This is a genomic window from Rhodophyticola sp. (assembly GCF_965284195.1).
Taxonomy (GTDB): Bacteria; Pseudomonadota; Alphaproteobacteria; order Rhodobacterales; family Rhodobacteraceae; genus Rhodophyticola.
The window spans coordinates 3,262,784-3,319,807 of sequence record NZ_CBDIRM010000001.1; the positions used below are offsets into that span (position 1 = coordinate 3,262,784).

General features: G+C 63.2%; 49 protein-coding genes, 1 tRNA gene and 1 pseudogene (2 of these 51 only partly in view). 22 read left to right on the forward strand and 29 right to left on the reverse strand.

Annotated features, from left to right (window positions below; translation table 11 throughout):
• Nucleotides 1–785 carry the 3' portion of a ParB/RepB/Spo0J family partition protein gene (locus tag ACQ651_RS16360; RefSeq protein WP_430449861.1) on the forward strand. Its footprint begins 112 nt before the window's first position, so only the last 785 of its 897 coding nucleotides appear in the window; its start codon lies off the left edge, out of view; it ends in the stop codon at nt 783–785.
• Here the strand turns inward: ACQ651_RS16360 and hemW are convergent.
• From hemW to rph, 3 genes are read right to left on the reverse strand one after another with little or no spacing between them, the layout of a single operon-like run.
• Nucleotides 782–1,939, reverse strand: coding sequence for a radical SAM family heme chaperone HemW (gene hemW, locus ACQ651_RS16365; protein ID WP_430449862.1), 1,158 nt, complete (start codon nt 1,937–1,939; stop codon nt 782–784). The two genes, ACQ651_RS16360 and hemW, sit on opposite strands and share 4 nt — an antisense overlap.
• Nucleotides 1,932–2,543 (reverse strand): RdgB/HAM1 family non-canonical purine NTP pyrophosphatase, encoded by a 612-nt coding sequence (rdgB, locus tag ACQ651_RS16370; RefSeq protein WP_227285583.1) that lies wholly within the window; start codon nt 2,541–2,543, stop codon nt 1,932–1,934. Before rdgB ends, hemW begins: the two co-directional genes overlap by 8 nt.
• A gap of 1 nt (nt 2,544) precedes the next feature.
• Nucleotides 2,545–3,258, reverse strand: a complete 714-nt coding sequence (gene rph / locus ACQ651_RS16375; RefSeq protein WP_227285582.1) for a ribonuclease PH — start codon at nt 3,256–3,258, stop codon at nt 2,545–2,547.
• A gap of 119 nt (nt 3,259–3,377) precedes the next feature.
• Between rph and hrcA the strand changes: the two genes are divergently transcribed.
• Nucleotides 3,378–4,442 carry a heat-inducible transcriptional repressor HrcA gene (gene hrcA, locus ACQ651_RS16380; RefSeq protein WP_227285581.1) on the forward strand — a complete coding sequence of 355 codons (1,065 nt, stop codon included), beginning with the start codon at nt 3,378–3,380 and terminating at the stop codon, nt 4,440–4,442.
• An 11-nt stretch (nt 4,443–4,453) separates the two neighbouring features.
• A complete protein-coding gene (locus ACQ651_RS16385; protein ID WP_430449863.1) occupies nt 4,454–5,023 on the forward strand; it encodes a nucleotide exchange factor GrpE in 570 nt (189 codons plus the stop codon).
• Here the strand turns inward: ACQ651_RS16385 and mutS are convergent.
• A complete protein-coding gene (mutS, locus tag ACQ651_RS16390; RefSeq protein ID WP_430449864.1) occupies nt 5,020–7,659 on the reverse strand; it encodes a DNA mismatch repair protein MutS in 2,640 nt (879 codons plus the stop codon). The genes ACQ651_RS16385 and mutS overlap by 4 nt on opposite strands.
• Before the next feature lie 135 nt (nt 7,660–7,794).
• On the opposite strand from mutS, the gene ACQ651_RS16395 reads away from it, so the two are divergent.
• Both ACQ651_RS16395 and ACQ651_RS16400 read left to right on the forward strand, forming a co-directional pair.
• Entirely contained in the window at nt 7,795–10,056 is a 2,262-nt protein-coding gene (locus tag ACQ651_RS16395) for an NADP-dependent malic enzyme (RefSeq protein ID WP_430449865.1), read from the forward strand.
• Nucleotides 10,057–10,059: 3 nt separating this feature from the next.
• Nucleotides 10,060–10,941: a ribokinase gene (locus tag ACQ651_RS16400; protein ID WP_430449866.1), complete on the forward strand. Its 882-nt coding sequence runs from the start codon at nt 10,060–10,062 to the stop codon at nt 10,939–10,941.
• Between the two features lie 4 nt (nt 10,942–10,945).
• Here ACQ651_RS16400 and dnaJ read toward each other — a convergent pair whose 3' ends face one another.
• Both dnaJ and dnaK read right to left on the reverse strand, forming a co-directional pair.
• Nucleotides 10,946–12,109, reverse strand: a complete 1,164-nt coding sequence (gene dnaJ, locus ACQ651_RS16405) for a molecular chaperone DnaJ (protein ID WP_430449867.1) — start codon at nt 12,107–12,109, stop codon at nt 10,946–10,948.
• 76 nt (nt 12,110–12,185) lie between these two features.
• Entirely contained in the window at nt 12,186–14,102 is a 1,917-nt protein-coding gene (gene dnaK, locus ACQ651_RS16410) for a molecular chaperone DnaK (RefSeq protein ID WP_227286521.1), read from the reverse strand.
• 265 nt (nt 14,103–14,367) lie between these two features.
• On the opposite strand from dnaK, the gene ACQ651_RS16415 reads away from it, so the two are divergent.
• Nucleotides 14,368–14,970 (forward strand): alpha-ketoglutarate-dependent dioxygenase AlkB family protein, encoded by a 603-nt coding sequence (locus ACQ651_RS16415; protein WP_430449868.1) that lies wholly within the window; start codon nt 14,368–14,370, stop codon nt 14,968–14,970.
• Here the strand turns inward: ACQ651_RS16415 and ACQ651_RS16420 are convergent.
• Nucleotides 14,967–15,575 carry a peptide-binding protein gene (locus ACQ651_RS16420; protein ID WP_430449869.1) on the reverse strand — a complete coding sequence of 203 codons (609 nt, stop codon included), beginning with the start codon at nt 15,573–15,575 and terminating at the stop codon, nt 14,967–14,969. The two genes, ACQ651_RS16415 and ACQ651_RS16420, sit on opposite strands and share 4 nt — an antisense overlap.
• Nucleotides 15,572–16,393 carry an ABC transporter permease gene (locus ACQ651_RS16425; RefSeq protein ID WP_430449870.1) on the reverse strand — a complete coding sequence of 274 codons (822 nt, stop codon included), beginning with the start codon at nt 16,391–16,393 and terminating at the stop codon, nt 15,572–15,574. Before ACQ651_RS16425 ends, ACQ651_RS16420 begins: the two co-directional genes overlap by 4 nt.
• Nucleotides 16,394–16,532: 139 nt before the next feature.
• On the opposite strand from ACQ651_RS16425, the gene cysQ reads away from it, so the two are divergent.
• The 8 genes from cysQ to ACQ651_RS16465 all read left to right on the forward strand — a co-directional run bounded on the left by cysQ (nt 16,533) and on the right by ACQ651_RS16465 (nt 25,825).
• The gene (gene cysQ, locus ACQ651_RS16430) at nt 16,533–17,330 is read left to right on the forward strand and encodes a 3'(2'),5'-bisphosphate nucleotidase CysQ (RefSeq protein WP_227286517.1); all 798 of its coding nucleotides are present in this window, start codon (nt 16,533–16,535) and stop codon (nt 17,328–17,330) included.
• Nucleotides 17,327–18,127, forward strand: coding sequence for a 3-deoxy-manno-octulosonate cytidylyltransferase (locus ACQ651_RS16435; RefSeq protein WP_375551130.1), 801 nt, complete (start codon nt 17,327–17,329; stop codon nt 18,125–18,127). The genes cysQ and ACQ651_RS16435 overlap by 4 nt, the downstream gene beginning before the upstream one ends.
• Nucleotides 18,127–19,353: a glycosyltransferase family 2 protein gene (locus ACQ651_RS16440; protein ID WP_430449871.1), complete on the forward strand. Its 1,227-nt coding sequence runs from the start codon at nt 18,127–18,129 to the stop codon at nt 19,351–19,353. Before ACQ651_RS16435 ends, ACQ651_RS16440 begins: the two co-directional genes overlap by 1 nt.
• A gap of 143 nt (nt 19,354–19,496) precedes the next feature.
• Complete coding sequence (gene galU / locus ACQ651_RS16445; RefSeq protein ID WP_227286514.1) at nt 19,497–20,390, forward strand: UTP--glucose-1-phosphate uridylyltransferase GalU; 894 nt, start codon at nt 19,497–19,499, stop codon at nt 20,388–20,390.
• A 31-nt stretch (nt 20,391–20,421) separates the two neighbouring features.
• Nucleotides 20,422–21,684 carry a glycosyltransferase family 4 protein gene (locus ACQ651_RS16450; RefSeq protein ID WP_430449872.1) on the forward strand — a complete coding sequence of 421 codons (1,263 nt, stop codon included), beginning with the start codon at nt 20,422–20,424 and terminating at the stop codon, nt 21,682–21,684.
• On the forward strand, nt 21,681–22,691 hold the full coding sequence (locus ACQ651_RS16455; protein ID WP_227286512.1) for a glycosyltransferase family 2 protein: 1,011 nt from the start codon (nt 21,681–21,683) through the stop codon (nt 22,689–22,691). The genes ACQ651_RS16450 and ACQ651_RS16455 overlap by 4 nt, the downstream gene beginning before the upstream one ends.
• The gene (locus ACQ651_RS16460) at nt 22,688–24,391 is read left to right on the forward strand and encodes a beta-1,6-N-acetylglucosaminyltransferase (protein WP_430449873.1); all 1,704 of its coding nucleotides are present in this window, start codon (nt 22,688–22,690) and stop codon (nt 24,389–24,391) included. Before ACQ651_RS16455 ends, ACQ651_RS16460 begins: the two co-directional genes overlap by 4 nt.
• Nucleotides 24,392–25,825 (forward strand): nodulation protein NodH, encoded by a 1,434-nt coding sequence (locus ACQ651_RS16465; protein ID WP_430449874.1) that lies wholly within the window; start codon nt 24,392–24,394, stop codon nt 25,823–25,825.
• On the opposite strand, the gene ACQ651_RS16470 is transcribed toward ACQ651_RS16465, so the two are convergent.
• The 9 genes from ACQ651_RS16470 to ACQ651_RS16510 all read right to left on the reverse strand — a co-directional run bounded on the left by ACQ651_RS16470 (nt 25,822) and on the right by ACQ651_RS16510 (nt 34,904).
• Nucleotides 25,822–26,286, reverse strand: a complete 465-nt coding sequence (locus ACQ651_RS16470; RefSeq protein ID WP_227286509.1) for a PTS sugar transporter subunit IIA — start codon at nt 26,284–26,286, stop codon at nt 25,822–25,824. The genes ACQ651_RS16465 and ACQ651_RS16470 overlap by 4 nt on opposite strands.
• Before the next feature lie 42 nt (nt 26,287–26,328).
• Nucleotides 26,329–26,904, reverse strand: a complete 576-nt coding sequence (hpf, locus tag ACQ651_RS16475) for a ribosome hibernation-promoting factor, HPF/YfiA family (protein ID WP_227286508.1) — start codon at nt 26,902–26,904, stop codon at nt 26,329–26,331.
• Nucleotides 26,905–27,191: 287 nt separating this feature from the next.
• Entirely contained in the window at nt 27,192–27,953 is a 762-nt protein-coding gene (gene lptB / locus ACQ651_RS16480; RefSeq protein ID WP_227286507.1) for an LPS export ABC transporter ATP-binding protein, read from the reverse strand.
• Nucleotides 27,953–28,444 carry an LptA/OstA family protein gene (locus ACQ651_RS16485; protein ID WP_430449875.1) on the reverse strand — a complete coding sequence of 164 codons (492 nt, stop codon included), beginning with the start codon at nt 28,442–28,444 and terminating at the stop codon, nt 27,953–27,955. Before ACQ651_RS16485 ends, lptB begins: the two co-directional genes overlap by 1 nt.
• A 9-nt stretch (nt 28,445–28,453) precedes the next feature.
• Nucleotides 28,454–29,050, reverse strand: a complete 597-nt coding sequence (locus tag ACQ651_RS16490) for a hypothetical protein (RefSeq protein WP_227286505.1) — start codon at nt 29,048–29,050, stop codon at nt 28,454–28,456.
• Nucleotides 29,051–29,058: 8 nt separating this feature from the next.
• Nucleotides 29,059–29,670, reverse strand: a complete 612-nt coding sequence (locus ACQ651_RS16495; protein WP_227286504.1) for a ribonuclease D — start codon at nt 29,668–29,670, stop codon at nt 29,059–29,061.
• Nucleotides 29,671–29,708: 38 nt separating this feature from the next.
• Nucleotides 29,709–29,795, reverse strand: a tRNA-Leu gene (locus tag ACQ651_RS16500).
• An 82-nt stretch (nt 29,796–29,877) separates the two neighbouring features.
• Nucleotides 29,878–33,123: a translocation/assembly module TamB domain-containing protein gene (locus tag ACQ651_RS16505; RefSeq protein ID WP_430449876.1), complete on the reverse strand. Its 3,246-nt coding sequence runs from the start codon at nt 33,121–33,123 to the stop codon at nt 29,878–29,880.
• Nucleotides 33,120–34,904: an autotransporter assembly complex protein TamA gene (locus ACQ651_RS16510; protein WP_430449877.1), complete on the reverse strand. Its 1,785-nt coding sequence runs from the start codon at nt 34,902–34,904 to the stop codon at nt 33,120–33,122. The genes ACQ651_RS16505 and ACQ651_RS16510 overlap by 4 nt, the downstream gene beginning before the upstream one ends.
• 174 nt (nt 34,905–35,078) lie before the next feature.
• Between ACQ651_RS16510 and ACQ651_RS16515 the strand changes: the two genes are divergently transcribed.
• Nucleotides 35,079–36,062, forward strand: coding sequence for a complex I NDUFA9 subunit family protein (locus ACQ651_RS16515; RefSeq protein WP_430449878.1), 984 nt, complete (start codon nt 35,079–35,081; stop codon nt 36,060–36,062).
• Here the strand turns inward: ACQ651_RS16515 and ACQ651_RS16520 are convergent.
• Entirely contained in the window at nt 36,059–36,862 is an 804-nt protein-coding gene (locus tag ACQ651_RS16520; protein WP_227286498.1) for an undecaprenyl-diphosphate phosphatase, read from the reverse strand. The two genes, ACQ651_RS16515 and ACQ651_RS16520, sit on opposite strands and share 4 nt — an antisense overlap.
• A gap of 214 nt (nt 36,863–37,076) precedes the next feature.
• Here ACQ651_RS16520 and ACQ651_RS16525 point away from each other — a divergent pair, with 214 nt between their 5' ends.
• The 4 genes from ACQ651_RS16525 (at nt 37,077) to gltB (ending at nt 44,369) form a co-directional block, all read left to right on the forward strand.
• The gene (locus ACQ651_RS16525; protein WP_227286496.1) at nt 37,077–38,510 is read left to right on the forward strand and encodes an NAD(P)-dependent oxidoreductase; all 1,434 of its coding nucleotides are present in this window, start codon (nt 37,077–37,079) and stop codon (nt 38,508–38,510) included.
• 165 nt (nt 38,511–38,675) lie between these two features.
• Nucleotides 38,676–39,383 (forward strand): hypothetical protein, encoded by a 708-nt coding sequence (locus tag ACQ651_RS16530; RefSeq protein ID WP_375551118.1) that lies wholly within the window; start codon nt 38,676–38,678, stop codon nt 39,381–39,383.
• Nucleotides 39,384–39,387: 4 nt separating this feature from the next.
• The gene (locus tag ACQ651_RS16535; protein ID WP_430449879.1) at nt 39,388–39,834 is read left to right on the forward strand and encodes a GFA family protein; all 447 of its coding nucleotides are present in this window, start codon (nt 39,388–39,390) and stop codon (nt 39,832–39,834) included.
• Nucleotides 39,831–44,369, forward strand: a complete 4,539-nt coding sequence (gltB, locus tag ACQ651_RS16540; RefSeq protein ID WP_430449880.1) for a glutamate synthase large subunit — start codon at nt 39,831–39,833, stop codon at nt 44,367–44,369. Before ACQ651_RS16535 ends, gltB begins: the two co-directional genes overlap by 4 nt.
• A 219-nt stretch (nt 44,370–44,588) precedes the next feature.
• Here gltB and ACQ651_RS16545 read toward each other — a convergent pair whose 3' ends face one another.
• Both ACQ651_RS16545 and serB read right to left on the reverse strand, forming a co-directional pair.
• Nucleotides 44,589–45,104 carry a hydrolase gene (locus ACQ651_RS16545; protein ID WP_430449881.1) on the reverse strand — a complete coding sequence of 172 codons (516 nt, stop codon included), beginning with the start codon at nt 45,102–45,104 and terminating at the stop codon, nt 44,589–44,591.
• Nucleotides 45,105–45,167: 63 nt separating this feature from the next.
• On the reverse strand, nt 45,168–46,046 hold the full coding sequence (gene serB / locus ACQ651_RS16550; protein WP_430449882.1) for a phosphoserine phosphatase SerB: 879 nt from the start codon (nt 46,044–46,046) through the stop codon (nt 45,168–45,170).
• 147 nt (nt 46,047–46,193) lie between these two features.
• Between serB and ACQ651_RS16555 the strand changes: the two genes are divergently transcribed.
• Entirely contained in the window at nt 46,194–47,672 is a 1,479-nt protein-coding gene (locus ACQ651_RS16555) for an alpha/beta hydrolase (RefSeq protein ID WP_430449883.1), read from the forward strand.
• 26 nt (nt 47,673–47,698) lie between these two features.
• Here the strand turns inward: ACQ651_RS16555 and ACQ651_RS16560 are convergent, their stop codons facing one another.
• The 3 genes from ACQ651_RS16560 to ACQ651_RS16570 are packed head-to-tail and all read right to left on the reverse strand — an operon-like array spanning nt 47,699 to nt 51,832.
• Nucleotides 47,699–48,760 (reverse strand): lipocalin-like domain-containing protein, encoded by a 1,062-nt coding sequence (locus tag ACQ651_RS16560; protein WP_430449884.1) that lies wholly within the window; start codon nt 48,758–48,760, stop codon nt 47,699–47,701.
• Nucleotides 48,750–51,155, reverse strand: a complete 2,406-nt coding sequence (locus ACQ651_RS16565; protein WP_430449885.1) for an FtsX-like permease family protein — start codon at nt 51,153–51,155, stop codon at nt 48,750–48,752. Before ACQ651_RS16565 ends, ACQ651_RS16560 begins: the two co-directional genes overlap by 11 nt.
• Complete coding sequence (locus tag ACQ651_RS16570; protein WP_430449886.1) at nt 51,152–51,832, reverse strand: ABC transporter ATP-binding protein; 681 nt, start codon at nt 51,830–51,832, stop codon at nt 51,152–51,154. The genes ACQ651_RS16565 and ACQ651_RS16570 overlap by 4 nt, the downstream gene beginning before the upstream one ends.
• 196 nt (nt 51,833–52,028) lie before the next feature.
• On the opposite strand from ACQ651_RS16570, the gene ACQ651_RS16575 reads away from it, so the two are divergent.
• Together ACQ651_RS16575 and ACQ651_RS16580 are read left to right on the forward strand one after the other, a co-directional pair.
• Nucleotides 52,029–52,916, forward strand: a complete 888-nt coding sequence (locus ACQ651_RS16575) for a helix-turn-helix domain-containing protein (RefSeq protein WP_430449887.1) — start codon at nt 52,029–52,031, stop codon at nt 52,914–52,916.
• Nucleotides 52,917–53,033: 117 nt separating this feature from the next.
• Nucleotides 53,034–53,360, forward strand: a complete 327-nt coding sequence (locus tag ACQ651_RS16580) for a hypothetical protein (protein WP_430449888.1) — start codon at nt 53,034–53,036, stop codon at nt 53,358–53,360.
• 64 nt (nt 53,361–53,424) lie between these two features.
• Here ACQ651_RS16580 and ACQ651_RS16585 read toward each other — a convergent pair whose 3' ends face one another.
• From ACQ651_RS16585 to ACQ651_RS16610, 6 genes and pseudogenes are all read right to left on the reverse strand, one after another.
• Nucleotides 53,425–54,381: a TonB family protein gene (locus tag ACQ651_RS16585; RefSeq protein ID WP_430449889.1), complete on the reverse strand. Its 957-nt coding sequence runs from the start codon at nt 54,379–54,381 to the stop codon at nt 53,425–53,427.
• Nucleotides 54,378–54,758: an ExbD/TolR family protein gene (locus tag ACQ651_RS16590; protein ID WP_227286474.1), complete on the reverse strand. Its 381-nt coding sequence runs from the start codon at nt 54,756–54,758 to the stop codon at nt 54,378–54,380. The genes ACQ651_RS16585 and ACQ651_RS16590 overlap by 4 nt, the downstream gene beginning before the upstream one ends.
• The gene (locus tag ACQ651_RS16595; protein WP_227286472.1) at nt 54,755–55,135 is read right to left on the reverse strand and encodes an ExbD/TolR family protein; all 381 of its coding nucleotides are present in this window, start codon (nt 55,133–55,135) and stop codon (nt 54,755–54,757) included. Before ACQ651_RS16595 ends, ACQ651_RS16590 begins: the two co-directional genes overlap by 4 nt.
• Nucleotides 55,132–55,737 (reverse strand): annotated as a pseudogene (locus ACQ651_RS16600) (MotA/TolQ/ExbB proton channel family protein); the annotation flags it as partial. The pseudogene ACQ651_RS16600 and the gene ACQ651_RS16595, both read right to left, overlap by 4 nt.
• A 14-nt stretch (nt 55,738–55,751) precedes the next feature.
• The gene (locus ACQ651_RS16605; protein ID WP_375551107.1) at nt 55,752–56,555 is read right to left on the reverse strand and encodes a cobalamin-binding protein; all 804 of its coding nucleotides are present in this window, start codon (nt 56,553–56,555) and stop codon (nt 55,752–55,754) included.
• On the reverse strand, nt 56,552–57,024 hold the 3' portion of the coding sequence (locus tag ACQ651_RS16610; RefSeq protein WP_430449890.1) for an adenosylcobinamide amidohydrolase. It continues 175 nt past the right edge of the window; 473 of the gene's 648 nt are visible here — the last part of the coding sequence; its start codon lies off the right edge, out of view; its stop codon occupies nt 56,552–56,554. Before ACQ651_RS16610 ends, ACQ651_RS16605 begins: the two co-directional genes overlap by 4 nt.

The window sequence follows — 57,024 nt, forward strand, 5'->3', positions numbered from 1 at the left end:
GCGCAGATCTCAGGATTCCGGTGGAAATGATCCATCCCAATCCCGATCAGCCGCGTCGGAGCTTCACGGAAGAGGCCCTGAACGAGCTTGCCGCGTCAATCCGGGAAAAGGGCGTGATTCAGCCGCTTATCCTTCGCCCCGATCCCGTCGAGCCGGGGATGTATCAGATCGTCGCCGGGGAACGGCGCTGGCGCGCGGCGCAGCTTGCCCAGCTTCATGAAGTTCCGGCCATTGTGCGGGACTTCAATGATACGGAAGTGCTTGAAGTCGCGATAATCGAGAATATTCAACGGTCTGATCTCAATCCGCTGGAAGAGGCAACCGGCTATCGGCAACTGATGGACCGGTTCGGCCACACGCAGGAAAAGCTGGCGGAGGCTATGGGAAAAAGCCGCAGCCATGTGGCAAACCTTCTGAGGCTCCTGAATCTGCCGGAGGAGGTGCAGGAGTTTGTTCGCGACGGGCGGTTGTCGGCTAGTCATGCGCGGGCCCTGATCACCGCGGACGATCCGATCGGGCTGGCGCAAAGGGTCATTTCCAGAGCCATGTCGGTTCGCGATGTGGAGAAACTTGCCAAGGACACTCCGGGCCGGAAAAAGCAGACAGCTCGGAAACCTTCGGAGAAAGACGCGGACACCAAGGCATTGGAAGGTGATTTGTCGGCTGCGATCGGCATGAAGGTTGGCATTGATCACGATATCGCGCAGGGTTCCGGCATTATTTCCATTAAATACAAAGACTTAGCGCAACTCGACGATATCGTTCGCATACTCAATCGTGGCTAGCTGACAAGCAATTCGCGCAAGATCGCGTTGAGGACGGGCCGGCCCCGCTTGGTGGCAGCAAGTTGTGTGCCCCTGATCTCTATGAAGCCATCTTCCGCCAGTCTATCCAGCCTATCAGGGTCGATCCCGGCGCCATTCAGGGCCTCATAGCGGACGAGGTTGCTGCCTTCGGCGAGGCGCAGGCTCATCATGAGATATTCATGTGCTTGATCCGCTTGCGAAAGCTCGGTCCGTGCCGTTTCTCCGCTTCCCGTCTGTTCGACCTGTTCGAGCCACGCCTGCGGCATGCGATGTGTTTCCGTTGCAAATCTCCTCGATCCGAGGGAAAGCCGCCCATGGGCGCCCGGACCGATGCCAAGGTAATCACCACCGCGCCAATAGATCAGATTGTGCCGGGATTGAGCCATGTCTGCCGCGTGGTTGGAGATCTCATAGGCGGGAAACCCCGCCCGTTCGCACAGCTCCTGCGTCAGCTCATACATATCCGCGCCAAGGTCATCGCCCGGCAACCCGGGCAGCCGGCCCAGGCGGTAGCGGTCCCCGAAGGCGGTGCCATCCTCAATGGTCAGCTGGTAGAGGGACAGGTGATCCAGCGCGAGCGAGAGGGCCTCGCTCAGCTCCGTCTTCCACGCCTCAAGGGTCTGATGCTGGCGTGCATAGATCAGATCGAAACTGACCCTGTCGAAGGCGTTTCTGGCAATGTCGAAGGCGTTCACCGCCTCCTCGACCGTGTGCAACCTCCCCAGGCGCTTCAGGTCGTCATCGTTCATTGCCTGAATACCCATGGAGATCCGGGTGACGCCCGCCTCCCGGAAACTCCGGAACTTCCCGGCCTCCACCGATGTCGGGTTCGCCTCCAGCGTGATTTCCAGATCGTTGGCGACCGGCCATGTCTTGCGGATCTGGTCTATGATCGAGCGGACGAGGTCCGGCGCCATGAGGGACGGCGTTCCGCCGCCGAAAAAGACGCTGTTCAGCGTCCGGCCCCCTGTTTCACGGCCCGCCCGTTCAAGTTCCGCCAGAAAGGCCCTCTGCCAGCGGCCGTGGTCGATCTCGGCGGATACGTGGGAGTTGAAATCGCAATAGGGGCATTTGGCCTGACAGAATGGCCAGTGCAGATACAGGCCGAACCCCGCGTTTTGCCAGTCAGCCATCGCCAAAGATCGCTACCAGTTTGCGGAAGGCATCGGCGCGGTGGCTGATCTTGTTCTTTTCCCACCGGTCCATTTCGCCAAAGGTGATATCATACCCGTCGGGTTGAAAAACCGGGTCATAGCCATGGCCCTGGCTTCCACGCATCGGCCAGACAAATTGACCTTCCATCACACCGGGAAACACCTCGTCATGGCCGTCGGGCCAAGCGAGTACGAGGGTGCAGCAGAACCGCGCCGTTCTGGGAAACGCGGCGTTTTTCGCCTCCAGCGCATCATGGGCCCGGGTCATCGCCATGACGAAATTCCGCCCATGATCGGTTTCGGCCCAATCGGCGGTGTAAACGCCGGGTGCGCCGTCCAGCGCATCGATCTCGATACCGCTGTCATCGGCCAGAGCCGGCAGACCGGTGGCCTGCGCCGCGGCATGTGCTTTCAGGCGGGCGTTTTCGACAAAGCTGGTTCCCGTTTCTTCCGGTTCGGGAAGACCGTGGTCCTTGGCGGAAGTGACCCTGATACCGTAGGGCTCCAGAAGATGCGCGATTTCCTCCAGCTTGCCCTGATTGTGGGTCGCCACAAGCAGGGTATCGCCAGAAAATCGGCGCATCTCAGGCAATTGCCTTCGCTTGTGCGGCGACCAGTTCGGACACACCCTTTTCCGCCAGTGACAGGAGTTCCGCAAACTGGTCGCGCGAGAAGGTCGCGCCCTCCGCACTGGCCTGCACCTCTATCATCTGCGCGCTGCCGGTCATGACGAAATTGGCGTCGGTGCCTGCTTCGCTGTCTTCGGGATAGTCCAGATCCAGAACGGGTTGGCCTGCATAGACACCGCAGGAGATGGCCGCCACATGATCGGTGATCGGGTCCGAGAGAACGTCACCGGCAGCCATCAGCTTGTTCACGGCAAGCCGCAAGGCCACCCATCCGCCGGTGATGGAGGCGCAGCGGGTGCCGCCGTCGGCCTGGATCACATCGCAATCGACGGTGATCTGGCGTTCGCCCAGAGCAACGCGGTCGATCCCCGCGCGGAGGGACCGCCCGATCAGCCGCTGGATTTCCTGCGTGCGGCCCGATTGCTTGCCGGCGGTCGCTTCGCGGCGCATCCGGGTATGTGTCGCCCGGGGGAGCATACCGTACTCGGCGGTGACCCAGCCGAGCCCGGTGTTCTTCAGAAACGGCGGTACACGCTCTTCGAGGGAGGCGGTGCAGAGAACATGGGTGTTCCCGCATTTGATCAGGCAGGAGCCCTCGGCATGTGCCGTCACACCGGTTTCGATGGAAATCGGGCGCAGCTCGTCTAGGTTTCGGCCGGAAGGGCGCATATCTGACTCCGTGGAATGTGTTTGGTCTGGATAGTCCGCCATGGCGCGCGGGCGCAACCCCGATTGACCTCTTCCACGCCGCGCCGCTTAATGGCCCGGCTCCGAGGATGAAGCTGAAAATGGCAGACCAGTCGAATATCCTGAACGAGATGAACGATCGCTCCCGCGAGGTGTTTCGCCGCGTGGTGGAGGGATATCTGGAATCCGGCGCGCCGGTGGGGTCGCGCACGCTTACGCGCAGCCTGTCGGAACAGGTTTCCGCGGCGACCGTGCGGAACGTGATGCAGGATCTGGAATATCTCGGTCTGCTCGGCAGCCCCCATATCTCGGCTGGTCGCGTTCCGACGCAGTTGGGCCTGCGGATGTTCGTTGACGGGCTTCTGGAGGTCGGCGACCTGACAGACGAGGACCGCGGCAAGATCGACGCCACGCTTGGCGGCAATTCCGAGGACGTGACCTCGATGCTCGACCGCATCGGATCCGCCCTGTCCGGCGTGACCCATGGGGCCAGCCTTGTTCTGGCGCCAAAGCACGAAGCGCCGATCAAACATATCGAGTTCGTATCCCTTTCGCCGGATCAGGCACTTGTGGTTCTGGTGTTCGGCGATGGGCATGTGGAAAACCGGCTGTTCCAGCCACCGCCGGGCCAGACACCAAGCTCCATGCGGGAGGCGGCCAATTTTCTGAACGCGCTTGCCGCCGGCAAGACCCTCCGGACCCTTCGCAGCGTCATGGAGACCGAGATAAAGGCCCGCCGTCAGGAGATCGACAGTCTTGCACGGGGCCTGATCGAGAGCGGGCTTGCCATATGGGAGAACGAGGGCGACCGAACCGAGCGTCTGATCGTTCGTGGCCGCTCGCATCTTCTGGACAACGCGCCCGAAAACGACGATCTGGATCGCATCCGTACCCTGTTTGACGACCTGGAACGCAAGCGCGATATCGCCGAATTCCTGGAGCTGACCGAAGGTGGCGAGGGTGTGCGCATATTTATCGGGTCGGAGAACAAGTTATTTTCACTTTCGGGTTCCTCTCTGGTGGTCTCTCCTTATATGAACGCTGACCGAAAGATCGTCGGTGCGGTGGGTGTCATCGGGCCGACTCGTCTGAATTATGGTCGGATCGTTCCGATCGTTGATTATACGGCACAGCTGGTCGGAAAGCTGATCTCCGACCGGGGTTAAAAGGGTAAGATATGGCAGATCCCAAGGAAGATCCGTTCCTGGATGATGTGGAAGAGATAGAGGCAAGCCTCGACGAGATGATGGACGCCGAAGGCATCGCGGAGCCTCAGGTTTCCGAATTAGACGCGTTGAAAGCGGAACGCGATGAGCTGAAAGACCGGCTTTTGCGGGTGTTGGCCGATTCGGAAAACATGCGCAAACGCGGCGAACGGGACCGTCGCGAGGCCGAGCAGTACGGAGGCTCGCGTCTGGCGCGGGATCTTCTGCCGGTCTACGACAATCTCCGCCGTGCGCTGGATATCGTGAACGATGATCAGAAAGCCGTGGCCGGTGGTGTGATCGACGGCGTCGAGTTGACCCTTCGGGAGCTTCTCAACGTTTTCACCAAACATGGGATGACGCCCATCGCCCCGCAAGCCGGAGACAAGTTCGACCCGCAACAGCATCAGGCGATGTTCGAGGCACCGGTGCCGGGCACGAAGGCGGGCGAGATCATCGAGGTGATGGCCGAAGGTTTCATGTTGCATGACCGGTTGCTGAGACCGGCGCAGGTCGGCGTGTCCTCCATGCCCGCGTCCTAATCTCCCATCGCGGCTTTCAACTCGTAGATCAGTGAAAGCGCCTCGCGCGCGGTCAACTCGTCCGGGTGAATCTGCCTCAGGCGATCTTCGAGCGGAGATTGCCTGGGGGCCGCGACCTGCGGTTGCGGAGATACAGCGAAAAGAGGGAGGTCATCGATCAGCGTGTCCTTTCGCTGACTTCCCTCCCGCTCTCCGCGTTCAAGCGCCTCAAGGACCGTCTGCGCCCGCGAGATGACCGAAGCGGGCAGCCCGGCCAGCTTTGCAACCTGCACGCCATAGGAGCGATCCGCCGCACCTTCGCGCACCTCGTGAAGGAAGATCACCTCGCCATCCCACTCCTTCACCGCGACGGTGGCATTGGCCACGCCCTCCAGCCGGGCGGCCAGGCTTGTCATCTCGTGATAATGGGTCGCGAAAAGCGCGCGGCATCTGTTGACCGCATGCAGATGTTCCAGCGTGGCCCATGCAATCGAAAGCCCGTCATAAGTGGCCGTTCCGCGCCCGATTTCATCCAGGATAACCAAAGCGCGGTCATCCGCCTGATTGAGGATCGTCGCGGTTTCCACCATCTCCACCATGAAGGTCGACCGCCCCCTCGCGAGATCATCGGAGGCGCCCACGCGGCTGAAAACCTGGCTCACAATCCCGATATGCGCGGCACTGGCCGGCACGAAAGCCCCCATCTGTGCAAGAATGGCGATCAGCGCATTCTGCCGCAGGAAGGTCGATTTACCCGCCATATTCGGCCCGGTGAGCAAGGTGATGGCGGCCGCATCCTTCCCTGCGCTCAGCCGGCAGTCATTGGCAATGAAGGGCTCTCCGGCGGCCTGAAGTGCGGCTTCCACAACCGGATGCCTGCCATCCGTGATCACAAACTCCCGGCTGTCATCCACCTTCGGCCGGGTCCAGTCCTTATCGCGGGCCAGATCGGCCAGCGCCGTGGCCACATCAAGCTCGGCCAGCGCGCGCGCAGTGGTGCCGATCCGGTCGTGTTCATCGAGGATCGCGGCCTGGAGTGTCTCGAACAGGGTCTTTTCGATCGTGAGCGCGCGCTGACCGGCATTCAGGATCTTGGTTTCCAGCTCCGACAGCTCCACCGTGGTGAACCGCACCGCATTCGCCGTGGTCTGCCGATGAATGAAGCTACCCGAAAGGGGCGGGGAGAGCATTTTTTCCGCATGGGTCGCCGTGGTTTCGATGAAATAGCCAAGCACGTTGTTATGCTTGATCTTGAGCGATGGGACCCCGGCCTTTTCCACGTAATCCGCCTGCATTTTCGCGATGACGCCCCGACCCTCGTCCCGCAGGCTGCGCGCCTCGTCGAGGTCGTTGTCGAAACCGGGCGCGATGAAACCGCCTTCCCGCGCAAGAAGAGGCGGCTCGGCAACCAGCGCATCGCCCAGATGCGCCACAAGATCGTCATGGCCGCGCAAATCCCTTGCGGCGTCCGCCAGAATTTCCGGGAGCTCCGCACCGCTGACCAGTTGCGCCAATGCTTCGGCGGCGGTCAATCCGTTGCGGATCGCGGCCAGATCGCGCGGCCCACCCCGGTCCAGCGCAAGCCGCGACAGGGCCCGGTCCAGGTCCGGCACCTGCCGCAACGCCGCCCGGATATCGGCGGCCAGCCCGGTGTTGTCGAACATGGCGGCCACCGCGTCATGGCGGGCGGTGATCGTGGCAAGATGGGTGGAGGGGCTGGATAACCGCCGCTCAAACAGCCGCGCGCCGCCGGCGGTCAGAGTCCGGTCGATTGTCGCTGCCAAACTGCCCGCGCGCCCGCCGTTCAGGCTGGCCGTCAGTTCCAGATTGCGGCGCGTGGCGGCGTCAATCTGCATGACCCGGCCGGAGCTCTGTTTCAGAGGGGGCCTGAGCAACGGCAGATTGCCTTTCTGGGTGATCTGCAGATAGTCGATCAGCGCGCCCATCGCGCTGAGATCCGGACGGGTGAAGGACCCGAAGGGATCGAGCGTTTTGACCTGAAACAGAGACTGAATCCGTGTCTCTGCCGAGCCACTGTCGAAGCTTGCCGGAGACAGATGGGTCAGTGCCGCGCCGCTGTCCCGAATCAGATCCTGCCGCGCGCCGTCCAAGCCATCGGAAACCAGCACCTCACGGGGGCCGAGCCGGGCAAGTTCGGGGGATAATTGCACCGGTGGGCAGGCCATGACCTGAAACGCGCCGGTGGAGATATCGGCCCAGGCAAGCGCGCCCTCGCCCCGCACCTCGGCGTAGGCGGCAAGATAATTGTGGCGCCGCGCGTCAAGCAGGCTGTCCTCGGTCAGTGTACCCGGCGTGACGAGCCGGACCACCTCCCGGCGGACCACCGATTTCGACCCGCGTTTCTTTGCCTCCGCCGGGTCTTCCATCTGTTCGCAAACCGCCACGCGGAACCCCTTGCGGATCAGGGTGAGCAGATACCCCTCGGCGGAATGGGCCGGGACACCGCACATCGGGATATCGTCGCCGTTATGCTTGCCGCGTTTGGTCAGTGCGATGTCCAGCGCCTCCGCGGCTGCAACCGCATCATCGAAGAACATCTCGTAGAAATCGCCCATGCGGTAGAACAACAGCGCATCGCGGTGCTGCGCCTTTATCTCCATGTATTGCGCCATCATTGGTGTGACTTGCGCGGTCATGCCGGCGGCTCCCCTGTTCGCACCTGCGCAGCCTACAAACCGCCCCGTCCGGGCGAAACCCGGAAATGCCACATGTTGTGAGGTGCGCATATCAGGGCTAAGACGGGAAGCGTCGCAAAAAAGGGCCCCGAAATAATGCCGAACAATAGCAGGATCACCCGTGAAGAGGCGCTGGCCTATCATCTGGAGCCCCGGCCCGGCAAGATCGACATTCAGGCCTCCACCCCGATGGCAACGCAGCGGGATCTCAGTCTCGCCTATTCGCCCGGCGTGGCGGTGCCCTGCGAGGAGATCGCCGCAAATCCCGAGCTGGCCTATGATTACACCACGAAGGGCAACATGGTCGCCGTCATCTCCAACGGGACCGCGGTTCTTGGTCTGGGCAATCTGGGTGCGCTTGCGTCCAAACCCGTGATGGAGGGCAAGTCCGTGCTCTTCAAGCGGTTCGCCGACGTGAATTCGATCGATATCGAGCTGGATACGGAGGATGTGGACGAGTTCGTGAATGCCGTTCGGCTGATGGGTCCCACATTCGGCGGCATCAATCTGGAAGATATCAAGGCGCCTGAATGTTTCATGATCGAACAGCGCCTGAAGGAAGAGATGGACATCCCCGTCTTCCATGACGACCAGCATGGGACGGCGGTGATCTGTGCCGCGGGGCTGATCAACGCGCTGCATCTTTCGAACAAGAAGATCGAGGAGTGCAGGATCGTCTTGAACGGTGCGGGCGCTGCCGGGATCGCGTGTATCGAACTGCTGAAGGCCATGGGCGCGCGTCACGACAACTGCATTATCTGCGACACCAAGGGCGTGATCTATCAGGGCCGCACCGATGGCATGAACCAATGGAAATCGGCCCATGCAGTAAAGACCGATCTGCGGACGCTGGAAGAGGCGATGTCGGGCGCGGATGTCTTCCTCGGCGTGTCGGTCAAAGGGGCCGTGACGCCGGAGATGGTCAGGAGCATGGGCGACAACCCGGTGATCTTCGCGATGGCGAATCCCGACCCCGAAATCACGCCCGAGCAGGCCCGCGAGGTACGCTCGGACGCAATCGTGGCGACCGGGCGGTCAGACTACCCAAATCAGGTGAACAACGTTCTGGGCTTTCCCTATCTGTTCCGCGGCGCGCTGGATATTCATGCGCGCGCCATAAACGACGAGATGAAAATCGCCTGTGCCGAAGCCCTTGCGAAGCTGGCGCGCGAAGACGTACCGGACGAGGTTGCGATGGCCTATGGCCGCAAGCTCACCTTCGGGCGCGACTACATCATTCCCACGCCCTTCGATCCGCGCCTGATCTATGTGGTTCCTCCGGCGGTGGCGCGCGCGGGCATGGATACCGGCGTTGCGCGCCGTCCGATCATCGATCTGGATGCCTATGTCACCACGCTGCGCGCCCGGATGGATCCGACCTCTTCGATCCTGCAAGGGATCAACGTGCGCGCCCGCAACGCGCAGGCCCGGATGATTTTCGCCGAAGGGGACGATGTCCGGGTGCTGCGTGCGGCAGTGGCTTACCAGCGAAACGGTATGGGCAAGGCGCTGATCGTCGGGCGCGAGGCGGATGTGAAGGAAAAGCTTGACGCCGCAGGGCTTGCCGATGCGGTGGGGGAGCTGGAGGTGGTGAATGCCGCAAACACGTCTCATCTGGAGAGCTACAAGTCGTTCCTCTACCAGAGATTGCAGCGGAAGGGCTTTGATCACCACGATATCCACCGGCTGGCCGCCCGCGACAGGCATGTCTTTTCCGCGCTGATGCTGGCCCATGGCCATGGCGACGGGCTGGTGACGGGGGCGACCCGGAAATCGGCGCATGTTCTGGGTCTTCTGGGCCATGTCTTCGACACAACCGCGGCCGATGGGGCCGTGGGGGTGACGGCGATGATCCATAAAGGGCGGATCGTGCTGGTGGCCGATACCCTTGTCCATGAATGGCCCGAGGCAGAAGACCTCGCCCTGATCGCGGAACGCGGCGCACATGTCGCGCGCCATCTGGGGCTGGAGCCGAGGGTTGCGTTCGTCAGCTTTTCGACCTTCGGATACCCGGTGTCCGAACGCGCCGAGAAGATGCATCAGGCGCCAAGGGTTCTGGACAGAAAAGGGGTGGATTTCGAGTATGATGGCGAGATGGCCATCGATGTCGCGCTCAACCCCGATGTGATGGCGCAGTATCCGTTCTGCAAGCTGTCCGGTCCGGCAAATGTTCTGGTGGTGCCGGCGCGGCATTCCGCGTCGATCTCGGTCAAGCTGATGCAGGAAATGGCGGGCGCGACCGTGATCGGCCCGATTCTGACCGGGCTCGACCGGCCTGTGCAGATCTGCTCGACCGTATCCACCGCCAACGACATTCTGAACATGGCTGTGATGGCGGCCTGCGAGATCGGGCGCTGAGCCATGACGGTGATTTGCGTCGGCTCGGTCAATATCGACCATGTCTATCGCGTCCCGCATCTTGTGCGCCCAGGGGAGACATTGGCGGCCGATGCCTATGCCAAGGGTCTGGGCGGCAAGGGCGCCAATCAATCCATCGCCGCGGCGAAGGCGGGTGCGACCACCCGGCATCTGGGCCGCGTTGGTCCAGAAGCGTGCTTCGCGTTGGATCAGATGGCCGCCGCCGGCGTCGATGTGTCCGGTATCGAGATTGGCGAAGATCCGTCCGGTCATGCGATCATTACAGTCGATCCGTCCGGCGAGAACGCGATCGTTCTTTTTCCCGGCGCCAATCACCTGCTGAGCGACGCGCAGGTTGAGGCCGGGCTTGCGGGGTTCGGGCCGGGCGACACGCTGATCCTCCAGAACGAGATCAATGTCAGCGGCCATGCGGCGCGTGTGGCGCGGCGCAACGGGCTGCGCGTGGTCTATTCAGCCGCCCCGTTCGATGTGGACGCCGTTCGGGAAATGCTGCCCCTGATCGATCTGCTCTTGCTGAACGAGGGAGAGGCCGCTGCCCTCGAAAAGGCTCTGAACCGGGAGATTTCGGCCCTCGGCGATGTCGAAACGGTCGTGACAATGGGTGCCGATGGCGCGGTCTGGACCTTTGCACATGGCCGGATCGTTCAACCGGCTTTCCGGGTTTCGGAGGTCGTCGATACGACCGGCGCGGGAGACTGTTTTGCCGGATATCTCGTGGCCGGGCTGGATGCAGGTGCCTCTCGCGACCTGGCGATTGAACGGGCAAGCGCAGCCGCAGCGCTGCAGGTCACGCGGCCCGGTGCTGCGGATGCGATGCCGTCAATCGGCGAAGTCATGCAGTTTCTGAAAGCCCGCAAGCCCTGACGGATCAGCTTTTCATCCCGTCCCAGAAGTTCTTGACCTTGTCGAAAAACCCGCTGGCGTTGGGATTGTTCGACTTGGCGCAGGACTCTTCGAATTCGCGCAGCAACTCCTTTTGCCGCGCGGTCAGCTTCACCGGCGTTTCGACCGCCAGTTCGATATACATCTCGCCCGTCGCGGTTCCCCGCAAGGCCGGCATGCCCTTGCCGCGCAGCCGCATCTGACGACCCGACTGCGATCCTTCGGGCACTTTCACCCTGGATCGGCCACCATCGATTGTCGGCACTTCGATCTCGCCGCCCAGGGCGGCGGTGACCATCGAGACGGGAACACGACAGAAAAGATCCAGCCCGTCGCGCTGGAAAAGCGCGTGATCCGCAACCTCGATGAAGATGTACAGGTCGCCCGCCGGTCCGCCGCGCAGCCCGGCCTCCCCCTCGCCGGAGAGACGGATCCGCGTGCCGGTTTCCACACCTGCGGGGATGTTGACGGAAAGTGCCTTTTCCTTCTGCTCACGACCAGCGCCGCCGCAGACATTGCACGGATTCTTGACGATCTGGCCGATGCCGGAGCAGGTAGGGCAGGTCCGCTCCACCGTGAAGAAGCCTTGCTGCGCGCGCACCTTGCCCATGCCGGAACAGGTCGGGCAGGTGACGGGCTCCGCGCCGCCTTCCGCGCCGGTGCCGTTGCAGTTGGAACATGCAACCGATGTGGGAACGGTGATCGCCTTCTGAAGACCCGAATAGGCATCTTCGAGACTGATCCTGAGGTTGTAGCGAAGATCCGATCCGCGCGCAGCGCGCCGGCCGCCGCCGGTGCCGCGCTGGCCGCCCATGAAATCGCCGAACAGATCTTCGAAGACATCCGAGAAGGCGCTCGCAAAATCGCCCTGTCCGGCGCCCCCGCCGCCAAAGCCGCCCGCACGCGGCCCGCCGGCCATGCCGCCATCGAACGCCGCATGACCAAACCGGTCATATGCCGCCTTCTTGTCGGCATCCTTCAGGACGTCATAGGCCTCGTTCGCTTCCTTGAACTGGGCTTCGGCATCGGGATTGTCGGAGTTGCGATCGGGGTGCAGTTCTTTCGCCTTCTGGCGATAGGCCTTCTTGATCTCGGCCTCGGACGCACCGCGTTTGATACCCAGAACATCGTAGTAATCGCGCTTTGACATGGTTGATCCACCCTCATGAAACGCGCCGACCGGCCAAGGTTCCCTATGGCCGGTCGTGCGGGGTTAGGGGACGCGGTTACGAGCTCTTGCGGTCGTCCAGGTCTTCGAAATCGGCGTCGACGATATCCTCGTCCACGCCGCCCGGCTCGTCCACGCCGTCAGGCGCTTCTTCGCCGGCCTCTTCCTGCTGGGCCTTGTAGATCGCTTCGCCCAGTTTCATGGCCGCTTCGGTGACATTCTGGATGCCGCCCTTGATCTTGCCGGCGTCTTCGCTCTCCATCTGCTCTTCCAGCGCCTTGATGGCAAGCTCGATAGCTTCCACCGTGGTGGGATCGACTTTGTCGGCATGCTCTTCCAGCGATTTCTGGGTCGAGTGGATCAGGCTTTCGGCCTGGTTCTTGGCTTCGACCAATTCCTTGCGCTGCTTGTCGGCTTCGGCATTCTCTTCGGCGTCGCGGACCATCTTCTCGATGTCCTCGTCCGTGAGGCCGCCCGAGGCCTGGATCGTGATCGTCTGCTCCTTGCCGGTGCCCTTGTCCTTGGCCGAAACGGACACGATGCCGTTGGCGTCGATGTCGAAGGTCACCTCGATCTGGGGCAGACCGCGGGGTGCGGGCGGGATGTTCTCCAGATTGAACTGGCCGAGCATCTTGTTGTCCGTCGCCATTTCCCGCTCACCCTGGAACACGCGGATGGTGACCGCGTTCTGATTGTCCTCGGCGGTGGAGAAGATCTGGGACTTCTTCGTCGGGATCGTGGTGTTGCGGTCGATCAGGCGGGTGAAGACACCGCCAAGCGTTTCGATGCCGAGAGATAGCGGCGTGACATCCAGCAGGACCACATCCTTCACATCGCCCTGCAGAACGCCGGCCTGAATGGCGGCACCCATGGCGACCACTTCATCGGGGTTCACGCCCTTGTTCGGCTCCTTGCCGAAGAAGTTGGTAACCTCCTCGATGACTTTGGGCATCCGGGTCATACCGCCGACCAGAACCACCTCGTCGATGTCGCCTTTCGACAGACCGGCATCTTTCAGGGCGGCCTGACAGGGCTTCAGCGACTGTTTGATCAGGTCGTTCACGAGGCTTTCCAGCTTGGCGCGGGTCAGCTTCATGACCATGTGCAGCGGCTGCCCGCCCTTGGGGTCCATCGAGATGAACGGCTGGTTGATCTCCGTCTGAGAGGAGGAGGACAATTCGATCTTGGCCTTCTCCGCGGCTTCCTTGAGCCGCTGCAGGGCCATCTTGTCCTTGGTCAGATCGACGCCGTTTTCCTTTTTGAACTCGCCCGCCAGATAGTTGACGATGCGCATGTCGAAGTCTTCACCGCCCAGGAAGGTGTCGCCATTGGTCGACTTCACCTCGAAGAGACCGTCGTCGATTTCCAGAATGGTGATGTCGAAGGTACCGCCGCCAAGGTCGTAAACGGCGATCGTCTTGGTCTCTTTCTTGTCCAGACCATAGGCCAGTGCCGCTGCCGTGGGCTCGTTGATGATGCGCAGAACTTCGAGCCCGGCGATCTTGCCGGCATCCTTCGTCGCCTGGCGCTGGGCGTCGTTGAAATAGGCGGGGACCGTGATGACCGCCTGTGTCACCTCCTCGCCGAGGTAGCTCTCGGCGGTCTCTTTCATCTTCCCGAGGATCAGGGCCGAAATCTGAGAGGGGGAGTATTTCTCCCCATTCACCTCGACCCAGGCGTCGCCATTGCCGCCATCGACGATCGAGTAGGGCACCAGGGCCTTGTCTTTTTCGACCTCTGCATCGTCGACCCGACGGCCGATCAGGCGCTTGACGGCAAAGATCGTGTTGTCGGGGTTGGTGACGGCCTGCCGTTTGGCGGCCTGCCCCACCAGACGCTCGTCATCGGTGAAGCCGACAATCGAAGGTGTGGTGCGCGCGCCTTCGGAGTTTTCGATCACGCGGGGTTGCGAGCCGTCCATAATGGCGACGCAGGAGTTTGTCGTACCGAGGTCAATACCAATCACTTTGGCCATGTTTCGAGTCCCTTTCTCAGGCGATCCAGGCGGGGTCGGGTCCGGTATCGGCCCCCAATCCGCCATATGAAAAACCAGGGGTACACCCTAGCCGGTTTCGTTGGATATATAAGAAGGGGATTTTGGGGCTGCAAGCGGAGTCAAAGATCGATTTGGAGCTTGGTTTGCAAAGCGTTTGTATTTTGCGGGACTGTGGCGGTTCGGTCATCGGTAAAGGCGGACCGCGCCCGCCCGTGGCAAAAGCGATCTGCGGAGGGGTGGGTTGGTGCCTGATCTGAACTTGCGCGGGGTGCTCATACACACCGGATTCCTTGACCCTGCGGAACAGGCGGCGATGGTCGACGACATTCGCGGGGTCCTGCGTGCCGCGCCGCTTTTCCGCCCACAGACGCCTTACGGCAAACAGATGTCGGTGCGGATGACTGCCGCGGGGCAGTTCGGGTGGTTTTCCGACAAAAGCGGATACCGCTATGTCGATCGCCATCCATCTGGCGTGCCCTGGCCCGCGATACCGTCAAGTATCCTGCGTGTCTGGACGCAAGTGAGCGGCGTTGACCGCGATCCCGAATGCTGTCTCGTGAACTTCTATGCCGAGGGCGCGCGCATGGGCCTTCATCAGGACAGGGACGAGGCGGATTTCTCCATGCCCGTCGTCTCGATCTCGCTGGGAGACGACGCGCTGTTCCGGGTGGGCGGGCTCAGCCGGGGTGGCACAACGGAGTCGGTCTGGCTGAAATCGGGCGATGTGGCGGTCCTGGCGGGCGACGCACGACTTATCTATCACGGGGTTGACCGGACAAGGCCGGGCTCATCGGCCCTGTTGCCCAAGGACGGGCGGATCAACCTGACCTTGCGCGTGGTAAGCTAGGGCGCCAGCGCGCAGCAGCCCGACAGCATCTGAACGCCATCGGGAGTCTGGATGATCACAAGCGTCGAAAGGCCGAACATCCGCTCGGACATGCCATCGCTGCAGGCCTCGCGGCGCAAGGTCGCCGTGATGCGACGGCCCGCCCCCTCCCAGACCGCGCCGAACTGGTCCGTTCCCCGGGCGCTCGCCTGACCGCTCCACACCTCGGACAGCGTGATCCGCTCGAAGCCCATATCGCTGAACATGGCCTGCGCACCGGTCCGTTCCAGCGACCAGAACGGCTCGGTGCCGAAACATGCGAGAGGCGTCGGCAGGCCGAATGACCAGATCGGCCCGGTCCGCTGCAGGTAGAAGGCCGAGGCCCAGCCTGCCGTCTCGTCCGCGTTCAACATGAGCCAGCGGCCGTCGGCGCTGGCGCTGACCACCTCTATTCCGCTTGCTCCGGGCAGCAATGCGCCGATGACCGGATGGCCGACACCGGGCCCCGCGCGTACATTCAGAACGTCATCTGCCGCAACGCCGCGAACATCGTAAAGTGCCGGGTAATCCTCTGCATGCACCATACCGGCCCAGAGCAGGTATAATGCCGCCAGAAGGCCCCTCATCTGCCCGCGTTCCAGCTCGAAGACACGTTTTTCCGGCTGTAGAACTCGCCCATCAGGCCCAGCAACAACAGGATGAGCGCGAAGTAGATCGGATATTGCCAGTTGGTGTAGTGCGGATTGTAGTTGATGAAGACGAACCCGCGCATCTGATCGATGATGTGAAACAGCGGATTCCAGTCAAACAGCGCAACCATCGCGCTTGGCAGCATGTTGGCCACGAACATCTTCCCCGAGGCGATCATGTTGGCGCGCACATAGACAAGCTGGATGATCGAGACCAGATCGGGAAACCATGGTTTCAGCGCAAGAAGGATCACCCCGGCGACACAGCCGGTGAACCAGGCCAACAGGAACATGAAAAACGCCATGTTCCAGTCCTGTATTTCGACTGGGGCGATCGCGACATGTATGATGAAGAGAAGCACGAACAGCGAAATCGTCTGCTGGTAAAGCACCGACAGTGCCGACGAGACGATGGCGACGATCGTGTTCATCCGCGCGTGCATCATCATCGGGCTGGCCGGGCCTTCGGAGCCGACAACGGCGGTAAGGGATTTGATATGCACAAGGTACAGGAATATCCCGGTCATCAGATACAGCATGAAATTGCCGCGGATGGCGACCGTGCGGGTCCCGAGAAGGTTGAACATCAGATAGAAGGCGGCGATGAACATGATCGACTGGAGAATGTTCATCCCGATCGCCAGAAGCGCATTGCGGTGGCTTTGACGCACCTTTCGCGCGGCTGCGAAGAACGTGACTTCCGCCAGGCCGAACATCAGCCCCCAGGTGGATCTTTGTCTTCTCGCCTCGAACATATGGGATGGTCCTACCTGCCGAATGTGCCCCGTGGGGCCGGACCCTGTCTTGATGCAGGGAAGCTTTGCCCTTAGCCCTTTACATGACGATACCGCCAAAGAGATTAACGATCAATCTAGACCGCAAGGAGTATCCTGAGTGGATTTCGAGAAAATCGAACGCGTTTTTCGCAAGCTCGCGCTTGAGGCTGGCGCGCGGATCATGGAGATTTACGAGGCCGATGATTTTGACGTCAAGGTCAAATCCGATGACAGCCCGGTCACGGAGGCCGATGAAGCGGCCGATGCCCTGATCTCGGCGGGATTGCGCGCCGAATTCCCTGACATGACCCTCGTCACCGAAGAGCAGGCGACCAGCCACGAGCGAACCGCCCGCGATTTCATCATCGTCGATCCGTTGGACGGGACCAAGGAATTCATCCAGCGCCGCGGGGATTTCACCGTCAATATCGCCCTTGTGCGCGATGGCGCACCGGTACGCGGCGTGGTCTATGCACCTGCGAAGGGCCGGTTGTTCTACACGCAGGCGAACGGGCGCAGCGTCGAAGAAACCGGCGATTTCAACCCGGATATGTCCGGCGAAGTCACGGAAATCGGCGTTTCGGTGCCGGATGTGCGCGCGCTGAGGGTCGTTGCATCGAAATCGCATCGGGATAGCGCAACCGATGCCTATATCGCCAAATACAACGTTGCGGATATGAAAAGCGCGGGCTCCTCGCTCAAATTCTGTCTTCTGGCCACGGCGGAGGCGGATCTTTATCCGAGACTTGGCCGGACCATGGAGTGGGACACGGCGGCGGGCGATGCCGTCCTGCGCGGCGCGGGCGGCAAGATGGTCCGCTTTGACGATCACACGCCGTTTGTCTATGGCAAGCCCGGCTACGAGAACCCGTTTTTCATAGCCTATGCGCCCGGTGTCGCCCTGAAATCCTCATGAGTGTCGTTTGCATCATCCCGGCGCGCTACGCGTCGAGCCGCTATCCGGGCAAACCGCTGGCGGTGCTGCGCGGTGCGACCGGAGACGCGCAAAGCCTGATCGAACGAAGCTGGCGCGCGGCGATGGCGGTGGACGGGTTCGATGCGGTCTACGTCGCCACCGACGATGAACGGATCGCCGAAGCGGCAGAGCGGTTCGGTGGCCGCGTCCTGATGACCTCGGAGACCTGCGCCAATGGCACCGAACGCTGCGCGGAGGCGTTGGGCCTGATCGACGGGTGCGTGGAAATTGTGGTGAACCTGCAGGGCGATGCGCCGTTGACGCCCGCCTGGTTTCTGGAGGATCTGATCGCCGGATTGCGCGCCGCGCCCGATGCGGCGGTCGCCACGCCGGTCCTGCGTTGCGACGGCGAAACGCTGAATGCGCTCAAGGCGGACCGGCTCGCCGGTCGCGTCGGTGGCACGACGGCGGTATTCGATGCGGCGCATCGGGCCCTTTTCTTCTCAAAGGAGGTGATCCCCTTCACCGCTGGGACCTACCCGGAAGACGCGGAGACGCCCGTGTTTCACCATGTCGGTGTCTATGCGTATCGGCCGGAGGCACTGTCAGCCTATCCCGGCCTTGCCGCAGGGCGGCTTGAGCAGATGGAGGGGTTGGAGCAGTTGCGGTTTCTGGAACACGGCCACCCGGTTCTGTGTGTGGAGGTCGCCGCGCGCGGGCGCCAGTTCTGGGAACTCAACAATCCCGAGGATGTTCCCCGGATCGAGGCGATGCTGGCCCAGATGAACATGCCCTGATGGCGGCGCTTCCGGTCAGCGTGATCGTTGTCAGCCAAGGCCGCCCGGCCCTGCTGAGACGGTGCCTGCTGGGTATCCATCAGCTGGCGTATCGCCCGGTCGAACTGATCGTCGTTGCCGACCGGAACGGGCTGGACCGCATCGCGGATCTGAGCTTTGCCGGGCGGATCAAGACCAGGCTTGAGACGCGGCAGAATATCTCGGCGGCGCGCAATCTGGGTATCGCCATGGCTGGGGGAGAGATCCTCGCCTTTGTCGACGATGACGCGGTGCCGGAGCCGAGTTGGCTGACGCGCCTGATCGCGGCCTTCGAGGACCCAGACGTAATGGCGGCTGGCGGCCATGTGATCGGGCGCAACGGGATTTCCCTGCAATGGGGCAGCCGGGCCGTGAACGGCTTGGCGGAGGAGATGGCGCTTGATCTGCCGGGCGCCGGGCCGGTCTGCCCGGATTTGCCGGAAGGCTACGCACTGAAGCTGCAAGGCACGAATTTCGCGCTGCGCCGGGAGGCGATCGAGCAGATCGGCGGTTTCGACGAGGCCTTCGCCTTCTATCTCGACGACACCGATCTGGCCATGCGGCTGCACCGGGCCGGCCTCAGGAGTGCCGCCGTGCCCGGAGCACTGGTTCATCACGGCTTTGCGCCCTCAAGCCGGCGCCACCGCAACCGGGCCCCCAGATCGTTGGCGCAGATCGGGGCCAGCATGGCGGTTTATCTGCGCAAACACGGGCAGGCCGATCGGGTTGTGCCGAGACTGAACGCGTTTCGAAAGCAGCAAAGGGACCGTCTTGACCGGTTTCTGCTGCGCGGAGATCTGGAACCCGGGGATGTAGGGCGCTTGCGGAAAGACCTTGAGGACGGGATCGCCGCGGGCATGACGCGTCAGCCCGGGCAGACGCTGATCCCGACTGTTGGTGACGGCACATTTCTGACATTGCGGGAGGAGCCGGCGCCGCAGGCGGTCTACATGGCCGGTCGCTGGTTCCAGGCACGGCGCCTTCTGGCGGAGGCGGCGCAGAAAGCCGGTAAAGGCGGGACGGTCACGGTTTTTCTGTTTGCGCCGAGTTTGCGGGCCCATCGCGTCGCGTTTTCGGAAACCGGGGTCTGGGTTCAGGCCGGGGGCCTTTTCGGCCGTTCGGATCGTGGGCAAGCCTTTGCCCAGGCCTGGGGCTTTCGCGGACGGGTTCGCGCCGAGACGGAGCGATGCCGTCCCCATCGCGGCTGATTTTTGATAAGGAAGCCACAGATATCAACTTTTGCGGACTTCGCAGCGCCATGATTCCAGCAAAAGCTGGCCCTTCGCCAACGACCTGACTATGTCGGTTAAGGCGTGGCTGCGTGCGAGCCATGGGGCTGAATGGTGAGTTTATGAAAAAACGTGTGACCAAGGCGATCTTTCCGGTGGCGGGGCTGGGAACCCGGTTCTTGCCCGCCACGAAATCCATTCCCAAGGAAATCATGACGCTGGTCGACCGGCCGCTGATCCAATACGCGATCGACGAGGCGCGTGCCGCGGGGATCAAGGAGTTCATCTTCGTCACGTCGCGCGGCAAGAGCGCGCTGGAGGATTACTTCGACCATTCGCCAGAACTGGAAACCGCCCTTCGCAAGAAGGGCAAGGAGGATCTGCTTCAGGCCTTGAAGACCACCAATATGGACAGTGGCGCCATCGCCTATCTGCGTCAGCACCGGCCCCTTGGCCTTGGCCATGCCGTTTGGTGCGCACGGCGGCTTCTGGCGGATGAGCCCTTTGCCGTGATCCTGCCCGATGATGTCATCGCTGCCGAAACGCCCTGCCTGCAGCAGATGGTCGAGGCGCATGCCGAGACCGGGGGCAATATGGTCGCCGCGATGGAGGTGCCCTCGGACAAGGCTTCGGCCTACGGCATTCTCGACATCAAGGAGGACATGGGCTCGGTCGTGTCGGTCAAGGGGATGGTCGAGAAACCCCCCATGGGCAAGCAGCCGTCGAACCTTGCGGTCATCGGACGGTACATCCTGACGCCGAACATCATGAACAACCTGCACAGGATCAAAACCGGCGCAGGCGGCGAGGTTCAGTTGACCGATGCGATCGCGCAGGAGATCGAAGTGTCCGGCAATGTCTATGGCTTCCGGTTCCGGGGGCAGCGGTTCGATTGCGGTTCCAAGGCCGGTTTTCTTCAGGCGACCGTCGCGTTCGGCCTGGCGCGGGAGGAGTTGCGCGACGAATTCTCGCAATACCTGGACGAAATGATGGCCACGCAAAACGCGGCACAGTGAGCGCCTGCCCCAGATGAAAGGGGCCTTGCCCGTGGGCCGTGCCGAATACCCGATCTGTCTGGATGTGACGCGCCTGCTCAGCCGGGTCGGTCGTGGTGCGCTGACCGGTGTGGATCGTGTCGAATATGCCTATCTGAACCGATGTCTTCGTCATCATCCGGATACCCGGTACATTTGCCGGACAACCCGGGGCTACCTGCTTCTTGGCCGCGACGGCGGATCCTGTCTTTCCGATATCCTCGATGGCCGCCTGCCCCTTGGCCGGGCGGACCGGTTGTCGCGCGCTTACGGCAAGGCCCGCAATCCCCGGCACCGGGCCGAGGCCATGTTGCGCCCCCATGCAACGGCGCGCTGCCTTGCCGGGCGGATTTCGACGATGCTGAGGGCACAGTTTCGCGATCAGACGGTCTATCTGAATGTGGGGCACAGCAACCTGTCGCTTCGAATGCTTGCCGCCGTATCCGCCCAGCCGGACATGCGGATGGCGGTGCTGGTTCATGATGTAATCCCGCTGGATTATCCCGATTTCGTTGTCCCGGGCCAGACGCAGGGTTTTGCGGCCATGATGAAGCGCGTCTGCATGCAGGCGGATCTGATCATTGCAAACTCCCATGATACCCGCGCGCGCCTGACATCTCATGCCGCGGGCTGGGGCGGACTGCCGGATATTGCGGTTGCCCATCTGGGGTTGTCGGATCCGGTGGCGTTCGGGCCACTGCCGCCGGGTTTTGATCCCGGCCATCCATCCTTTCTGGCTTTGGGGACCATCGAGCCCCGCAAGAACCACGCGCTTTTGCTGGATGTCTGGGACGATCTGGCCGAAACCCTGCCTGCAAACCGGGTCCCGCATCTGCATCTGGTCGGAAACCGGGGCTGGCGGAGCGAGGATCTTCTTGCGCGCCTTGACGATCACTCTCTGAACGGGACCTGTATCTTCGAGCATGGAGCCCTGCCCGATACGCAGGTGAGAAGCCTGATGGCGGCGGCCAGCGGGCTGCTATTCCCCAGCCTTGCGGAGGGGTTCGGCCTGCCTCCGGCCGAGGCGCTTCGAGAGGGCTGCGTTCCGTTCTGCTCGGACCTTCCGGTTCTGCGCGAGGTTCTGGGCGACAGCGTCATTTACCTTGACCCCCGGGATGCGTACTCTTGGTCCGCAACGATAAAGCAACGAATTGTGGATAGTTTGCCAGTGCCTGACCCTTCAAAAGCCCGGCTTCCCGACTGGCAGGCACATTTTGGAACCGTCGAAGCGGCCTTGGCTGCACTTTGGCAGGACAGGCAAGAAGGCAGGTCATGAAGGCGATTCAGCGCTATGGATTGCGCCTGAGGCGACGGAAATTCCGCATCCGCGCCATGCGCAAACGCTGGCAGCTTCTGCCGGTCGCCGACCGCACCGACCTGATCCGCCCGGACGACGTCCTGTGTTTTGTGACCCTTCGCAACGAGAAACTGCGCCTGAAGTACTTCCTTGAGTACTATCGCGACCGCGGCATCTCGCATTTCTTCTTTGTCGACAATGACAGCACCGACGGGACGCGCGAGTTTCTGGCCGCGCAGTCCGATTGTTCCGTCTGGACGACATCCGCCAGCTACAAGCGGTCCCGCTTCGGGATGGACTGGCTGAACTGGCTTTTGATGAAATACGCCCATGGCCATTGGAGCCTTGTGGTCGATCCCGACGAGTTCCTGGTCTATCCGTTCTGCGACAGCCGCCCGATCCCGGCGCTGACCGATTGGCTGGATGCCTCTTCCATCAAGTCCTTCGGGACCATGCTGCTTGACATGTACCCGAAAGGGTCGATCACCGCCCAACCCTATCATGACGGTCAGAACCCGTTCGAGATCGCCTGCTGGTTCGATGCGGGCAATTATCAGATCAAGCGGAACTGGCAGTTCGGAAACCTGTGGATCCAGGGCGGCCCGCGCGCCCGCCTTTTCTTTCCCGACCGGCCCGAGCGGGCGCCCGCGTTGAACAAGATCCCGCTGGTCAAATGGAACCGGTCCTACGCCTTTGCCAGCTCCACCCACATGCTTCTGCCGCGGGGGCTGAACCTCGTTTACGACGAATGGGGCGGGGAAAAGACCTCCGGCGTCCTGATGCATGCCAAGTTTCTCGACACCTTCACGTCGAAGGCGGAGGAGGAGCTTGAACGTCGGCAGCACTATGCCAACAGCCATGAATACAAGGCCTATCATGCGGGCCTGAACGAAGATCCGAATTTCTGGTGCAAGTGGTCCGAGCGCTACATCAACTGGCGGCAGCTTGAGATCCTGGGCCTCATGTCCAAGGGAAACTGGGCATGAGCAGTGTCGGGTTCGTCATGCTTTGCCACACCGCGCTGGACCGGGCGGCGGAGGTGGCCAGGCACTGGGCCGAACGCGAATGCCCGGTTGTCATACATGTGGACAAGCGGGTCAGCGCCAGGGCCAATGCCTGGCTGCAATCCACGCTGTCGGACCTGCCGAATATCCGGTTTTCCAAGCGGCACAAATGCGAATGGGGCACCTGGTCGCTGGTTGCCGCGTCGCAGACCGCGTCCGAGGTGATGCTGGCGGAGTTCCCGAAGGTCCGCCATGTCTATCTGGCCAGCGGCTCCTGCCTGCCGCTGAGGCCGGTTGAGGAACTGAAAGAGTATCTTGCCGCCCGGCCGCATACGGATTTTATCGAAAGCGTGACCACGCAGGATGTGGAATGGACCGTGGGCGGCTTGAATTCAGAACGATTCCTCTTCCGGTTCCGCTTCTCGTGGAAGCGACATCGCTTCCTGTTCGATCGCTATGTCGAGCTGCAACGGACCCTTGGCCTGAAACGCGAAATGCCCGAAGGGTTGGTGCCGCATCTGGGCTCTCAATGGTGGTGCCTGACGCGGCAGACATTGTCGGCGATCCTGCAGGACCCGGCGCGCAAGGCCCATGACGCTTTCTTCAAACTGGTCTGGATTCCAGACGAGAGCTATTATCAGACGCTTGCGCGGGTCTATTCCAGACAGATGGAGAGCCGGTCGCTGACCCTGTCGAAGTTCGATTTTCAGGGCAAGCCGCATGTGTTCTACGATGACCATCTGCATCTTCTGCGCCGCTCGGATTGCTTCGTGGCGCGCAAGGCGTGGCCGCGTGCAAGCCGTCTTTACGAGACATTCCTGCGCGCCGATCAGCCCGGATCCCAGATGGCGGAGCCCGCACCGGGCAAGATCGACCGGGTGTTCGCAAAGGCGTTGGAACGCCGGACGCGGGGCCGTGCGGGCCTTTACATGCACAGCCGGTTCCCCAATCTCGACTGGGAAAACGGCAAGACCTGCGCGCGGTACTCCGTGTTTCAGGGCTTCAACGACCTGTTCGAGGATTTCGAGCCGTGGCTGTCCCGCCGTCTCGGAGCGCGGGTCCATGGCAACCTCTTCGATCCAGTCCGGGCCCGTTTCGCCGGAGATACGGATGTCTATGCCGGCTGTTTGTCGTCGGCTGCGAAACTGCGCGATTACAATCCGCAGCATTTCCTGACGAGCCTCATCTGGAACACGCGGGGCGAACGCCAGGTGTTCCAGTTCAGCCCGCGCGACAACCAGAAAATCGGCTGGTTCCTGTCCTCAGACAGCAACGCGCAGATCTCGGTCATCACCGGGGCCTGGGCTGTGCCGCTGTTTCTTTCGAATCGAGATTTCGGCGAGATCCGCAAAGAGGCCGCAATGATGCAGAAGCGGGAGGTGGAGTTCCTGAACATCCTGCGCAGCGTCAAGACCCGGGCCGATGTGCGGATCTGGTCGCTTGCCGAGTTCGTGGAGGAGCCGATGGAGAACCTGCAAAGCATTCTGGATGCGATGGACGGGCCTTCGGCGCCGCGCCTGACCGAGGCACCGCGCATGGCCAATCTGGACGGGTTCGGGCAGTTTCTGCAAAACCTCAAGAACCAGGGCATGCAACCCTTCGTGATCGGAGATTTTCCGGCCACGACCCAGGGATTGCAAACGAAACCCGGTGATAACCGCCCCTATCTGGTAAAGAAGTAGATGCCCCGCCAATTTGACGCCTTCGTGATGTTTGCCGAGATGCGGACCGGGTCGAACTATCTTGAGGCGACGTTGAACGAGTTCCCCGACCTGGCCTGCCTGGGCGAGGTGTTCAACCCGTCCTTCATGGGCCATCACAAGACCTTCGAGATGTTCGGCATCGACATGAAGGCGCGCGAAAGGGACCCGGTCCGACTTTTCGACGCGCTGCTTGAGAATACCGAAGGATTGCCGGGGTTCCGATTCTTTCACGATCATGACGCCCGGGTGCTGGAGCGGGTGTTGCCCGACCCGAAAGTCGCCAAGATCATCCTGACCCGCAATCCGCTGGAAAGCTATGTATCGCGCAAGATCGCGGCGGCGACGGGTCAATGGCGGTTGACGGACATGAAGCACCGTCGCGAGTCCGACAAGATCACATTCGACACCGAAGAGTTCGAGGTTCTGCTTGAGAAGCTTCAGGAGTTCCAGATTGCACTGCAAAACGGCCTGCAACGAACGGGGCAAACCGCCTTCTACATCTCCTATGAAGACATCAACGATCTGGATGTGATCAACGGGATGGCGCGATATCTGGGGTCTTCCCATGAGATTTCGGCGACCAACAGCAAACTGAAAAAGCAAAACCCGAGCGATCTGAGCCAGAAGGTCGAGAATTTCGAGGAAATGGCGGCGGCCGTCGCGGCGCTTGACCGGTTCGATTTGACCCGGACCCCCAATTTCGAGCCGAGACGGCATCCCGGCGTGCCGGGGTTTTTCGCCCTGCCGGAGACCGGGCTGCTGTTCATGCCCATCAAGGGATCGGTGGTGGCGCCGGTCGTGACCTGGATGGCCGGGCTTGACGGGCTCGCCGCGCGCGATGTGCCGAGCGGGATGAACCAAAAGGAGCTTCGCCAATGGATGCGCCGGCACGAGGGCCATCGCAGCTTCACGGTTCTACGGCATCCGGTTGCCCGCGCCTATGATGTGTTCACCCGCTACATTCTGCCAAACGACCGCCCTGCATATGCGGAGGCGCGGCGGGTGCTGCGCAAGATGTACGGTCTTCCCATCCCCGCGAAAGGGCTTGTGGACGGATATGGAGCGGAGGAGCACAAGGCCGCGTTCCTCGCCTTTCTTGCCTTTCTGAAAGGCAATCTGGCCGGCCAGACCGGTCTGAAGGTCGATCCGGCCTGGGCCACCCAAACGGCCATCCTTCAGGGCATGGCGAACGTCACCCTGCCCGATCTGCTGATCCGGGAGGAAGAGATGGCGCGGGAGCTGCCCGCGCTGGCCGCGAAACTTGGCCATGGGGACGCCGGTTTCGATGCGCCTTTGCGCGACGAGCCCTTTCCGCTGAAAAGCATCTATGACGGCTCGGTCGAAGACGCGGCGATGGAGGTTTATCGCCGCGACTATCTGAATTTCGGATTTCCGCGCTGGGACCTGCTTTAGGCCGCCTGCGACGCCGCGCCGCCGGTGATCAGCGTATGCAAGGTCGCCGGGTCAGAATTAGCGCGCAGTTTTGCGCAGAGCGTGGGGTTGCGAAGGGTCCGCGACACAAGTGCCAGTGCCTTGAGATGGTCGACACCGCTATCAGCGGGAGCGAACAGCGCAAAAATCAGGTCGACCGGCTGCCGGTCGACCGATTCGAAATCGATCGGCTTGTCGAGCTTGAGGAAGGCCCCGCTGACATTCGTGAGATCGCCAAGCCGCGCGTGAGGCAGGGCCACGCCGTGGCCGACCCCGGTCGGACCCAGGCTCTCGCGATCCTGCAGCGCGTCGAAAATGCTGCTCGCCGGAAGCCCGACAAGGTTTTGCGCCACATCGGCGATGGTCTGCATCAGGCGTTTTTTACTCGTGACATCCGAAACAACCTTAACGCCCTGCGGTTTGAGCAGTGTCGGCAAATCCATGTCTGATCCTATCCTCGCGCCTGTCCCGGTGCGCGTGTTCGGTTACTTTTCCGGACGGGGGTCGATCCACCCGACATTTCCATCGTCCCGGCGGTACACAACATTCACCCCGTCATGCCCCTCGTTCCGGAAGACCAGAAGCGGCGCCCCGGCGATTTCCATCTGCATCACCGCCTCACCCACGGACAGGGAGGGGATTTTCGTTTCCATCTCGGCCACGATGATGGGCTGGAGGGTTTCGGGTTCGGCGGTATCGTTGTCTTCCGATGCGGCGAGGATATAGGACGACGCGCCGAAAAGTTCAACGGGTTGTGATCGCTCTTTGTGATGGTCCTTCAGACGGCGTTTGTAACGGCGCAGCTGCTTCTCCATCTTGTCGCAGCACGAATCGAACGCGGCATAGATTTCATGTGCGGAGGCCTTCGCAGAAGCCGTCAGTCCGGTCGACAGGTGAACCGTGGTTTCGCACACATATTCATGGCCGCTCCGCGAAAAGATCACATTGGCATCGGTGGGGCGTTCGGCATATTTGGATACGGCCGAGCCAAGGCACTCCTTCACATGGGTCTGAAGTGCGTCACCGATATCGATCTGTTTTCCGCTGATTTGGTACCGCATGTATCCTCCGAAATAGCCCAATAGAGCCTTTCACAACCTTAGCCGTGTGGCCCTAACCAAGTGTTTATGATGTCTGGATGCAGATGCGCCGATCCGCTGTGCGCCATCAGGGCTTGTCTGGCCCGGGCGTGGCACAAATCGGGGATCGGCAATTGCGAACATCGATGCCATTTGGCGACACTTTGCCGGGCTCTGTCAATCGCAAGACGACGCTGAAAGGGGCGGCATATCGTGGCACGCGCATCGCGTTCAGCCCCTGCGCGGGCAATTGCCGAGCGGTCGGCTGCCTAGCTGATGCGGAAGCTCTGCCCCAGATAGACCCGGCGGACATTCTCGTCCCGGACGACTTCATCCGCCGTGCCGTTCATCAGAATCGTACCGTCATGCAGGATATAGGCGCGATCCACGATCTGCAGGGTTTCCCGCACGTTGTGATCGGTGATCAGCACGCCCAGCCCGCGGGTCTTGAGGTCGGAAACCAGCGCCCGGATCTCGCTTACCGCAATCGGGTCGACCCCGGCAAAAGGTTCATCCAGAAGCACGTATCGTGGGTTCGAGGCCAGACAGCGGGCAATCTCCACCCGTCTGCGTTCGCCGCCGGAAAGCGACAGCGCGGGCGCCCGGCGCAGGTGCCCGACAGAGAATTCCGAAAGCAGTTCTTCCAGACGATCCAGACGGGTCGTGCGGTTCGGCTCCGCGACCTCCAGGATCGCCATGATGTTGTCTTCGACGGACAGGCCGCGGAAAATCGACATTTCCTGAGGCAAGTATCCGATCCCGGCCTTGGCGCGGCGATACATGGGAAGCTGCGTGACATCGCGCCCATCCAGCGTGACCGTTCCGCCATCCGGCGTGATCAGCCCGGCGATCGAGTAGAAACATGTGGTCTTGCCCGATCCGTTCGGGCCCAGCAGCGCCACAACCTCCCCCTGGTTCAGCGACATGGTGACATCGCGGATCACCGGCCGGCGGCGATAGCTCTTGCGCAGCCGGCTGATATGCAGGCCCTGCTGGCCTTCGGTGACGGTCAGGTTGGGACGGGCCGCCATCACTCCGTTCCCTGCTGCAAGATGGTGCGAACGCGCCCTTCGACCGTGCCGTCGCCGGTGGCCATGTTCACGACCATCCGGTCGCCTGAGATTGCCGTGGCCCCTTGCGTGACCAGCACGCCGCCCGACAGGGTCATGAGGGAGGAGGCGACTTCATAGGCTGCGGATTGCCCCTCGGCGGCATCTACCCCCCGCGTGACGAGAACGCCTCCGGTCGCCTCGACCCGGCTGACATCCTGTGTGCCACCATCTTCGGTGTTGTAGAAAACGGTGACCTCGCCCGCCGCGATGCGCAGGTCGCCCTGAACGATGATGACGTTGCCGGTAAAGACGGCATTGCCGGTTTCCTGATTCAATGTCAGGGCGTCGGCGGTAACCTCGATCGACTGTGTTGCATCATGCGCCACATCGCCGAAGCCGATATTGACCTGGGCAAAGGCAGCAAGGGCCGAAAATTGCAGGGCCAGAAAAGCCGTAAGAAATGCGCGCATCAAGAAACCTCAACTCTCCGGCTCATATAGCATCCTGACCCGTCCGTTGAAACTCAGAACCTGCACACCGGTTTCTTCGGACAGAACCATCCGATCCGCGCTCAGCGTCATGGAGGGGCCGTCGACCCGGACCGGACCGGGCGAAACGACGCTCAGAACCTCGAAGGAGACCACGATACGGTCGCTTTCAAGCCGGTAGCCCGTCGAACTGGTCAGACGGACATCGTTTTGCAGATCGGCGGTCCGATTGCTCAGATCCACTTCCGATGCGGCGCTGTTCAGAAGAAGATAGTCGGTTTCCGATATGGCGACGCGGGTTTCGACCTGTTGCGCGGAAATCCGATCCGGCGCGTCGGGCACCGGCGCCGCGCTTTCGGCGATGAACAGAACCTCCCGCCCATCTTCCAGCGTGCCGGCAAAGCGCGGGTTGCCCAGCCGCTGTTCGCGGGCAAGTTCTTCTACATCAACCTCGGCGAATGGAATTGCGCGGTCGGGGTCGGGGGAGTTGGAGAACAGAAACAGCGTCGACAGAAGGCCAAGAGCCAGAAGCGGCAAGATGACCTTCACCCAGGCCACGATCTGTGAATATCGGTTGGTTACGGCCATCGGCGCGGCTAATGCGCGAAGATGTCGATCTCCGGCCAGCCCGCCAGATCAAGCCGGGCCCGTGCCGGCAGGAAGTCGAACGATGCTTGTGCAAGATCGCTCCGCCCTTCGCGCGCCAGTCGCCGGTCAAGCTCTTCCCGAAGCCGGTGAAGATACAACACGTCGGATGCAGCATAGGTTTTCTGCGCCTCGCTGAGCACCTCCGCACCCCAGTCCGAGCTTTGCTGATGCTTGGAGATGTCGATGCCCAGAAGTTCCTGGCAAAGGTACTTCAGCCCATGCCGGTCGGTATAGGTCCGCACGAGTTTCGACGCGATCTTGGTGCAGTAGACCGGCGCGGCCAAAGCTCCGAAGGCATTCATCATCGCGGCGATGTCGAAGCGCCCGAAATGAAACAGCTTCAGCACATCGGGATCTGTCAGCAGGGCGGCGAGATTGGGCGCCTCCGTCTGTCCGTTGGCGATCTGCACCAGATGCGCATTGCCGTCCCCGCCCGAGAGCTGAACCAGACACAACCGGTCGCGATGCGGATTCAGACCCATGGTTTCGCAATCGATCGCGACCACCGGCCCAAGATCGAGCCCGTCCGGCAAATCGTTCTGATAGGTATGGATCGTCACATCTGCCCCTTTTCTCGACCCCTGGTCAGAAAAAGGGGTGGTGCCCAGGAGAGGACTCGAACCTCCACGTCCATACGGACACTAGCACCTGAAGCTAGCGCGTCTACCAATTCCGCCACCTGGGCAGGTGTCGTGGAAGCGGCTGATATAGCGGGGTCAAAGCGCTGTCAACGGGCCAATGCGCGAAATCCCGAACTGCGGCCCGGTTCAGTAATCGCGCTCGAAAAACAAACCCAGGCTGCTGTCTCCCTCGGCGCCGAAACTGCCGCGCGCGGTAATGCTTGGCGTCAGATCGATATTGAGATTGATGGTCGCGCCGTTTTCGCCACCCAGGGTCACATCCGTATAGATATTGTCCGAGATGTACCGGCCGGCGCGCAGGGCGGCGCTCCCATCCTCGGTGGTCTGGATATCGAGATCGTCGAGCCCGAGATTCTCCCGCAGGCCGGCGAAGATACCTCCGCCGGAATCGCCGCCTGCCAGCCCGGCCACGGCATCCGCAAGCTGGAGCGCCTGGATCGCCGACAAGCTGGAGACGCTGCGACCGAAGAAGAACTGCGCCAGCACCTCGTCACGGGGCAGCTCCGGTTCGGAGGAGAAGATGACCTCGGGTGCCGAAGCCGGACCTTCAAGGATGATGCGGATCAGATACTCTCCGGACCGGCTTTGCGCGACAAGGCGGATGAACGGATCGAAGCTGCCCCGCAGGGTTGCGCTGCCCTGCACCAGATCCAGCCGCTGGCCCAGAATGCCCAGCCGCCCGCGGATCAGCTCGAACCGGCCATCGGGTATGGCGTTGGCGGCGGTGCCCCGCACCCGCAATGTGCCGCCCAGTTCCGCGTCCAGACCGCGGCCGCGCAGGAAAATGCGGCCAGGCGCGCTGACCGTCAGATCCAGCGCGATCTCGGCATTTCCCCCGCCGGTGCCGTCTCCGTTTCGGCCAAGCAGACCCGCAAAGGCGCGTGTCCGGCGCTGCGCGGCGGTTTCGCCCACATGGGTGATTTCGGGAATGGCTTCGGTGGTGCCAAGCGAGGATTCCGGTATGCGGATTTCCGTCTCGCCGATCAGGATCTCGCCCGACAGGCGCGTCGAGCCTGCAAGATTGCCTGCATAGTTCAGCCGGGCTTCCGGGATGAGAACTTCGTAAAGCTGCGGATCGACCAGAACGACCTCGTTCATGGCAATGTCGAAGCGCACCGGAAGGCTGCGCCCGGAAATGCCGACCGATCCATTGGCGGTGACCCGCCCACCGGAGGTGATGGCCCCGCTTGTCGTCACGCGTGCGGTGCCTTCGGCCAGCCGGATATTCGCCGTGACGTCTTCCAGCCCGAAGCCAAGCGCCGGCGCCGCGATCCTCGCTCCATTGGCGTTCAGGCTGCCCGAGACATTGCGAAGATCGGGGGTGCCGGCAAGGCGGAGATCCATGGTCAGCTCGCCCCGGATGGTTCGGGGGGCGATGAACCGATCCGCCAGCGCCAGAGGCGCGCGCCCGGTCAGGCCCAGATCAACCGCGCCGTCCGGCAGGCCCACATCGCCGGTCAGGGTCATCGTCGTGCCTCCGGGGCCTTCCAGATCGGCCTCGGTTGCCCAAGGCCCTTCGCCGCCGGTTCTGCGTATGCCGCCGTGAACCTCGACCGGGCCGGACAGGGCAGAGGTGAAGAGCGCCACGTTCCGCAGCCAGACCGAGGCCAGTATCTCGCTTGCCTCACTGCTGAGCCGGCCGCCACCCTTGACCGAAAGCTCGCGGCTCGCGAGGTTCAGATCCTCAAGCAAAAGCCCCGTTTCGTCCCGGCGAAGGGCCACCGCAAGTTCGGTGGTTCCGGCAAACAGGGCGGGTGGCAGGCTTGGGGACAGGCGCAGCTCCGTGGACTGCCCGCTGATGGTGGCATCGAAGGCGCCGGACAATGCGTCGGCTGTCCCCCCAACCGCCAAAGTGGCGCTGCCCTGAAAACCATCGCCGACCATCGGCGCAAAACGGCTCAGATCCGCGCTTTCGGCCTGCACGGCATAGGTCAGATCAAGACGGTCATCGGCCAGTTCGGCGCTGGCTTCTCCCTCAAGGGTCAGATCGCCGGCGGTCACTTGCAGACCGCTGAGCGTGACCGGTGCCTCCGCCTCCCATGCCAGATCGGTGCGGAGCGTGGCCGCGTCGCCGATGGCCGTTGCGACGGCCTCATCCCTGTGGCCAAGGCCGGTCGCGGCGGCGGATATGCGCGCGGTGACCGACGACATCCCGCGCGCGGCTTCGGTGATATCGCCGCCCATGTCCAGCGTCACGGCCGCTGCGGTCAGGTCTCCCGCAACAAGACCGCGCAGTTCTGCGTCGCCCGCCCAGCTGTTGCCGTCCCGCCGGTCGTAGCTGATGTCCAGCCGCGCGGATGCGATGGACACGTCGCCATCCGCGATTGGCAGCAAAACCCGATCTTCCGCCGCGCGGGTGGGGGCGATGTTGCCACGCAGGGTAAAGCTGTCAGGCTGGCGTTCCGCATCCAGCACCACGCGCCCTTCCAGTTGCATGGCGGCCGCGTCGATCCGTATCGGGTCGGCGGTCAGGATACCGGCGGCATCCTGCGTGACATTCGCGATCAGGGAAACGTCCGTCCCGAAGAAGTCGCGGTATTCCGGCAGGACAATCGCCGTGATGTCGCCCGACAGATCGAGCATGACCGATTGCGCGCCGGTGTCGGTCTGCATGACTTCCAGATCTCCGGCAAGGCGCGGCTCCCCGTCCGTTTCCAGCGAGAACTCGGCCACGAAATCCGAAAGCGGCCCCTGTCCCTCCAGCGAAAGCAGCACGGAAGGTTCGCCGGGAATGCCCAGAAGCGACGCGGCCAGCCCGCCCTCCTCCTCCTCGAACAACAGGGCGATCTCGGCAATCCGGGTTTCGTTTTCAAATCCGGCGGTCAGACTGAATTGCCCCAACGGGCCATCGCGCCGTTCGAGTTCCAGATTTGCGGTCCCGTCCCCGTCCGCCAGTTCGGCGGATCCGTTGACGGAAAAGACCAGGGCCTGGCCCAGAACGGGCGCCCCGATTTCAACCCGGTCGATGGCCGTCTCCTGAATGCGGATGCTCAGCGGAAGCTCGGGCAGGCTGAACGGCGTCGCTTCGGCATCGGGCAGGCCGCCCGTGGATTGCGGAAGCCGGGCAAGCTCCAGCCGTGCGGCGGTCAGCTCGTTGACTTCCAGCGCGCGGGAGAACAGGGCACTGCGTCTCCAGTCCAGCGTGACGTCTTCCAGCACCAGCCAGACGCCGTCTTCATCCGCGATGGTCAGCCGGTCAAGCGAGGCCCGCGAACTCAGCGCGCCGCGAAATCCCTCGATCCTGACCTGCCGCGCCGCATCGTCGGACAGCGCATCTTCCAGAAGCGCCTGCAGCCGTCCCCTGTCGTCATCCTGCGCGCCAAGCGCGACGGGAAAGACGGCAAGCAGAGATATGAGCAGGAACCGTCTCAAAACGTGTGTCCGATGCCGATGTAAAGCAGCACGCGCTGGCCGGCATTGTCGCCTGTGACGGGTGTCGCCACATCCAGCCGGATCGGACCAAGCGCGGTGTTGTAGCGAAACCCGAGCCCCGCGCCCGCATGCCAGTCGCCATTCGTATCGCCAAGCGGCCCGGCGGAGATGTAGCCGCCATCGGCAAAGGCCACCAGCCCGTAGGTTTCGGTGATATCGGCCCGGATTTCGGCGGAGAGACCTGCAAAGCCGCGCCCGCCGCTGCTGGTGCCGCCCTGGGTCGCGCCGAGCGATTTGTAGGGCTGGCCGCGCACTGTTCCGCCGCCACCGGAATAGAACAGAAACTCCGGCGGAAGGTCGGTGAAGGCACCGCCTTCGATGGTGCCAAGCTGCACACGGCCGGCAAGGCGGACCCTGTCATCCTCCCCAAACCCGAGATAGCCGCGCCCGTCCAGCACGGCACGAAGCCCGAACCCGTCGCCCGTGCCCTCCAGAACGGTGAAGGGCGTCAGTTCAAGCTCGGCATAATAGCCGTTGCGGGCGTCCAGCGGATTGTCGCGCCGGTCATAGGTCGCACTGGTCGGCCAGGTGGCTAGAACGATCTGGCGGCTGCCGAAGGCGTCGTCGATATCGGAAAAGCGCAGACCGACGCCGAACCGGGTTGTCAGCTCGTCCGAGATCAGCCTTTCGAAGCCAAGGCTGGTTTCGAACAGCGTCTCTTCGAAGGTCGGCTCGTCCAGACCCGCGAGGCGCGTGTCGAAGATCAGCGCGGTATCGGGCCGGAACGTGGCGGGGCGGGTAAAGACGCCGCGCAATTCCCAGTCCGCGCCGCCGGTGTCGCCCCCGACCCCGGAAATCTCGGCATCGAAGCGCAGCCGTTCCGCGCCGCCGAGAAGATTGCGGTGCAGCCAGTACGCGCTGAGCGCACCACCGTCGGAAGAAGAGATTTCGGCGCCGAAGCCAAACCGTCTGAGCGGTGCCTCGACCAGTGTCGCACCGATATCCATGACCGCGTTGGCGTCCGGCGTCTGTTCCTCCAGCGCGACGGACCGGAATGTGCCGGTGCGGCGCAGTCTCTGCTCCGAGGTTTCCAGCGTGTCGGGGTCGAAGACCTCGCCGCGGGGCAGGCCGGCAATCTCCCGGATCCGCTCGGGCCGGGTGCGCTGCTGGCCTTGCGGGATCAGATCGCCGAACCGGACAAGGGGTCCGGGTGAAACCGAGATATCCGCATCGAGCACCGCCTCCTGCTGACGTGCGGTGATCGACTGCCGCCCGATATCCGCCGTGGCGTGGCCTGCCTGCCGCCACCCCGTGATCGCGGCCTCCGCGGTCTCCCTCAGAACGGGCGTGTTCGCGGGCGCGCCGGTGCGAAACCCTTCCGGCAGCTCGGTGCCGGGCGCGAGCGGAGCGATGTCCGTCCGGCCAAGGCGAAAGGCGGCGCCGGTTTCAACGCGGATAGCGGCGCGGTCGATGCGAGCCGGGGGCGAAAAAGGCGACAGTTCCGCAGCCTCCCGGCCGTTCAGGCGGATGCTGATCACCGGCCCGAAATACCCGTATTCGTAAAGCACGCCAAGCAGGCGCGCATAATCCGCGCGCGCCGCGGCAACCCTGTCCTGGATGGTGGTGCCTTCCTCTGCGTCGGTTCTGGCCAGCAGGGAGGTCGCACGCAGCGCATCGATCAGATCGTCCGATCCGCCGGGCACATCGAAAGCGACCTCGGCACCAGCGATACCGGGGTAGAGCAGAACACATGACAAAAGAAACGCACGTAACCGGGTCAAGCCCACACCCCTGAACAGCCGCTTGTTCCAGATGTAGCGGTGTGAACGCGTCCTGACCACTGGTCTTGAGGCGGTTGCGATAGATTTGAGCCCGATCTTGGGACGATTTGCGCCTTGTTCCGTCACAGAGGCGCGCGTATCAACCGGAACAAGCAGGACGGAAGGATCATGGCCATGTCGAAACTCGTCACAATCTTCGGCGGTTCGGGCTTTGTCGGTCGCTATGTGGCGCGGCGTATGGCGAAAGAGGGCTGGCGTGTGCGGGTTGCGGTTCGTCGCCCGAACGAGGCTCTGTTCGTGCGCCCCTACGGCGCCGTGGGTCAGGTTGAGCCGGTTTTCGCCAATCTGCGCGACGATGCGTCGGTGGCCGCGGCGCTGAACGGGGCGGATGCCGTGGTCAACTGCGTCGGCATCCTTTCGGAACGCGGCAGGAACAGGTTCGATGCCGTGCAGGCCGAGGGCGCGGGCCGTGTGGCGCGTCTGGCCACGGCCGAAGGCGTCGCGCATCTGGTGCAGGTTTCCGCCATCGGAGCGGACCCGCACAGCAACAGCGCCTACGCCCGGACCAAGGCCGAAGGGGAGGCCGCTGTCCTTGAGCATTTTCCGCAGGCCGTGATCCTGCGACCGTCGATCATATTCGGCCCGGAAGACGAGTTCTTCAACCGGTTTGCGGCGATGACACGGTTTGGACCGATCCTGCCCGTGGTCGGCGCGGATACGCGGTTTCAGCCGGTCTATGTGGATGATGTTGCGGCCGCGGTCGTTGCCGGGGTTCTGGGAAAGGCCGCGCCCGGTGTCTATGAACTGGGCGGACCGGAGGTGGAAACCTTCCGGGCCCTGATGCAGCGGATGCTGGGCGTGATCCGCCGCCGCCGCCTGATCATGAACGTTCCGTTCTGGATCGCGGGGCTTATGGCCTGGTTTCTCGATGCGGTGCAGACCGTCACGCTTGGAGTTCTGCACAATGGCATGCTGACGCGGGATCAGGCACGGCAGTTGCGGCGGGACAATGTCGCCAATGACGATCTGCGGGGGTTTGCCGATCTGGGGATCGAACCGGTGGCTATGGATGCGGTTCTGGAAGAGTATCTCTGGCCCTACCGCAGCGGCGGACAATATGCCGAGATCAAGGAAAGCGCCGGAAACCTGCGGACCTAGCTGTAGGCGATACCCAGAAGTATCAGCCCCAGGATCACCCGGTAGATGACATACGGCGTGAAGCTGACGCTGCGCAGCAGGCGCATCATGAAGATCAGCGCGGCAAGGGCCGCCAGAAAGGCGAAGACGGCGGCGATTGCGCCGTCCCGTGCCGCTTGCGCATCTGCCGTGACAATCACCTCACTGCCCAGAAGGACGCCAGAGGCGATAATCGTCGGGATCGACATGAGCATCGCAAGCCGTGCAGCACTTTCCCGGTTGTAGCCCAGATACCGCCCCGCGGTGATCGTGATGCCCGACCGGGAGGTGCCGGGGATGAGCGCGATCGCCTGCCAGAGCCCCATGATCAGTGCATGTTTGAGGGTCCATTGCTGCGCAGTCCGCGTCTGGGCGCCGGACTGGTCGGCCCAGTAAAGAACGATCCCGAAGATCAGCATCGTCCAGCCGATGACGGCCGTCGATCGCAACAGATCGTCCCATCCCATCAGCTTCAGGATCAGCCCGAAAAGGATGACCGGGATCGTGGCGATCACAAGACAGAGCGCCAGAAATGCGCCCCGCGTGTCCACTTTGCCCCGGATCAGCCGAAGTGAGCCCGCCGCGGCGTCTTTCACATCGGCCCAGAAATACAGGATGACCGCGCCCAGAGTGCCGACATGCACCGCAACGTCGATGACCTGCCCCTGGTCGTCCAGGCCGGTGAGATTCGGCAGCAGAATCAGGTGGCCGGACGAGGAAATCGGCAGAAACTCGGTCAGACCCTGGATCAGGGCGACCAGGAACAAGTGAAAGAGGCTCATGGGCCATCCCGGTGACGAATCAATACCAACAACCTAAAGTGTTGGAGATAAATCGAAAGTCGGCATATATGGAACTTATACTGACCTATTATCTTGCCCCGGCATCATAATTCTGAAAAAAATCATATGCAGAACCGCAATTAGGTCAGTATAATTGTCTTTTATTGAGATTTGCGGGGAGATATAGGAGCGATGTGCTGAAGGGGAGGCTGTCTTGGCCGAGCAAGCGATGTTGAAATTCGTGACCGTGGAAAAGGCGATGCCCGAGAAGCGTCCGCCCGATCTGCGCAAAGAAGATTTTCAGGAAATCTACGGTGAATATGCCCGGGAGAAGGCCGCCGAGCAGGCCGGCCGGTGCAGCCAATGCGGTGTGCCCTATTGCCAGACCCATTGCCCGCTGCACAACAACATCCCCGATTGGCTGCGCCTGACCGCCGAGGGGCGGCTGGAAGAGGCCTATGAGCTGAGCCAGGCAACCAACACATTTCCCGAAATCTGTGGCCGCATCTGTCCTCAGGATCGCCTGTGCGAGGGAAATTGCGTGATCGAGCAATCGGGTCACGGCACCGTCACGATCGGATCGGTGGAGAAGTACATCACCGATACCGCGTTCGAGATGGGCTGGGTGAAGCCGATCGCCCCCAAGACGGACCGCAGCGAAAGCGTGGGCATCATCGGCGCGGGCCCCGGCGGGCTGGCGGCCGCGGATATGCTGCGCCGGGCCGGTTTACAGGTGACAGTCTATGATCGCTACGACCGCGCGGGCGGGTTGATGACCTATGGGATCCCCGGCTTCAAGCTTGAAAAACCGGTGGTCATGCAACGGATCGACCAGTTGGAAGATGGCGGCGTCAACTTCGTGCTCAACTGCACCGTGGGCAACGATATCAGCTTCGCCGACATCCGGGACAAGCACGATTTTGTCGTTATCGCGACGGGGGTTTACAAGTCCCGCGAGTTGCAGGCCCCAGGTGTCGGCGCCAATGGTCTGGTGCGTGCAATCGACTATCTGACCGCGTCGAACCGCAAGAGCTTCGGCGATGACGTGCCGGAGTTCGACAGCGGCGAGTTGAACGCCGAAGGCAAGCGCGTGGTGGTCATCGGTGGCGGTGACACGGCGATGGATTGCGTGCGCACCGCCGTTCGGCAGGGGGCCACCAGCGTCAAGTGTCTCTACCGGCGTGACCGGGCGAACATGCCCGGCAGCCAGCGGGAGGTGGCGAATGCCGAGGAGGAAGGCGTCGAGTTCGTCTGGCTGACCGCGCCCAAGGGCTTCAAGGGTGACCGGATCGAGGGCGTGATGGTGCAGAAAATGCGGCTGGGGCAGCCCGATGCGACGGGTCGCCAAAGCCCCGAGGTCATCGACGGCGCCGATTATGTGGAAGATGCAGATCTGGTGATCATGGCGCTGGGGTTCGAGCCCGAAGACCTGCCCTCGCTGTGGGGGACGCCCGAACTGGAGGTAACCCGCTGGGGCACAGTCAAGGCCGATTTCCGGACCCATGAGACAGCCCTGGAGGGCGTCTATGCGGTGGGGGATATCGTGCGCGGTGCAAGCCTCGTGGTCTGGGCCATTCGCGATGGACGGGAAGCGGCCGAGGCGATTCTGGCCAAGATCGCTGAACAAGCGACGTTGGCGGCGGAGTGATGTATCATCGGCACCTCGGCATATGGATGCGGCGCGCATATCCTACGATCCGCGCATGTGCGGCTCGGTGTATCCGTCGAAACGGCGAAATCTGAAGAGAGGTTAAAGGTCATGATTGCTGACCGGATCAGAGCCAGAGGCAGAGAAGGCATTGCGGCCACGACGATGGCGCTGCTGCTTTCGTCCGGCCTTTCGGGAATGCCGGCGGCGGCACAGCAGGGTGGCTTCTTCACCCCGCCGTCGGGCTGCGCCGCTTTCCTGACCGTGCAATCGCGAAGCTGCTACGTGTCTCATTACTGGACATGCGAGGCCGACCCCGCGGGCCATCACTGGCGGATCGGCATCGGCGAAGACGGGCCGTTTTCCCTGTCCTACACCGACAGCGAATTCCGCTGGCTGAGAAGCTACGACCTGCGCGACGGGGGCGAGTCGGTGCTCGTGGAGCCGGAAGAAGACCCGGCCAGCCTGACCGAACTGTTCGAAACAGGCACGGATTCGATGGTGTACACGATCATCGAAGAGGGTCCGAACGGGAGCCAACAACGCGATTATGTCGGGTTTGACGCGCTGACCGGTGACAGTGTGATGGTCGACGGGCATCTTTTGCAGATCACGTCCTTTTCCTACGAATACGAGACCGGTTTCGGGCCGCGCCGGGTGAGCGGCAACCAGTTCGTCAGCGAAGACTGGCGCCTCTTCTTCGGCGGGACCGAAACGGTGACCACTCCCGATGGCGGCACGTTCGAGGGCAACTATTCGCCCATGGAGTTTGCCGAGCCGGGCGAAGACGGGTTTCTGAGCATGACCCCGATTTACGATTGCGGAAACACGATGTCGGGGCTGTTCCACGAGGATCAGGCGCAGGAAGGATGACGGGATGAGCGGATGCACGACAGGTGGTTGCCTTTGCGGCGCGGTACGGTTCGAGCTGGCCGAAGCGCCCAAGACCTATGGCGCATGTCATTGTGCGATGTGCCGGAAATTCAGCGGCGGCATCGAACTTGGGCTTGAAGTTCCACCGGGCGGCGTAAGCTGGACCGGGGAGAAGAATATCGGGGTCTACAAATCCTCCGACTGGGCGGAGCGCGGGTTCTGCAAGATCTGCGGATCGAGCCTGTTCTGGCGGTTGACCGCCCCGGGGCCGATGCAGGGGCTGTTGAGCCTGTCGGCCGGATCGCTGGACAGTTTCGACGGGCTGGAGTTCACGACCGAGGTCTATATCGACATGAAGCCGGACAGCCACGCATTTGCCGGAACCCGCAAGCGGATGACCGAGGCCGAGGTGATGGCCATGGTCGACGCGATGGAGGGAGGGGACCAATGACCGAATTCGATAGCGCCTGGGCCGCCGAAGAGGAAAAGCGCCGGGCCTGGATGGCCGAAAACAGTCTCTATTCGGCGGAATCGGAACATTCCTCCTGCGGAGTCGGGCTGGTCGTATCGGTCGACGGCAAGCCGTCGCGCAAGGTCGTCGAAAACGGCATCAATGCGCTGAAGGCCGTTTGGCATCGCGGCGCGGTGGATGCCGATGGCAAGACCGGCGACGGCGCGGGCATTCATGTGCAGATCCCGGTGCATTTCTTTTACGATCAGGTGCGCCGCACGGGCCATGAGCCGGATATGGCGCGTCTGATGGCCGTCGGGCAGGTGTTTCTGCCGCGCAACGATTTCGGCGCGCAGGAAACATGCCGGACGATCGTGGAATCCGAAGTTCTGCGGATGGGATACTATATCTACGGCTGGCGCCATGTGCCGGTGGACATCTCGGTTCTGGGCGAGAAGGCCAATTCGACGCGGCCCGAGATCGAGCAGATCATCATCTCGAATTCCAAAAACGTCGATGAAGAGACGTTCGAGCGGGAGCTTTACGTCATCCGCCGGCGGATCGAGAAGGCGGCCGCAGCAGCCGGTGTCGGACAGCTTTACATCTGCTCGCTGAGCTGCCGGTCGATCATCTACAAGGGCATGATGCTGGCCCAGGATGTGGCGGAGTTCTACCCCGATCTGCACGATGAGCGGTTCGAGAGTGCGTTTGCGATTTATCACCAGCGCTATTCAACCAACACCTTCCCGCAATGGTGGCTGGCGCAGCCGTTCCGGATGCTGGCGCATAATGGCGAAATCAACACGCTGAAAGGCAATGTGAACTGGATGAAGAGCCACGAGATCCGGCTCTCGTCCAGCTATTTCGGCGATATGGCCGAAGACATCAAACCGATCGTGCCTGGCGGCTCGTCGGACAGCGCGGCCCTGGATGCCGTCTTCGAGGTGCTGGTACGCGCGGGCCGCAATGCCCCGATGGCCAAGACGATGCTGGTGCCCGAGGCGTGGAGCCAGACGGCGACGGAACTGCCGCAGGCGTGGCAGGACATGTATTCCTACTGCAATTCCGTGATGGAGCCATGGGACGGGCCCGCGGCGCTTGCGATGACCGACGGGCGCTGGGTTTGTGCCGGTCTGGACAGGAACGGCCTCAGGCCCATGCGCTATGTGGTGACCGGCGAGGGGCTGCTGATTGCCGGGTCCGAGGCGGGGATGGTGCCGGTGGATGAAAGCACCGTCGTCGAGAAGGGCGCGCTGGGCCCCGGGCAGATGATCGCTGTCGATATGGCCGAACAGAAACTGTTCCACGACACCGAGATAAAGGACGCGCTGGCGTCGGCCCGGCCTTTCGGCGATTGGGTTGGCAAGATCACCGATCTGGCCGAGATTACCGAAGGCGTCACGGAACGGGCGCTTTTCACCGGCGGAGAGCTGCGCAAGCGGCAGATCGCGGCGGGATACTCGATAGAAGAGCTGGAAAGCATTCTGGCGCCCATGGCCGAAGATGGCAAAGAGGCGCTGGCGAGCATGGGCGACGACACGCCAAGTGCCGTGCTGTCGGGCCAGTACCGGCCGCTCAGCCATTTCTTCCGGCAGAATTTCAGCCAGGTGACGAACCCCCCGATCGATTCGCTTCGCGAATACCGGGTCATGAGCCTGAAAACGCGGTTCGGCAATCTCAAGAACGTGCTGGACGAAGACAGCTCGCAGACCGAGATCCTCGTGCTGGAAAGCCCGTTCGTGGGCAACGCGCAGTTCGAGGCGATGCTGGATCAATTCGGCGCAAGCGTGGTGACCATCGACTGCACCTTCCCGGTGAACGGCGGGGCGGGCACGCTGAGAGAGGGTTTGCAGCGGATCCGCAACGAGGCCGAAGACGCGGTACGCTCGGGCGCCGGGCATATCGTGCTGAGCGACCGCTCCCAGAACGAGGAGCGGGTTGCGATGCCGATGATCCTCGCCACCTCTGCGGTGCATAGCTGGCTCACACGGAACGGCTTGCGGACCTTCTGTTCGCTGAACGTCCGCTCGGCGGAATGCATCGACCCGCATTATTTTGCCGTTCTGGTTGGTTGCGGCGCGACCACGGTCAATGCCTATCTGGCGCAGGACTCGCTGGCCGACCGCATCGACCGGGGGTTGCTGGACTGCACGCTGACCGAAGCGGTGGCGCGGTATCGGCAAGCCATCGATCAGGGCCTTCTCAAGATCATGGCGAAGATGGGGATCAGCGTGATCTCCAGCTATCGCGGTGGCTTGAATTTCGAGGCGGTGGGCCTGTCCCGCGCCATGGTTGCGGAATACTTCCCCGGCATGATCAGCCGGATATCCGGCATCGGCGTGACGGGCCTGCAAAACAAGGTGGAAGAGGTTCATACCCGCGGCTGGCGCGGGGGGCAGGACGTGCTGCCGATCGGCGGCTTCTACAAGGCGCGCCGCTCGGGAGAGAAGCACGCCTGGGAAGCGCAGACCATGCATATGCTGCAAGCGGCCTGCAACCGGTCGAGTTACGAGCTTTGGAAGCAGTACTCCGCGACCATGCGGAAGAACCCGCCGATCCATCTGCGGGATCTGCTGGATATCAAGCCGCTGGGCAAGCCGGTGCCGATCGAAGAGGTGGAAAGCATCACCTCGATCCGCAAGCGGTTCGTGACGCCGGGCATGAGCCTCGGCGCGCTGTCGCCCGAGGCGCACAAGACTCTCAATGTGGCGATGAACCGGATCGGCGCGAAATCCGACAGCGGCGAGGGCGGCGAAGACCCGGCGCATTTCGTGCCGGAGCCCAATGGAGACAACCCATCCGCCAAGATCAAGCAGGTCGCTTCGGGCCGGTTCGGCGTGACCGCGGAATACCTGAACCATTGCGAGGAATTGGAGATCAAGGTGGCGCAGGGCGCCAAGCCCGGCGAGGGCGGCCAGTTGCCCGGCATGAAGGTCACCGACCTGATCGCGCGGCTGCGCCATTCCACGAAGGGGGTGACGCTGATCTCCCCGCCGCCGCATCACGACATCTATTCCATCGAGGATCTGGCGCAGTTGATCTACGATCTCAAGCAGATCAACCCGCGCGCAAAGGTGACGGTGAAGCTGGTGGCGTCCTCCGGCGTCGGCACCATCGCTGCCGGCGTGGCCAAGGCCAAGGCGGATGTGATCCTGATTTCGGGTCATAACGGGGGCACCGGCGCCTCTCCGGCGACGAGCATCAAATATGCCGGCCTGCCGTGGGAGATGGGCCTGACCGAGGCGCATCAGGTCCTGGCGATGAACAAGCTGCGCGACCGCGTCACGCTGCGCACCGATGGCGGGCTGCGCACCGGCCGCGACATCGTGATGGCCGCGATGATGGGCGCCGAGGAATACGGTATAGGCACCGCCGCGCTGATCTCCATGGGCTGCATCATGGTGCGTCAATGCCAGTCGAACACCTGCCCCGTGGGGGTCTGCACGCAGGATGAGAGCCTGAGGGAGAAGTTCACCGGCACGGCCGACAAGGTTGTGAACCTGATCACCTTCTATGCCCAGGAGGTTCGCGAGTTGCTGGCCTCCATCGGGGCCCGGTCGCTGGATGACGTGATTGGCCGGGCCGATCTGCTGACGCAGGTTTCCCGCGGCTCGGCGCATCTGGACGATCTGGATCTCAATCCGCTTCTGATCACGGTCGATGGCGCGGACAAGATCGTCTACGACCGCAACAAGGCGCGGAACGCGGTGCCCGATACGCTGGATGCACAGATCGTGGCGGATGCCGCGCGGTTCCTGAAAGACGGCGAGAAAATGCAGCTGTCCTATGCGGTGCAGAACACGCTCAGAACGATCGGGACGCGCACCAGCAGCCACATCGTGCAGTCCTTCGGGATGCGGAATGCGCTTCAGCCCGATCATCTGACGGTAAAGCTGGAGGGCTCCGCCGGGCAGTCTCTGGGCGCGTTTGCGGCCCCTGGGCTGAAGCTTGAAGTATCCGGCGATGCCAATGACTACGTCGGCAAGGGGTTGAGCGGCGGGATCATCGTGGTGAAGCCGCCGCAGGTAAGCCCGCTCAAGGCCGATGAGAACACGATCATCGGTAACACCGTGCTTTACGGCGCGACGGACGGGTATCTGTTTGCTGCTGGCCGTGCGGGCGAGCGGTTCGCGGTGCGGAACTCCGGCGCGAAGGTCGTGATCGAGGGCTGCGGCTCGAACGGGTGCGAATACATGACCGGCGGCGTCGCCGTGATCCTTGGGACCATTGGCGCGAATTTCGGTGCGGGCATGACCGGCGGGATGGCCTATCTCTACGATCCCGACGGGCAGTCGCAGGTCAACATGAACCTTGAGACGCTGGTGACCGCCCCGGTAAGCGTGGCGCATTGGGAGGCAGAGCTGAAATCCCTGGTGGAGCGCCATGCGGCCGAGACCGGAAGCAGGAAGGCGCGCGATATCCTTCAGCACTGGGATCTGGAGCTGGCGAATTTCCTGCAGGTCTGCCCCAAGGAGATGCTCAACAAGCTGGCCCATCCGCTCGGCATCGAAGAGGCGGCCGTTCCGGCGGAGTGACCGGGGTTTGCGTATCACGGCGCGCCGCACCGCTGGGGTGACGGCTCGCCGCAAAGCCGGCCAAACGGAAAGCACCGGCGTTAGACCGCGCCCTTATCTTCCGGGGGCCGCCTCTTCGGCGTTGCGGTCGCCCTCTCGCAAACTGCGCTGCGATCACGCCAGGAAGCGTGAGCCACGAGGCCGCCGGCATCGCCGCGCCACGGGCAGCGCAGTCGATGATCAAGTCGCCAATGTCTCCGCGACGCCCACTATGTAGTTCTGGCCATAGGCTTTCGCGCAGCGCGGGCAGGTCGTGTAGAAGAAGAAAATCCGCCCGGGCACCTTGCCATCGGCGCGGACCAACTCCTGCATCTGCTCGTGCCAGTCTTTCGCCTTGTTGTAGGGCCCCTCGAACACCTTCGTGATGAAATCGCCAGACAGCGTGGTCATTTCCTCATCGGGGACGTCCTTGTCCGTGGAAAACAGATGCTCGCTCTGCCAGGCCGACAGGTCGCGGCTGAGGATCAGCCAGTTGTCGAGGTCGACCGCGCCATTTTCCGCCATCCGGCTCCCGACACGGGTGAAGACCTGTCCCATGTTGAGAGGCACATGCATGGCGCTGCGCGTGGTGGCGCGGAGGAAAGGTTTATCGCGGAAATGCAACTCCTGCCGGTCCCAGCCATCGGGGTTGAATTTGGTACAACAGCCGGTGGTGTTGATGCTGTCATCGTAATGCGGAACGGTGTTCGTCTTCATCACAAGCTCCTGAATTGGGAAATTCAGGATGTCATGACTGCGAAGACCGCGCCTTAAACGAGGTTAATCAGGCGCGACGATCTCGTCCTCCGCGTAGCCCTGGATGTAGAGAAGCGCCGTAAGATCGCCGTGGTTGATACGGATCTTCGCCTGCTCCTGCACGGCGGGTTTGGCATGAAGCGCGACACCCGTACCGGCAAGCTGGAGCATGCCAAGGTCGTTGGCGCCATCACCCACGGCCAGCACATCCTCCGGCGCGAGGTTCAGCCGCGCGGTGACATCGTGCAACGCCTGCACCTTGGCATCCCGGCCAAGGATCGGCGTGGCGACCTCTCCGGTCAGGACGCCGCCTTCGGACAGCAGCGTATTGGCGCGATGATCGTCAAAACCCAGATCGGCCGCGATCCTCGCGGAAAAAGCGGTGAAACCGCCCGACACGAGAGAGGTATGAGCGCCATGAGCCTTCATCGTCGCGATCAGGGTCCTGCCACCGGGCATATGCGTGATCCGTCGGGCCAGAACAGTCTCTATCACTGAGGTTCCGAGACCTTTCAGCAGGCGCACCCGGGCGCGCAACGCCTCTTCGAACGCGATCTCGCCATTCATCGCGCGGGCGGTGATCGCGGCCACATGCTCTCCCACGCCGGCCTCGGCCGCCAGTTCGTCGATGCATTCCTGGCGGATCATCGTGCTGTCCATATCGGCCAGCAGCACTTTCTTGCGGCGGCCTTCGCTCTGCTGGACCACCAGATCGACGCCCTCGGCCTGCAGGCTGGTCCAGATCTGCGCCTCGTTCTTCGGCCTTTTGGGAAAGGCGAATTCGGCGGCCTTGTCGGGGGCGAGCCACAGGATATCGTCGCCACCAAGCGCATTTCGCAAACTGTCGACGAGGGCGGCTTCCAGATACATCGCGGGGTTGGTGATCAGGGTCGCTGTGAACATGAACGCTCCGGTCTGCAGATGGCTGACGCGCATAGAGCATGTTCGGCTCCGAAGGGCCAGATGACCGTTCAAATTCTCGATTGGCTTTGGGCCGGGGTCTTTTATGCTTCGGGGCACAAGGTTTGAGCAGTCCATTGGAGGGCAGGTTTGGTTTTGCGCGATATCCTCGCGGCATTGGTGGCGCTGGTCTGCATCGGACTTGGCCTGTTCCTGTTGGAGCGGCCGAGGGCTGGGCTTGAGATCTCGTCGCTGATGGTGGGGGAAACGCCGGCGACCGTGATGCAGGTTCCCGAAACCACGGCGCCGGTCGTGGTGATCGCCCACGGCTTTGCCGGATCGCGGCAGTTGATGCATCCCTATCAGCTTACGCTCGCGCGGGCGGGATACATCACCGTCAGCTACGACCTCCAGGGGCATGGGCGAAACCCGCTGCCGATGTCCGGCGACGTGAACTCGATCGACGGCACCACCCGGTTGCTGATGGAGGAGATCGGACGGGTCACCGACGCCGCGCTGGCCCTGCCCGGCGCGGATGGGCGGGTGGCCCTGCTGGGGCATTCCATGGCCTCGGATATCATCGTCCGACAGGCGCTTGCGGATGATCGCGTGGGCGCCGTGGTGGCGATCTCTCTTTTCTCCGAAGCGGTCACGGCGGCGGAGCCGGAGAACATGCTCGTGGTCAACGGCGCGTGGGAGGGCGCCTTGCGGGCGGAGGCGCAGCGGATCATGGCCGAGGTCGGAGCTGCCGAAGGCGACACGGTCGGAACGCCCGGTGAGGGCTTTGCCCGCCGCGCGGTGGCCGCCCCGATGGTGGAGCATGTGGGCGTGCTCTACTCCGCAACCGGAATGCGGGAGGCGCGGGAATGGCTGAATGCGACCTTCGGGCGGGACTATCGCAGCGGCATCGCCAATATCGGCGGCCCGGTCCTGCTGACCCTTCTGGGTGTCGTTCTGCTGGGCCTGCCCCTTGCGAACCTGCTGGCGGAGGGTCCGCGCCTGCCCGAGGTGCCCAAAGGCGCATTCCTGGCCCTTGCGCTTGCGCCTGCGGTTCTGACACCGCTGATCCTTTCCCTTGTGGAGACTCGGTTTCTGCCGGTTCTGGTGGCCGATTATCTGGCGCTGCATCTTGCCGTTTACGGATCTCTGGTTCTGGCCGGCCTGGCGGTCGAGGGGGATCTGCCGAAGCTGAGAGGCGGGCCGGCCGGTATCCTTCTGGCGGGTTTTGCCCTGATCGCCTTCGGCGGTGTGCTGGACCGCTATGTGGCGAGCTTCTTTCCGCATGCGGGACGTCTGCCCATTCTGGCGGCGATCCTGCCGGGCGCGGTTCTGGCAATGGTGGCCGATGCGGCGCTGCTTCAGGCGGGACATGCCCGCATCTGGCGGCGCTGGGTGGCGCGGCTGGCTTTTCTGATGTCTCTGGGCATTGCGGTCGCCCTGGATTTCGAGCGGCTGTTCTTCCTGATCATCATCCTGCCGGTGATCGGGCTCTTCTATCTCAGCTTCGGCGTGATCGGCGGCTGGGTCGGGCGGCGCACGGGCTCTGCGCTGGCGATGGGTCTGGGTCTGGGCATCGTGCTTGCCTGGGCCCTGGCGGTGACGTTCCCATTGTTCACCGGAACGACCTGAGAAGACCCTATCCTTCGGTATAGAGCCTATTCGTAGCCGGTCATCTCCAGATATCCGCTCCCTTCGTGGCTGCCGGTGAAGCGGATCGGACCTTCCCAGTAGGGAAAGCTGGTGCCCATCCAGCTTTGCGGGTTGAGCGGGATCGTCTCGACATCGATGCCACGGGCGGCAAGCTCCACGCGCCACTCCACCGGCACGTCGCGCCCCGCCACGTTTTCGGTGCGCAGCGGCGTGAGGCGCAAAGCGCCATCTGGATAGGCCGTTGCGGTCCCGTCAGGGCCGATCCAGGTGGCGGAGGTGTATGTGGGCCGCGTGGCCGATCGCAGGCCAAACCCCATCAACCGGGCGCCATCGGCGAACTGGAGCGAAAACCAGTCCCACCCGTTCTGATCGGCGGAAAGCGGTTGGGAAGACCATTCGCGATCCAGCCATGCGCTGCCGGTGACCTCCATCGCGCCGTCAGGCAGGGTGAGCCTGCCCGACACCTCGTAAAAGGGTTGCGAATAGTAGTAGCTGGCCTGCCCATCGGCGGATTTGACGGAATATCCCCCATCGCCGTGCAATACGAGCGGGCCGGTCGCCCGCAGGTCCAGATCATAGGAGAAATCGGGACCGCGCGCCGTCACCGCCAGGGCCGAGAGCGCGTCGGCGCCGGTTGGCGCGGTGGAGATCATCGCCCAGTCGTCGATCCAGGCTTCGAACGGCTCGGGCGTGACGCCCGCCTGCCCGACGCCGCCCCGACCCAGACGCTCCGCGTAGAAATGCGTGTCTTCGGTCGTCAGGCCCGCATGGCCCATCCAAAGCTGCGCCGCATCCCAGCCTTCGGCCTCCTCCGGGCGGAGGGCGGAGCGGAACAGAGTCCACTGGATGCCGTAATCCCGCCCGTCCGCTCCGGTGAGCGTCGCTGTCAGATACCACCATTCGATGCGATAGGCCGGGTGGGGGCCGTGATCGGCGGGGAAGGCGAATTGCGGTTCGGGCGCGGGGACGGCAAAGCCCTCGGCGTCGGTGCCGAGGCCCGCAAAGCCTTGTGACAGAGCCTGACCGGCGGTCAGCACCAGCATCGGAAGCCACAGCCTAGCGTTCATGGGCAAAGACCTTGAGCAGGGTTGAGGGCGCGATATGGGCCAGTCTCCAGGCCGGCCAGGCGGCGGCCAGAAGCGCCGCGAGAAGCGCATAAAGGCCCAGGCGAAGCCAGTCGACCGGAAATATCTGCATCGGGAGCCGCCAGCCGAACGCCTCCACATTCACGACCGCCAGAAGGACCCAGGCGAGCGCAAGGCCCACGGGGATCGCCAGAGCGAAGGTCAGGAATGCCAGAAGTGTGGTGCGGGCCAGTTCGGCGCGGGCCAGTGCGGCCCGGGTCTGGCCGAGGGCCCAGATCGGGGCCAGTTGCGGCAGCCGCATCCCGGCCAGCGTCAAGAGGCTGGTCAGCAGGGCGAGGCTGGCCACACCGAGGGTGAGAATGTTGAGCGCACCGGTCACCAGGAATGTCTGCTCGAAGATCCGCAAGGAAAAGCGTTTGATCTCCTCCTGATCGATCAGATTGGCGGTGGGCAGGTCGAATTCCGCCCGCAATGCGTCGGCCACAGCGGGGACGCGATCGGCCGGCACGCGGATGGCCATCCGAAGCTGGGGAATATCGGTGAACCGGTCGGTGAAGAGATCGAGGCCGATGATCGCCTGCCCCACCGGGTTGCCATAGTCGGAATAGACGCCGGCGATGGGCAGGGCCCACCCCGGTTGCAGCGTCACGGGATCGCCAATGGACAGGCGCTCGCGGCGGGAGAGCTGCTCGTTGATCAGTGCGGCCTCGCCTGCGGCCACCTGCGCCCAGACATCGGGTGCGGCGGACAGAAGCGGCCAGTTGTCGCGATAGGTGGCGTGATCGGCGATGCCGTAAAGCTCTGCCGGTTGTCCGGCGAGCGTCACCGGGGCGGAGACGATCGGCAGAACCGCATCGGTCCGGGGCAGAAGGGTCGCGCGGATCGCGGCGGCTTCGGAGGGGGTGCGCGCGGTGACGTAAAGCTCCGAGGCAAGCCGCTGGTCAAGCCAGCCGGTGAAGGTGCCCCGGAAGGAGCCGACCATGGTCGAGACACCGATATTGGCGGCGAGTGCAAGCAGGAGCGCCATGAACGCCATGGACAGGCCGGGGAGCTGTTGGCGGGTATCCGCCAGAAGCCATTCCCGAAAGGGTGTGGTGGCGAACCGGGTCGCGAGACGCAAGAGCGCGGTGAGCAGCGAGGGAAGCGCGAGGGCCGCCCCGACAAGCAGAGCGGCGAGGCAGGCAAACCCGGCGATCAGGCCCGTCCCGAAGGCGCCAAGGAGGAATGCCGCGGCGAACAGGCCAATCGCTATCGTCATTTGCCCGCGCATGGCCTGACCGGAGGCCATCGCCCAGGCGCGTGGCTGGGCGGGCGCCAGAAGCGGCAGGCGCGCAACACGCAGCAGCGCCTGCACCGATGCCGCGGCGGTGCCGATCAGGGCGATGCCCATCCCGGTGACGGCCCAGACCGGCCGAAAGGCAAGTTGGCCGGAAATCTCGGCACCATAGAGCCCGCGCAGCGTACCCGCGACGCCGGGCAGGAGGGCAGCGGCGATGATGTATCCCAGAACGATCCCGATGAGGCCGGCGATCAGGGCAAAGGCGGTCAGTTCGACGGCCAGAAGCGTGACGAGCCGCCGGAGCGGCAGGCCAAGCGCGCGCAGGGTCCGAAAGCTGGTGCGGCGCTGCTCGAAGGCGAGGCCGATAGCGGCGTGAACGATGAACAGTCCGACGGCAAAGGCCAGAAGGCCGAAGGCCGTGAGGTTCAGGTGAAAGCTGTCGGTCAGCCGCCCGATATCGGTGCCGGATTGGGGCGTGGAAAGCGTCAGACCCGTGGCCTCGGCAAGGGGCGGAAGGCCGGAGGGCTGCACCGGCGCAACCAGCAGATAGGACGGATCGGACCGGCCGCTGAGCCGGGCGGCGGTTGCGATATCGGTAAGCGCCGTGCCGGGGGCGAGACGGGAGGTAATCACAAGGGGCGGAAGGTCAGCCGGGAGCGGCCGCGCGGCCGTTTCCGCTGCGACAAGCAACCGGCCCGGTGCAGTCACGAAGGCCTCGAACGGGATCTCGCCACCCACTAGGGCGGGCGCCTGTGCCTCTGGCGGCGTGGTCAGCGGGTCGATGCCAAGCAGGCGGAGGCGCGCGCCGGGCCCGGCGAGTTCCGCCTCGATCACGGGAGAGACGAGATACCCGGCACGGCGGAGCGCGACATACTCGGCCAGAGGTACCGGAAGACCGTCCGTGCGGGTCAGGCGGGCCAGTTGATCCTGCCCCAATATCGCGGCGGCCCGGTCATAGGAGGCGCGCGCTTCGGCGTTGATCGCCTGAACGCCGGACCAGAGCGCCGTGGCCAGCGCAAGGCCGAGGATCAGGGTCAGACATTGGCCGGGATGGCGCCTCCAATGGGAGAGCAGGGCGGCGCAGGCGGCACGGGTCATTCGGCCGCCCGCCCAAGCCCTGCGCTGCCGAGCCGGCCCTTGGTCAGATGCACCTGGTGGGCCAGACGGTGTGCCAGCCGTGTCGAATGGGTGACCATCAGGATCGCGGTGCCGGTTTCCGCGGCCAGCTCCAGAAGCAGGCCAAGAACAGTGTCGCCCGTGGTTTCATCGAGATTGCCGGTGGGTTCGTCGGCCAGAATCACGCGGGGCCTCGTCGCCAGCGTCCGGCCGATCGCCACGCGCTGCTGCTGTCCGCCGGAAAGCTGTTCGGGGTAGCGGGCAAGATGCTCCGAAAGGCCCAGACGCTTGGCCAGCTCATCCACCCATGCGGCATCGTGCCGACCCGCAAGCCGCGCCTGAAAGGAGAGGTTCTGCGCCACCGTCAGGGACGGGATCAGGTTGAATTGCTGGAAGATCAGGCCAACCATGTCGCGGCGCAGGCGCGCGCGACCCGCGTCATCCAGCGCCGAGAGGTCCACGCCGTCCACCTCGATCCGTCCCTTGTCCGCGGTGTCCAGCCCGCCGATCAGATGGAGCAGCGTGCTTTTCCCCGATCCGCTTTCACCGGTCAGCGCAAGCGTGTCGCCCGGCGCCATCGTCAATGACACACCGCGCAGAACGGGCAGCGGCCCATCCTCCGTTTCGAAGGATTTGTGGATATCGGTCACACTCAGCACGGAACAGCCTTTCGAGGCGGGGGTTGCAATTAAGCTAGCAGTGCGATGCCGGGGTTAAAGGCACAGAATGCCGCGCATGCCCGATGAAAACGTCAGTCGGGTGGCAATAGCAATTTCATATCGGGCGATCCGGTTCTTGCGCTGCCCGGATCATACTCTATTTTAAACTGAACGGTTCGGTTTTATCGAGGGTGGTATGGGAGTCCATAGCAGCAGGCTCTGGCTTGACACGGCGCGGCTCAGTTCCACCCGTCTGCCCGGCGGCGGAACCGAACAGCTGCTCAGGGCCGATTACTTCGAAATGGAGGCCGGGCCGATGGCTCCGGTAAGCCTGCCCGACCACTGCCTGCTGATTCCGCTTCAACCCGATGCCGCCGCCGGTCTTCAGCGCCGGGATGGCAGGCAGACCCCGCTCGATCTGCCTCCCGGCTCGATGGTCGTGATGCCAGTGGGTGCGGTCTGCAGTTGGGAATGGCGGGCGCCTGTCAATTTCCTGCTGATCCGCGCGCATCCGGAGCGGATTCAGCATTTCATTCAGGGCGACCTGAGGGTTCTGACCGTGGGGTCCCGCCTTGATGGCAGCAACGTCCTGCAAGACCCGGACCTGCGCGACTGGGCCCTGCAGATGAAGATCGCGCTTGAGGAGCCGGGCCCGGGCCAGGCTGTCCTGTTCGACGCACTCGCGCGGGTGTTCGTGGTGACGCTGGTCCGGCGCTATGCCATCACCGACGACGCTCCGTTTGCGGAAACCGGTGGGCTGACCACGGAGCGATACGCGCGGTTGCTTGACTATATCGATCGCCGGATCGACCAGCCTTTGCGCACGCCGGAACTGGCGCATCATCTGGGTATGTCCGATTCCGCACTGGTGCGCGCGATCAAGCAGACCACCGGCATCACGCCTCAGGCGTTGGTCATGCGGCGGCGTCTCGATGCCGCGAAAACGCGTCTGCGCGACCCGGCGCTCAGCCTTGGCGCCATCGCGATGGCCACCGGCTTTGCGGATCAGGCCCATCTGTCCCGCAGTTTCAAATCGGCGGTCGGAATGACGCCTTCGGGCTACAGGCGCCAAAAATTAAACTAAACGGTTTGGTTCAAAAACTGGATCGATGGGTTCAAGTTTTACCGCCGTCTCCGGCCCATCTTCAGGTCATGGAGGGCAGATCAGACCGGTTTGCCCCGAAATGTCGGAGAAAAGACAATGACACGCATGATCCTTCCCCTTGGTGCCGCACTGGCCCTGACCCTCGCCGTTCCCGCCGTCGCGAATGATGCGCAACTGGCGGCTTCGCTTGGTGTCGAGCCCGATGTCTATACCACCGCTGAGCTGATCCAGCTTTCCAACGCGATGTCCGATGACGATGCCATCGCGATCCGTCACATCCTCCAGGACGGGCCCGAAACCGTGTCGACCCAGAACCGGAGCGCAAATGGCGGCAATGCCCAGCTGGCGGCCTATCTGGGTGTGAATCCGGCCGACTATACGACTGCGGAACTGGCGGCGATGTATATTGACGCCACTGACTGATGCGCGGTCTTGAAACGGGTTTGAAACGGGGCGGTGCAGATTCATCGCCCCGTTTCTGTTGCGGTCAGCGAAACCGGATCGGCAGATCGAACCGATAGCTCTGCTCCGAGAGGCCATCAGGCGCTGCGGGAAATCGGCCCGCCCTCCGGACGGCCCTGATGCCCGCCTCGTCGATCTCGGGATTGCCCGAGGACTGGATGAGCGCCAGGCTCTGCAAATGCCCGTCCCGTCCGATGTTCAGGCGCAGGGTCACGGCCCCCTGCTGCCCGCCGACATTTGGTCTTCGGCGCTCGATACGGGCTTCGATCTGTGCCCCCCAACGCGCCACGAGGCTTTGCCGTTGTGATGCGGATATCGTGGTGTCGGAGGCTTGCCGGACATTGCCCCGCGCGGCGTCACCGCGTTGCTCCCCGGCGGTTTGGCGGGCTTGCGCCGCCATGGCCGGTGCCGGGGCCTCGGGCCGTTCCGGGCGGGCCACGGGACGGTCCGAGTGGGCAACGGCGAGGGGCGATGTGGCGTCGGGCACAGGTCCGGGTGCCGTGTCCGACATCGGCGGGAGCGCCAACTCGGGCCGCGCGGCGCGGCGGACCATCTCGGGCGGCGGCAGGGCCGTTTGCGGCGCGCTCTGAAGCTCCGGACTTGTCAGATTTGCAACACGGATATCGGGCAAGCTGCTGAGCCGCGTCTCGGCGTTCGGCACTGTCGGCACAGGTTCCGGCAGGACCGGCTGGCGCAGCGCATCCGGCATGGCCGGTCTCGGCGCCGCGTCGGTCGGCGTTGGTGGAACGGGCAGCTGTGCGAGGCTTGGGGGCGCAAGAGCAGAGGGCTGCGCCACATCCGGCGGCGTGGTCCAGCGCGCGACCAGTTCGGCCATCTCGCCCGATGCGGCCTGAAACGTCGTCTCCGCGGCGCCCGACGGGCCTGCGCGCGAGGCTGCGCCATCGGAAAGCTGGACGAAGACGGCGGCGTGAACGGCAACCGAAACGGTCAGAAAGGCAAAGATCTGAAGCAGCCTGTTCATGGCGCCTCCGTCACAAGCGCGATGTCCGTGATCCCGATTGCCGCAAGACGGGGGAGAATGCGCGCAAGATCGCGTGCCGGCAACGCCGCATCCGCGCGGAGTGTCAGCGGCCCGGGCTCCCGCATGGCAAGTGCCGCGAACACGGCGTCGTTCTGGTGTATTTCATACGCCAGTGCGCCGTTCGCATCGATGTAAAGCGTGTCTGGCGCGGGATCGGCCGGGGTGGCCGCAGCACTGGGCGGGGTCACGTCCAGCGGGTCGGGCGGGGCGATCTGCGCGGTCATCAGAAAGAAGATCAGCAGCAGGAACACCACGTTGATCATCGGAACGATCGCTTCGCCGCGGGGGCGACGGGAGGGTTGGCCGAAGGAGATCATTCGACCAGCACCAGGCGGGTGAAGCCGGCCTGTTCCAGTGCGGACATCAGCGTGACCAGGCGTTGCAGGCTGGCACCGTCGACCGCGCGCAAGACGACGGTGTCATCCGGCCGGTCTGCCAGGTCATTCAGCCGGGCCACGATTTCCGCAACCTCTCCGGCCTGCCCGTTCAGACGTTGCCCTTCCGGAAGGACATCGACCAGCCGCGGCGGGCCGGAATAGGTGCTGCCCGACCCTGAAAGGCTCAATGGCAACGCGCCGTCCTGACCGAACCGGGCGGCCAGCATGAAAAACACCAGAAGCAGGAACACGACGTCGATCATCGGCGTCAGGCTGGGGCGACGGCTGGGTCTTGTCCGGGCGAACTGAAAGCTCATCGCGGCCCCCGCGTGAAGATGCGCGTGGCGGCATCCTCCATATCCGCCTGCACCCGATCCACGGCAGTTTCGAACCATGTCAGAGCCATCGAGGCCGGGATCGCGACGGCCATCCCCGCGGCGGTTGTCAGAAGCGCCTCCCAGATGCCACCGGCAAGCGTGGCCGGGTCGGCGCGTGTGCCCGCGACCTGAAGTGCCTGAAACGCGGCAATCATGCCCAAAACAGTGCCTAACAGGCCCAATAGAGGCGCAATCGCCGCGATAAGCTCCAATGCGCGAAGCCCGCCGCGCGCGTCGGACAGCAGGGATTTCGCAATACGGGTTGTTTCTTCGCGGGCGGCCTCCGCCGTCAGGCCGGGATCCTGACGCGCCTCCATCGCGGCAACGGCCATCTGCGCCCGCAGGGATCTGCGTCCGCTGATATGGCGCAAACCGGATGCCGCATCGCCGCCCTGCCAATGCCCGATCGCCTCGTCGGTCTGGGTGCCGTCGGACCAGGCGCCCATCTGCGCCAACTGCCAGATTTTCCAGAAGATCAGCGCCAGAGTGACGACAGACAGCGCGGCGATGGCCCAGAGCGCGGGACCGCCCCGGCTCAGAAACTCGACAAGATCGGTCATGCGCGCGCCCTTTTTCCTGAATAGTCACCCCAAAGGATCTTCTCGATTGCGTCCAGCCCGTCGCCCAGCGCCGCGGGGCCCGGTTGCAGGATCAGCGGAGATTTGATCTCGGCGATCCGGCCTGCTCTCACCGCCGGTATGTCCTGCCAGCCGGGGCGGTCCGCAATCCGTTCCGGGCGGACTTTCTTGCCGCACCAGCTTGCGATGATCACGTCGGGGGCGGCATCGATCACCTCTTTCGGGTCGATAATGCGATTTCTGGCGGCGGGTTCGCCGCTCAGATGGGCAAAGACATCGATGCCGCCCGCGATTTCGATCAACTGGCTGACCCAGGCGATGCCGGAAATCGGCGGGTCGTCCCATTCCTCGAAATAGACCCTCGGTCGGGCGGGGCGGGGCCTGTCGCGGAGACGTTGAAGCCGCGCCTCGAACCTTGCTGCCAGCGCCTTGGCCTTGGCGCCCGCACCGACCAGAGCGCCCAGCGTGCGGATCATCGCCAGAATGCCGGAAATGTCGCGCTGGTTGAACGCATGCACGGCCACCCCCTCGCGGATCAGCTGCGCGACGATATCGGCCTGAAGATCGGAGAAGGTCAGAACGAGATCAGGCTCCAGGGCGAGGATCTTGGGGATATCGGCAGACGTGAAGGCGCCGACCCGCGGCTTTTCCTGCCGCACCTGAGGTGGGCGGACGGCATAACCCGTTACGCCGACGATGCGGTGATCCTCGCCCAGCAGGTAAAGCGTTTCGACCGTCTCTTCGGTCAGGCAGACGATCCGGCCGGGCGGGAAGGCTTTCATCTCGGGGCCTCCGTTGTCATCCAGTCCCGCGTACCCCGGGCGACTGCGTCATAAACCGCGCGCCCGATCACTTCGCCGATCTCGGTATGAAGGCCCGCATAGGCGCGGTCTCCAAAGGGGCAGGCCAGGGCGATGCAATCTGTGCCGGTGCCCGTTGCGGGGCCTTCGGGCAGGTCTGGCCCATGGGCAATTATGGCGGCGGTGCGGGCCTCTGCGGCGATCGACATCGCTTCGGTCATCGCGGCGGTGCCAAGCCCCTGAGACAGGGCAACAAGCAGATTGACGGTGCCATGGCTTTCCGCAAGGACAGGCTGGCGATGGCCGACCCGCTCGGCATTCGACAGGCCCACCGTGGCGAGGCAGGAGGCCTTGGTATCACCCGATTCTGCCTGTATCAGACTATGTTTTCCGACATTCCGGGACGTCAGCATCGCCACGGCATCGGCCCGGCTTATCGCGGCCATTTCGC

Excerpts from the sequence above, each read along its gene's own strand:
- hemW (WP_430449862.1), bottom strand. The coding sequence starts at position 1,939 with ATGGCTGACTGGCAAAACGCGGGGTTCGGCCTGTATCTGCACTGGCCA.
- rdgB (WP_227285583.1), bottom strand. The coding sequence starts at position 2,543 with ATGCGCCGATTTTCTGGCGATACCCTGCTTGTGGCGACCCACAATCAG.
- rph (WP_227285582.1), bottom strand. The coding sequence starts at position 3,258 with ATGCGCCCTTCCGGCCGAAACCTAGACGAGCTGCGCCCGATTTCCATC.
- hrcA (WP_227285581.1), top strand. The coding sequence starts at position 3,378 with ATGGCAGACCAGTCGAATATCCTGAACGAGATGAACGATCGCTCCCGC.
- ACQ651_RS16385 (WP_430449863.1), top strand. The coding sequence starts at position 4,454 with ATGGCAGATCCCAAGGAAGATCCGTTCCTGGATGATGTGGAAGAGATA.
- mutS (WP_430449864.1), bottom strand. The coding sequence starts at position 7,659 with ATGACCGCGCAAGTCACACCAATGATGGCGCAATACATGGAGATAAAG.
- ACQ651_RS16395 (WP_430449865.1), top strand. The coding sequence starts at position 7,795 with ATGCCGAACAATAGCAGGATCACCCGTGAAGAGGCGCTGGCCTATCAT.
- ACQ651_RS16400 (WP_430449866.1), top strand. The coding sequence starts at position 10,060 with ATGACGGTGATTTGCGTCGGCTCGGTCAATATCGACCATGTCTATCGC.
- dnaJ (WP_430449867.1), bottom strand. The coding sequence starts at position 12,109 with ATGTCAAAGCGCGATTACTACGATGTTCTGGGTATCAAACGCGGTGCG.
- dnaK (WP_227286521.1), bottom strand. The coding sequence starts at position 14,102 with ATGGCCAAAGTGATTGGTATTGACCTCGGTACGACAAACTCCTGCGTC.
- ACQ651_RS16420 (WP_430449869.1), bottom strand. The coding sequence starts at position 15,575 with ATGAGGGGCCTTCTGGCGGCATTATACCTGCTCTGGGCCGGTATGGTG.
- ACQ651_RS16425 (WP_430449870.1), bottom strand. The coding sequence starts at position 16,393 with ATGTTCGAGGCGAGAAGACAAAGATCCACCTGGGGGCTGATGTTCGGC.
- ACQ651_RS16435 (WP_375551130.1), top strand. The coding sequence starts at position 17,327 with ATGAGTGTCGTTTGCATCATCCCGGCGCGCTACGCGTCGAGCCGCTAT.
- ACQ651_RS16440 (WP_430449871.1), top strand. The coding sequence starts at position 18,127 with ATGGCGGCGCTTCCGGTCAGCGTGATCGTTGTCAGCCAAGGCCGCCCG.
- galU (WP_227286514.1), top strand. The coding sequence starts at position 19,497 with ATGAAAAAACGTGTGACCAAGGCGATCTTTCCGGTGGCGGGGCTGGGA.
- ACQ651_RS16455 (WP_227286512.1), top strand. The coding sequence starts at position 21,681 with ATGAAGGCGATTCAGCGCTATGGATTGCGCCTGAGGCGACGGAAATTC.
- ACQ651_RS16460 (WP_430449873.1), top strand. The coding sequence starts at position 22,688 with ATGAGCAGTGTCGGGTTCGTCATGCTTTGCCACACCGCGCTGGACCGG.
- ACQ651_RS16465 (WP_430449874.1), top strand. The coding sequence starts at position 24,392 with ATGCCCCGCCAATTTGACGCCTTCGTGATGTTTGCCGAGATGCGGACC.
- ACQ651_RS16470 (WP_227286509.1), bottom strand. The coding sequence starts at position 26,286 with ATGGATTTGCCGACACTGCTCAAACCGCAGGGCGTTAAGGTTGTTTCG.
- hpf (WP_227286508.1), bottom strand. The coding sequence starts at position 26,904 with ATGCGGTACCAAATCAGCGGAAAACAGATCGATATCGGTGACGCACTT.
- lptB (WP_227286507.1), bottom strand. The coding sequence starts at position 27,953 with ATGGCGGCCCGTCCCAACCTGACCGTCACCGAAGGCCAGCAGGGCCTG.
- ACQ651_RS16485 (WP_430449875.1), bottom strand. The coding sequence starts at position 28,444 with ATGCGCGCATTTCTTACGGCTTTTCTGGCCCTGCAATTTTCGGCCCTT.
- ACQ651_RS16490 (WP_227286505.1), bottom strand. The coding sequence starts at position 29,050 with ATGGCCGTAACCAACCGATATTCACAGATCGTGGCCTGGGTGAAGGTC.
- ACQ651_RS16515 (WP_430449878.1), top strand. The coding sequence starts at position 35,079 with ATGTCGAAACTCGTCACAATCTTCGGCGGTTCGGGCTTTGTCGGTCGC.
- ACQ651_RS16520 (WP_227286498.1), bottom strand. The coding sequence starts at position 36,862 with ATGAGCCTCTTTCACTTGTTCCTGGTCGCCCTGATCCAGGGTCTGACC.
- ACQ651_RS16530 (WP_375551118.1), top strand. The coding sequence starts at position 38,676 with ATGGCGCTGCTGCTTTCGTCCGGCCTTTCGGGAATGCCGGCGGCGGCA.
- ACQ651_RS16535 (WP_430449879.1), top strand. The coding sequence starts at position 39,388 with ATGAGCGGATGCACGACAGGTGGTTGCCTTTGCGGCGCGGTACGGTTC.
- gltB (WP_430449880.1), top strand. The coding sequence starts at position 39,831 with ATGACCGAATTCGATAGCGCCTGGGCCGCCGAAGAGGAAAAGCGCCGG.
- ACQ651_RS16545 (WP_430449881.1), bottom strand. The coding sequence starts at position 45,104 with ATGAAGACGAACACCGTTCCGCATTACGATGACAGCATCAACACCACC.
- serB (WP_430449882.1), bottom strand. The coding sequence starts at position 46,046 with ATGTTCACAGCGACCCTGATCACCAACCCCGCGATGTATCTGGAAGCC.
- ACQ651_RS16560 (WP_430449884.1), bottom strand. The coding sequence starts at position 48,760 with ATGAACGCTAGGCTGTGGCTTCCGATGCTGGTGCTGACCGCCGGTCAG.
- ACQ651_RS16565 (WP_430449885.1), bottom strand. The coding sequence starts at position 51,155 with ATGACCCGTGCCGCCTGCGCCGCCCTGCTCTCCCATTGGAGGCGCCAT.
- ACQ651_RS16575 (WP_430449887.1), top strand. The coding sequence starts at position 52,029 with ATGGGAGTCCATAGCAGCAGGCTCTGGCTTGACACGGCGCGGCTCAGT.
- ACQ651_RS16580 (WP_430449888.1), top strand. The coding sequence starts at position 53,034 with ATGACACGCATGATCCTTCCCCTTGGTGCCGCACTGGCCCTGACCCTC.
- ACQ651_RS16585 (WP_430449889.1), bottom strand. The coding sequence starts at position 54,381 with ATGAACAGGCTGCTTCAGATCTTTGCCTTTCTGACCGTTTCGGTTGCC.
- ACQ651_RS16590 (WP_227286474.1), bottom strand. The coding sequence starts at position 54,758 with ATGATCTCCTTCGGCCAACCCTCCCGTCGCCCCCGCGGCGAAGCGATC.
- ACQ651_RS16595 (WP_227286472.1), bottom strand. The coding sequence starts at position 55,135 with ATGAGCTTTCAGTTCGCCCGGACAAGACCCAGCCGTCGCCCCAGCCTG.
- ACQ651_RS16605 (WP_375551107.1), bottom strand. The coding sequence starts at position 56,555 with ATGAAAGCCTTCCCGCCCGGCCGGATCGTCTGCCTGACCGAAGAGACG.